Origin of the sequence: Pseudochelatococcus sp. (assembly GCF_050946405.1) — a bacterium.
Taxonomy (GTDB): domain Bacteria; phylum Pseudomonadota; class Alphaproteobacteria; order Rhizobiales; family Beijerinckiaceae; genus Pseudochelatococcus.
Map to the genome: position 1 here is coordinate 115,344 of NZ_JBMNUS010000005.1, position 57,479 is coordinate 172,822.

General features: G+C 66.6%; 45 protein-coding genes (2 of these 45 cut by a window edge). 21 read left to right on the forward strand and 24 right to left on the reverse strand.

Annotated features, from left to right (window positions below):
- On the forward strand, positions 1-2,818 hold the 3' portion of the coding sequence (locus ACOYJQ_RS09650) for a DUF4214 domain-containing protein (RefSeq protein ID WP_433457994.1). Its footprint begins 2,390 nt before the window's first position; the window shows 2,818 of its 5,208 coding nt (coding positions 2,391-5,208); its start codon lies off the left edge, out of view; its stop codon occupies positions 2,816-2,818.
- Between the two features lie 333 nt (positions 2,819-3,151).
- Here ACOYJQ_RS09650 and ACOYJQ_RS09655 read toward each other — a convergent pair whose 3' ends face one another.
- From ACOYJQ_RS09655 to ACOYJQ_RS09675, 5 genes are all read right to left on the reverse strand, one after another.
- Entirely contained in the window at positions 3,152-6,850 is a 3,699-nt protein-coding gene (locus ACOYJQ_RS09655; protein ID WP_433457996.1) for a glycosyltransferase, read from the reverse strand.
- Positions 6,847-8,382: a methyltransferase domain-containing protein gene (locus ACOYJQ_RS09660; protein ID WP_433457998.1), complete on the reverse strand. Its 1,536-nt coding sequence runs from the start codon at positions 8,380-8,382 to the stop codon at positions 6,847-6,849. The genes ACOYJQ_RS09655 and ACOYJQ_RS09660 overlap by 4 nt, the downstream gene beginning before the upstream one ends.
- Complete coding sequence (locus ACOYJQ_RS09665) at positions 8,379-9,596, reverse strand: ABC transporter ATP-binding protein (RefSeq protein ID WP_433457999.1); 1,218 nt, start codon at positions 9,594-9,596, stop codon at positions 8,379-8,381. Before ACOYJQ_RS09665 ends, ACOYJQ_RS09660 begins: the two co-directional genes overlap by 4 nt.
- Positions 9,593-10,405: an ABC transporter permease gene (locus ACOYJQ_RS09670; RefSeq protein ID WP_433458001.1), complete on the reverse strand. Its 813-nt coding sequence runs from the start codon at positions 10,403-10,405 to the stop codon at positions 9,593-9,595. Before ACOYJQ_RS09670 ends, ACOYJQ_RS09665 begins: the two co-directional genes overlap by 4 nt.
- Before the next feature lie 590 nt (positions 10,406-10,995).
- Positions 10,996-13,101, reverse strand: coding sequence for a methyl-accepting chemotaxis protein (locus tag ACOYJQ_RS09675; RefSeq protein WP_433458003.1), 2,106 nt, complete (start codon positions 13,099-13,101; stop codon positions 10,996-10,998).
- Between the two features lie 316 nt (positions 13,102-13,417).
- Between ACOYJQ_RS09675 and ACOYJQ_RS09680 the strand changes: the two genes are divergently transcribed.
- On the forward strand, positions 13,418-13,582 hold the full coding sequence (locus tag ACOYJQ_RS09680) for a hypothetical protein (protein WP_433458005.1): 165 nt from the start codon (positions 13,418-13,420) through the stop codon (positions 13,580-13,582).
- A 110-nt stretch (positions 13,583-13,692) separates the two neighbouring features.
- On the opposite strand, the gene ACOYJQ_RS09685 is transcribed toward ACOYJQ_RS09680, so the two are convergent.
- From ACOYJQ_RS09685 to epmA, 6 genes are all read right to left on the reverse strand, one after another.
- On the reverse strand, positions 13,693-13,998 hold the full coding sequence (locus ACOYJQ_RS09685) for a hypothetical protein (RefSeq protein ID WP_433458006.1): 306 nt from the start codon (positions 13,996-13,998) through the stop codon (positions 13,693-13,695).
- Between the two features lie 71 nt (positions 13,999-14,069).
- A complete protein-coding gene (gene arfB, locus ACOYJQ_RS09690; RefSeq protein WP_433458008.1) occupies positions 14,070-14,492 on the reverse strand; it encodes an alternative ribosome rescue aminoacyl-tRNA hydrolase ArfB in 423 nt (140 codons plus the stop codon).
- 123 nt (positions 14,493-14,615) lie between these two features.
- Complete coding sequence (locus ACOYJQ_RS09695; protein WP_433458009.1) at positions 14,616-15,179, reverse strand: invasion associated locus B family protein; 564 nt, start codon at positions 15,177-15,179, stop codon at positions 14,616-14,618.
- Positions 15,180-15,335: 156 nt separating this feature from the next.
- Positions 15,336-15,602: a hypothetical protein gene (locus tag ACOYJQ_RS09700; RefSeq protein WP_433458010.1), complete on the reverse strand. Its 267-nt coding sequence runs from the start codon at positions 15,600-15,602 to the stop codon at positions 15,336-15,338.
- 138 nt (positions 15,603-15,740) lie between these two features.
- Positions 15,741-16,805, reverse strand: a complete 1,065-nt coding sequence (locus ACOYJQ_RS09705) for a lysine-2,3-aminomutase-like protein (protein ID WP_433458011.1) — start codon at positions 16,803-16,805, stop codon at positions 15,741-15,743.
- Positions 16,802-17,902 (reverse strand): EF-P lysine aminoacylase EpmA, encoded by a 1,101-nt coding sequence (gene epmA / locus ACOYJQ_RS09710; RefSeq protein ID WP_433458013.1) that lies wholly within the window; start codon positions 17,900-17,902, stop codon positions 16,802-16,804. Before epmA ends, ACOYJQ_RS09705 begins: the two co-directional genes overlap by 4 nt.
- A gap of 137 nt (positions 17,903-18,039) precedes the next feature.
- Between epmA and efp the strand changes: the two genes are divergently transcribed.
- The 3 genes from efp (at position 18,040) to ACOYJQ_RS09725 (ending at position 19,771) form a co-directional block, all read left to right on the forward strand.
- Complete coding sequence (gene efp / locus ACOYJQ_RS09715) at positions 18,040-18,606, forward strand: elongation factor P (RefSeq protein ID WP_433458015.1); 567 nt, start codon at positions 18,040-18,042, stop codon at positions 18,604-18,606.
- Positions 18,607-18,826: 220 nt separating this feature from the next.
- Positions 18,827-19,255 (forward strand): organic hydroperoxide resistance protein, encoded by a 429-nt coding sequence (locus tag ACOYJQ_RS09720; RefSeq protein WP_433458017.1) that lies wholly within the window; start codon positions 18,827-18,829, stop codon positions 19,253-19,255.
- Between the two features lie 198 nt (positions 19,256-19,453).
- Positions 19,454-19,771 (forward strand): hypothetical protein, encoded by a 318-nt coding sequence (locus tag ACOYJQ_RS09725; protein ID WP_433458019.1) that lies wholly within the window; start codon positions 19,454-19,456, stop codon positions 19,769-19,771.
- Positions 19,772-20,010: 239 nt separating this feature from the next.
- Here the strand turns inward: ACOYJQ_RS09725 and ACOYJQ_RS09730 are convergent, their stop codons facing one another.
- Genes ACOYJQ_RS09730 through cyoA form a run of 5 tightly spaced genes read right to left on the reverse strand, consistent with a single transcriptional unit; the run spans position 20,011 to position 24,932 of the window.
- Positions 20,011-20,790 (reverse strand): SURF1 family protein, encoded by a 780-nt coding sequence (locus tag ACOYJQ_RS09730; protein ID WP_433458020.1) that lies wholly within the window; start codon positions 20,788-20,790, stop codon positions 20,011-20,013.
- Positions 20,787-21,170, reverse strand: a complete 384-nt coding sequence (cyoD, locus tag ACOYJQ_RS09735; RefSeq protein ID WP_433458022.1) for a cytochrome o ubiquinol oxidase subunit IV — start codon at positions 21,168-21,170, stop codon at positions 20,787-20,789. Before cyoD ends, ACOYJQ_RS09730 begins: the two co-directional genes overlap by 4 nt.
- Positions 21,170-21,808, reverse strand: a complete 639-nt coding sequence (gene cyoC, locus ACOYJQ_RS09740; RefSeq protein WP_433458023.1) for a cytochrome o ubiquinol oxidase subunit III — start codon at positions 21,806-21,808, stop codon at positions 21,170-21,172. The genes cyoD and cyoC overlap by 1 nt, the downstream gene beginning before the upstream one ends.
- Positions 21,805-23,814, reverse strand: coding sequence for a cytochrome o ubiquinol oxidase subunit I (gene cyoB, locus ACOYJQ_RS09745; RefSeq protein ID WP_433458024.1), 2,010 nt, complete (start codon positions 23,812-23,814; stop codon positions 21,805-21,807). The genes cyoC and cyoB overlap by 4 nt, the downstream gene beginning before the upstream one ends.
- 8 nt (positions 23,815-23,822) lie before the next feature.
- Positions 23,823-24,932, reverse strand: a complete 1,110-nt coding sequence (cyoA, locus tag ACOYJQ_RS09750; RefSeq protein WP_433458026.1) for a ubiquinol oxidase subunit II — start codon at positions 24,930-24,932, stop codon at positions 23,823-23,825.
- Positions 24,933-25,408: 476 nt separating this feature from the next.
- Between cyoA and ACOYJQ_RS09755 the strand changes: the two genes are divergently transcribed.
- The 5 genes from ACOYJQ_RS09755 (at position 25,409) to ACOYJQ_RS09775 (ending at position 30,644) form a co-directional block, all read left to right on the forward strand.
- Positions 25,409-26,575 (forward strand): ABC transporter ATP-binding protein, encoded by a 1,167-nt coding sequence (locus ACOYJQ_RS09755; protein WP_433458027.1) that lies wholly within the window; start codon positions 25,409-25,411, stop codon positions 26,573-26,575.
- A 37-nt stretch (positions 26,576-26,612) separates the two neighbouring features.
- Positions 26,613-27,749, forward strand: a complete 1,137-nt coding sequence (locus ACOYJQ_RS09760; protein WP_433458029.1) for an ABC transporter substrate-binding protein — start codon at positions 26,613-26,615, stop codon at positions 27,747-27,749.
- Positions 27,750-27,848: 99 nt separating this feature from the next.
- A complete protein-coding gene (locus ACOYJQ_RS09765) occupies positions 27,849-28,682 on the forward strand; it encodes an ABC transporter permease (RefSeq protein ID WP_433458031.1) in 834 nt (277 codons plus the stop codon).
- The gene (locus tag ACOYJQ_RS09770; protein ID WP_433458033.1) at positions 28,679-29,500 is read left to right on the forward strand and encodes an ABC transporter permease; all 822 of its coding nucleotides are present in this window, start codon (positions 28,679-28,681) and stop codon (positions 29,498-29,500) included. Before ACOYJQ_RS09765 ends, ACOYJQ_RS09770 begins: the two co-directional genes overlap by 4 nt.
- Before the next feature lie 130 nt (positions 29,501-29,630).
- Positions 29,631-30,644 (forward strand): LacI family DNA-binding transcriptional regulator, encoded by a 1,014-nt coding sequence (locus ACOYJQ_RS09775; RefSeq protein WP_433458035.1) that lies wholly within the window; start codon positions 29,631-29,633, stop codon positions 30,642-30,644.
- 6 nt (positions 30,645-30,650) lie between these two features.
- Here ACOYJQ_RS09775 and hemN read toward each other — a convergent pair whose 3' ends face one another.
- On the reverse strand, positions 30,651-32,045 hold the full coding sequence (gene hemN / locus ACOYJQ_RS09780; RefSeq protein WP_433458037.1) for an oxygen-independent coproporphyrinogen III oxidase: 1,395 nt from the start codon (positions 32,043-32,045) through the stop codon (positions 30,651-30,653).
- Positions 32,046-32,205: 160 nt separating this feature from the next.
- Positions 32,206-33,705 carry a catalase gene (locus ACOYJQ_RS09785; protein WP_433458038.1) on the reverse strand — a complete coding sequence of 500 codons (1,500 nt, stop codon included), beginning with the start codon at positions 33,703-33,705 and terminating at the stop codon, positions 32,206-32,208.
- Positions 33,706-34,030: 325 nt separating this feature from the next.
- On the opposite strand from ACOYJQ_RS09785, the gene ACOYJQ_RS09790 reads away from it, so the two are divergent.
- Positions 34,031-35,077 carry a rhodanese-related sulfurtransferase gene (locus ACOYJQ_RS09790; RefSeq protein ID WP_433458040.1) on the forward strand — a complete coding sequence of 349 codons (1,047 nt, stop codon included), beginning with the start codon at positions 34,031-34,033 and terminating at the stop codon, positions 35,075-35,077.
- A gap of 237 nt (positions 35,078-35,314) precedes the next feature.
- Positions 35,315-37,177 (forward strand): Na/Pi cotransporter family protein, encoded by a 1,863-nt coding sequence (locus ACOYJQ_RS09795; protein WP_433458041.1) that lies wholly within the window; start codon positions 35,315-35,317, stop codon positions 37,175-37,177.
- 7 nt (positions 37,178-37,184) lie between these two features.
- Here the strand turns inward: ACOYJQ_RS09795 and ACOYJQ_RS09800 are convergent, their stop codons facing one another.
- Positions 37,185-37,613, reverse strand: a complete 429-nt coding sequence (locus ACOYJQ_RS09800; protein ID WP_433458042.1) for a MerR family transcriptional regulator — start codon at positions 37,611-37,613, stop codon at positions 37,185-37,187.
- 79 nt (positions 37,614-37,692) lie between these two features.
- Between ACOYJQ_RS09800 and ACOYJQ_RS09805 the strand changes: the two genes are divergently transcribed.
- Together ACOYJQ_RS09805 and ACOYJQ_RS09810 are read left to right on the forward strand one after the other, a co-directional pair.
- On the forward strand, positions 37,693-39,894 hold the full coding sequence (locus ACOYJQ_RS09805) for a heavy metal translocating P-type ATPase (protein ID WP_433458043.1): 2,202 nt from the start codon (positions 37,693-37,695) through the stop codon (positions 39,892-39,894).
- A 268-nt stretch (positions 39,895-40,162) separates the two neighbouring features.
- Positions 40,163-41,212 carry a DMT family transporter gene (locus ACOYJQ_RS09810; RefSeq protein WP_433458044.1) on the forward strand — a complete coding sequence of 350 codons (1,050 nt, stop codon included), beginning with the start codon at positions 40,163-40,165 and terminating at the stop codon, positions 41,210-41,212.
- 42 nt (positions 41,213-41,254) lie between these two features.
- On the opposite strand, the gene ACOYJQ_RS09815 is transcribed toward ACOYJQ_RS09810, so the two are convergent.
- Positions 41,255-42,388 carry an alkene reductase gene (locus ACOYJQ_RS09815; RefSeq protein ID WP_433458046.1) on the reverse strand — a complete coding sequence of 378 codons (1,134 nt, stop codon included), beginning with the start codon at positions 42,386-42,388 and terminating at the stop codon, positions 41,255-41,257.
- Between the two features lie 370 nt (positions 42,389-42,758).
- On the opposite strand from ACOYJQ_RS09815, the gene ACOYJQ_RS09820 reads away from it, so the two are divergent.
- From ACOYJQ_RS09820 to ACOYJQ_RS09850, 7 genes are all read left to right on the forward strand, one after another.
- Positions 42,759-44,015, forward strand: a complete 1,257-nt coding sequence (locus tag ACOYJQ_RS09820; protein WP_433458047.1) for a 3-methyl-2-oxobutanoate dehydrogenase (2-methylpropanoyl-transferring) subunit alpha — start codon at positions 42,759-42,761, stop codon at positions 44,013-44,015.
- Between the two features lie 2 nt (positions 44,016-44,017).
- Positions 44,018-45,031 (forward strand): alpha-ketoacid dehydrogenase subunit beta, encoded by a 1,014-nt coding sequence (locus ACOYJQ_RS09825; protein WP_433458048.1) that lies wholly within the window; start codon positions 44,018-44,020, stop codon positions 45,029-45,031.
- Positions 45,032-45,077: 46 nt separating this feature from the next.
- Positions 45,078-46,385 (forward strand): dihydrolipoamide acetyltransferase family protein, encoded by a 1,308-nt coding sequence (locus ACOYJQ_RS09830; RefSeq protein WP_433458050.1) that lies wholly within the window; start codon positions 45,078-45,080, stop codon positions 46,383-46,385.
- A 532-nt stretch (positions 46,386-46,917) separates the two neighbouring features.
- Positions 46,918-49,044 (forward strand): hypothetical protein, encoded by a 2,127-nt coding sequence (locus ACOYJQ_RS09835; RefSeq protein WP_433458051.1) that lies wholly within the window; start codon positions 46,918-46,920, stop codon positions 49,042-49,044.
- A gap of 198 nt (positions 49,045-49,242) precedes the next feature.
- Positions 49,243-50,427 (forward strand): cell surface protein, encoded by a 1,185-nt coding sequence (locus tag ACOYJQ_RS09840; RefSeq protein ID WP_433458052.1) that lies wholly within the window; start codon positions 49,243-49,245, stop codon positions 50,425-50,427.
- The gene (locus ACOYJQ_RS09845; protein ID WP_433458053.1) at positions 50,411-51,382 is read left to right on the forward strand and encodes a DUF6384 family protein; all 972 of its coding nucleotides are present in this window, start codon (positions 50,411-50,413) and stop codon (positions 51,380-51,382) included. Before ACOYJQ_RS09840 ends, ACOYJQ_RS09845 begins: the two co-directional genes overlap by 17 nt.
- 4 nt (positions 51,383-51,386) lie before the next feature.
- The gene (locus ACOYJQ_RS09850) at positions 51,387-52,853 is read left to right on the forward strand and encodes a hypothetical protein (RefSeq protein WP_433458054.1); all 1,467 of its coding nucleotides are present in this window, start codon (positions 51,387-51,389) and stop codon (positions 52,851-52,853) included.
- 216 nt (positions 52,854-53,069) lie between these two features.
- On the opposite strand, the gene ACOYJQ_RS09855 is transcribed toward ACOYJQ_RS09850, so the two are convergent.
- The 4 genes in view from ACOYJQ_RS09855 to ACOYJQ_RS09870 are tightly spaced (at most 55 nt apart) and all read right to left on the reverse strand, a layout consistent with a single transcriptional unit that may run on beyond the window.
- Positions 53,070-53,792 carry an ABC transporter ATP-binding protein gene (locus ACOYJQ_RS09855; RefSeq protein WP_433458055.1) on the reverse strand — a complete coding sequence of 241 codons (723 nt, stop codon included), beginning with the start codon at positions 53,790-53,792 and terminating at the stop codon, positions 53,070-53,072.
- On the reverse strand, positions 53,789-54,568 hold the full coding sequence (locus ACOYJQ_RS09860; RefSeq protein WP_433458056.1) for an ABC transporter ATP-binding protein: 780 nt from the start codon (positions 54,566-54,568) through the stop codon (positions 53,789-53,791). The genes ACOYJQ_RS09855 and ACOYJQ_RS09860 overlap by 4 nt, the downstream gene beginning before the upstream one ends.
- Positions 54,565-56,415 carry an ABC transporter permease gene (locus ACOYJQ_RS09865; protein WP_433458058.1) on the reverse strand — a complete coding sequence of 617 codons (1,851 nt, stop codon included), beginning with the start codon at positions 56,413-56,415 and terminating at the stop codon, positions 54,565-54,567. The genes ACOYJQ_RS09860 and ACOYJQ_RS09865 overlap by 4 nt, the downstream gene beginning before the upstream one ends.
- A 55-nt stretch (positions 56,416-56,470) precedes the next feature.
- Positions 56,471-57,479, reverse strand: the 3' portion of a protein-coding gene (locus ACOYJQ_RS09870) for an ABC transporter substrate-binding protein (RefSeq protein WP_433458193.1). Its footprint extends 146 nt past the window's final position; only the last 1,009 of its 1,155 coding nucleotides appear in the window; its start codon lies off the right edge, out of view — the gene reads right to left on this strand; the stop codon is at positions 56,471-56,473.

The following is a 57,479-nucleotide window of genomic DNA, read 5'->3' on the forward strand; positions in this document are numbered from 1 at the left end:
CGACACGATCAACGCGACGGTTGCCCAGCTCGCCGGCGCGACGATCGACGGCGATCGCGGCGATAACGTCCTCAACGTCACCGGCACGAATGCGGCCGGCGAAATCGCCGACCTGACGGCGACGAACACCTTCCAGAACGTTCAGGTGGTCAACCTCGCCGCCAACGTCGAGGGCCTCAAGGTTCAGACCGGCAACCTGACCGACGTCACCAAGATCAACGGTGTCGCCGGGACGACCCAGTCCCTGACCACCGAAGGCGTCGTCGACATCTCCACCAAGACGCTCAGCAACATCGAGACGCTGAATGTCGGTGGCCTTGTCAGCACGACCACCCTGACCGCTGCGCAGCACAATGCCTTCACGACGATCAACGGAACGACCGCTACCGATCATCTCGTGGTGACGACTGCGGCGACGCTGACGGCGGCCGACAGCATTGAGAGCTACACGATCGCTGCGGGTTCCACGCTCACCGTCGGCACGACGGCGAACGGCCTTGCCCGCAACGTGACCGAATCTCAGGCTGCGGCTGGAATCTCGACGCTGGTTCTGGGTGCCGGCGCCTATACCGGCACCTATGCCAACTTCGGTGCGGACGACATCGTGAAGGTCGTCAACGGCACCGACATCAGCGGCATCACCGGTCTGGCCAACAACAGCACCGTCGACTTCCAGAACGCCGATGCCGTGCTGACGGTGAACGACGGCCAGAACGGCGCTCTGGCGTTCACGAACACCAACGGCATCCAGACGGTTGCGGTCACCGGCGCCGCTGACACCTTCAATGTCGCGGACGGCATCGAAAACTACGCTGTGGTCGGCGGTTCCGAAGTCACCGTGACGGCGACCAACACGGCCGTGAATATCTCCGGTGGCAACGCTGGGGGCACCACGGTCAACGTTGGCGGCAACACCGTCACCGGTACGTATGCTCTGAGCGACAACAACGTCAGCGACGCCATCACTGCGACGGACGGCGCCGATATCACCGGTGTCAACGGTGGCGCTGCTACCACCGCCGAGGTGTTGAACCTCTCGGGTGGCCTCACGCTGACGGCCGCCCAGTTGGCTGGCTTCACGAACGTCACGGGTGCCACTGCCAATGACACGATCAATGTCAACAATGCAGCGGGCGTCTTCACGGCTTTCGCCACCATTGAAAACTACAACCTTGTCGGCGGTTCGGATCTGAGCACCGTTACCGGCGGCACGAATGTCACGACGACCAACGTGGCCGGGTCCATCATCGGGGTTAGCGGCAACGTTACCGGCACGTATGCGCTGGCTCATGCCAACGACAAGATCGTCGCGGCCAACGGCACCAATCTGAGCGGCGTCAACGGCGGCGCGGCCACCACGGCCGAGACGCTTGAGTTCGCCAACAACGGTTCCGTCACTGTGACCGCAGCCCAGCGGGCGGCGTTCGCACAGTTCATCGCCACCGGCACCAACACGCTCAACGTCACCACTGTCGATACCCTGTCGGTCGTGGCCGGCATCGAAACCTACGGCCTTGTCGGCGGCTCCGACGTGACCGTGACGGCCGATAACCTGAACGTGAATCTCAATGCCGACAACACGGGAGCTACCACGGTTCGCGTCGGCAACCTCGCCGTTACGGGTGCTTATGCGCTGGCCGGTTTGAACGACCGGATCATCGCGACCGCCGGCGCCGATCTCCGCGGCATCAACAACGGTTTGGCCACGTCGGCCGAGCATCTGAACATCTCGGGCGGTGTCACCCTGACGTCCGCGCAGCTTGATGCCTTCACCTCGCTTACCGGCAGCGTCGGTAACGATACGGTCACGGTCACGGATAGCGCTATTGCGAACTTCGACGTTGCTGTCGGAACCAATATCGAGAACTACTCCCTCATCGGCGGTTCGAGCGTGATCGTGGGCGCCAACGCGGTGAACATCACCACGACCAATGCCGCGGCTTCGCAGATCATCATTGGCGGCAACACCGTCAGCGGCACCTACGCCCTGGGCGGCACCTTTGCGGCTGGCACTCTCGACGTGATCGTCGCAACCGATGGCGCCAACATCGTCGGCATCAACAACGGCGGGGCCAGCACGGCGGAAACGCTCAACCTGACGGGTGGCATCACCCTGACGGACGCCCAGTTGAAAGGCTTCTCGAACATCACCACCGCCAGCTTCAACGGCAATGACCGCATCACCGTGGTCGATGCCGGTGATCACGGCGTGGCCAACAAGGGGGTCGAAAACTGGACGCTGGCCTCCAACGGAAGCGACAAGATCGAGTTCGTGATCGGTGATAATGAGGTCGCTGCTCAAGGTTACAGCCCCGTCACCGTCGACATCAGCGCCGGCGGCTCGGATACGATCGTGATCAATAACGAGGGTATCCAGAACCGCACCAGCAATCACAAGTTTGTGCAGATCACCGGCTTCGAGCAGGCCAATGACAAGCTTTCGATTGAGCTCAACGGAACTGACGTCGTTGACACCAACGTAGCCCTCGTATCCGGAGCTACTGATGGTCAGGTCGTCAACTTCACGAACCAGGGCGTCGTCAGGTTCGAAGACGCAACCGTCGTCGTCGACGATGGTTCGGGTGCCACCAGCTACATGTCTAACGCGTATCTTAGCACTGTCCTGGGCGGCCTTCATGCTACTGTCGGTTCGACCGTAACCGCTATCGTGAATACCGCTGGTGGTCAGGCTGCCATCTATCAGGTCGAGACCACGGTTTACGACACCGTTAACGGTGTCTATGACAGCAATATCGAACTGATCGGTCTCGTCAGCGGTACGGGCGCCACTCAGCTGGATCTTTCCAACTTCATCTGATTTCGCCGGAAAGGGAGTTCGTCCTCGCGGAAAAACTCCCCGCGAAAAGCAAATGGAGCCCCCGGTTTTCGGGGGGCTCTTCTTTTGGGAGGGCCATCGGCACGGCAGCCACAGCGCCCCGCCGCCGGCCGGCTTCCATCTGCTGGAGCGTTTCGACGTTTCATTGAAACATCGAAATTCTCCAACTTATTGACTTAACGTGTTTTCTTCACGCAAACCGGCATCCGCCCTGCTTGAAAACGCTTTGATGGCTACCCGCAAAAACAAAAGCCCCGGATGCTGCGCATCCGGGGCTTTTGTTTTCCAGCAGATGGATCGTCCCGTTGCCGGCGATCAGGGATCGGGCGGCGCGTCAGTCACGTTCTCGCGGAACAGGCCGGTGAGCATGCCGCGCAGGCGCTGGCCGAGCAGGGGATAGGTGTGGGCCTCGCGCCATGTGTCGGCGCGCGCCTGCCGGCGCACGCTGGCCGGGTCATCGGCGTCCAGCCCGTTCACCATCTCTTCCAGCCCGCGCGCGATATCCTCCGGCGACGTGCCGCCAAGCCGGTGGACGGCATCCTCCAGATCGTCGAAAATAGGCAACGGCGTCACCGCCACCGGCCGGCCGGCCGCCATGCCGTAGCGCACCGCGCCGCTGGCCGATTCCGCCGTTTCCTGATAGGCATAGGTGATGACATCGGCCCGCGACAGCAGCGCGAGGCTTTCGCTGTCTTCCAGAAAGGCCGTGTGCAACTCCGTCCACGGCGACAGGCCGAGTTCCTCGATCAGCGTCCGGCATTCGGCGATCAGCGCGCGCGATACCTCCGCCGGATATTCCGCGTTGACGAGAATGAGCCTGAAGTCGCGATTGCGCTGCCGCAGCAGCCCGATGGCGCGGATAAGCTCCGGCAGGCCCTTGTGCGGCAGGAAAAAGCCGTAGGCCGCCACATGCACCGGGTCCTGCGGCCGCCGCGGGCGCGCGGACGGCAGCGCGGTCGGCGCCAGCACGCCATGCGGAAACAGCGTGACGTTGTTGACGAGCCCGCAAGCCTTCAGCCGGTTCATGTCATGCACGGAATGCACCAGAATGCGCTGGCAGCGCGCCAGCGCCGGCACGATCTTTTCGAGCTTGCGCTCGGGCTCATGCGGCGGATCGATGGTCGCATGCAGCGTGACGACGATCTTCCGCCCCTGATCGATCAGCGTGTTCACGAAGCGGCCGAAATATTCGAAATCGTAAAAGGCGTAATTGAACTGGATCACGATGACGTCGAGTTGCAGACGCTCGATCTGACGCAGCAGATCCTGCAATTCGTCCGGTTTGCCCTCGTGCCAGCAGCGCACGATGTTGTCGCCGTCCGTCGCGATGCGTTCCTCGGCATGGGCGGCAAGCACCGTCACCGGCATCGCCAGCACATCGATGAGATGGGCCGAATAGGTGGCGATGCCGCACCGCTTGTTGAACGTGCTGATCCAGCCGACCGAAGGCTCGCGCACCATCGGCCTGCCGGCGACGCGCCGCACGGCGGCGATGTTCCGCGCCGCGACATTGGCCCAGCCATAGCGCTCGCGCAGCGCCTCGCTCTCGGCCGCCGGCAGCCGGTGGCCGCGCCCGCGCGCCCGCGCCTCCTGCATCAGTCGCGCCAGATGGCCGGCGTCCGGCTCCGCCCACACGCTGTTCCACACGTCCAGATGGGTGCTGGCGGGCGCGAAGGTGAAGTCGATGAGGCTGGCGTTTCCCGGCGTGCAAAAATCCATCTGCCCGCTCCAGCCGGTGGCGATCACCGGCAGGTTGCACAGGATCGCCTCCGCCAGCGGCAGGCCGAAACCTTCGGCGCGGCTCGGCGCGACGAGCACGTCGGCCTGCTCGTAGAGGGCCTTGAGCGCGCCGTCCGTCATGTCGTCCATCAGGATGAGGACGGCGGGATAATCGGGATCGGCCGCGCGCCGCGCGGCCAGATCCGCCTCGATGGTGTTGTGCGGGTTGGGGAAGGTCTTGATGACCAGCAGCACGTCGTCGCGCGCGGTGAACGCGCGGCCGTAACTCTCCAGCAGCACATCGGCGCCCTTGCGCGGGAAACACGACGATACGTGCAGAAACACGAAGCCGGCCGCCGGCAGGGTGACGCCGGGTTCCGCAACCACCCGGCTCCAGTGGTCGATGCCGTTGCCGCATACCGAAATCGGCACGGACACGCCGGCATCGATCATGATCTTCTTCACATGCACGGACGTCACCGTCAGCAATTGCAGGCTGTCGTTGAAGTCGCGCGCGTATTCGCCGGGAAAGCCAGTCTCCTCCCAGGCGTAATTGTGCAGCATGTTGAAGCGGCCCGTCATGTCGGCCACGCGCGGCGGATACATGTTGCGGCTCACGACATCGGCCGCGGCGGGCGATTGCGCCTGCGCCGCCTCATGGAACGCCTTCAGATCCTCGTTGCGCGCCAGAAACGCGGCGTCGGGCGCGAAATCACCGCCGCCTTCGGACGACAGCAACGACACCGCAGCGCCTTGCATCGCCAGGCCGCGTGCCAGCTCCCTGTTGACGAGGGCGAGGCTGTAGCTGGAATCGAAGGGCCCTTCCAGCCGCCACGTCAGCGGCCCCTCGTGCGCGGGGAGCGCCGCGCGCAGCAGCGACTCGACCGCCACGCGGTTGCGCATGATGGCGCTCGCGGCCTCGATCAGATCGGCGCCGTCGGGGCCGACCGAGAGGAGGGGAGAGCGCTCCGCCTCGCCGGGGGCGACGAGCGCCTCGATCAACCGGCTCTGGCAGGCGTCGAGCCGCCGCAGCGCCGCCGGCCAGTCGGCGTCGTGCGCCGCCACCGCCGCCATGCCGCGCAACGCCGCGAGCGCGAGGGTGGCGCTGTTGCGCCATGAAAAACGCGCCGCCTGCTCCCGGCCTTGCGCGACGAGCGCGGCGCGGAAGGCGTCGTCGGTGAGCACGGCTTCAAGCTTCCGGGCGATCGCATCGACCGACAGCGGATCGAACAGGGCGTCCGGGTTGCCGACCACCTCCGGCAGGCTGGAAGTGTTGGAGGCGATGACCGGCGTGCCGCATTGCAGAGCCTCCAGCGCCGGCAGGCCGAACCCCTCGTGGCGCGAGGGGAAGACGAACACTTCCGCGAGGTTGTAAAGCCGCACGAGATCGTCGTCGCTGACATAGCCGATGAGCAGCAGGTCGTCGGGATCGAGATGGGCGTCGCGGACGCTGTGCTGCAACTGCTCCACCTCGCCGGGGGGCATGTTGCCGGCGAACACGAGCTGATGGCGCTGCCGCAGCGGCGCGGGCAGCCGGCCGAAGGCGGCGATGAGCCGGCCCAGGTTCTTCCGCGCGTCGGAACCGCCGGTGTAGAAAATGAAGGGCTTCGTCAGCCCCAGCCGGTCGCGGAACGCCTGACGCTCCGCCTGCGTCAGTTCAAGCGGGGCGAACTTGGGCTCGGCCGCTTCCGAGGTGTTGACGATGCGTTCGGGCGCGAATTCCAGCAGCGCCTGCGCTTCGGAGGCGGAGGCGTCGGAAATGGCGAGCAGCCCGGCGCAGCGCCTGAGTTCCTCGATTTTCGACAGATAGTGCGCGCAGAAATCCGGGTTCCTGTCGATGTAGTTTTCCCTGTAGATCAGCGGAATCAGGTCGTGCAGCGTCGCGACGACGGGAACCGCGGACAGGCGGCCGACGCTCGTGACCGAATCGTCGATGTAGCCCTCGAAGAAGCTGGGGCAGAACACGACATCCGGCCGGAAGCCCTCGATCCATGCCTCGCGCAGCATGATCGAGGCATGGTTGCGCCAGCGGTTGGCGGGGTTGCGGTCGTCGGCCCGCGTCATCAGCGTGACGACGTGGATGTTGTCCGGCGGCAGCACGCCGCGAAACAGCCGGCGGATTTCCGGGATGCTGTCGGGAAAGGCGGAGTTGAGCAACAGGTGAATATCGTCGCCGCATGCCTGCTCCCGCGCGACGACCGCCATGGCATGCGCCAGCGCGCCCGTGTAACGGCCTATGCCGCGCAGCCTGCTTTCGGTCTGGCAGCCCTGCATGTCAATCAGGATTCGGGTCATGTTCTGTCGTTCCGCCGGCTGAGCAGCTCTTCGTGAATCTTGCGGGTGCGCGTGGAAAGGTGCCGCCCGGAAACACTCTGGGCGATGGGCTGGTTGACGACCTGCGGCGCGATGTCGTTGCCGCGGTAGATCCAGGCACGGAACCGGTTCGCGGTTTTCGGGTAGCGGTTGGCGAGCCGCCAGGCCCACGCGCGCGCCGCACGGCGCGACAGCAGGGAGCGCAGCAGGAACATGACGCACGCCCTGGGCAGCGCCACGGCGGTCGCACAGGCGTTCTTGCCCGCGCGGCTTGCAAGGCGCAGCGGCGCCGTCACCTTCCATGAGGTGCTGGCGTGCAGGGCGGCGATCTGCGCCCTGTAAGCTTCGTTTTGCCCGGCGAGGCTTGCGAGTTGCTCCGCCAGTTCCGAAAGGCGGCCGGCAAGCGCATCGGCGCGCTCGCCCTGATCGTCCAGCCGCCTTGCGTGCTCTTCGAGCCGTCCGTTCTGTTCTTCCAGCAGGCGCGCGTGCCCGTCGAAGCGTCGCCCCTGCTCGTCGAAGCGATTTCCGTGTTCGTCGACGCGCCTCGCCTGTTCGTCGAGCCGATGCGCCTGCTCGTCGAACCGGCGGGCATGATCCGCCAGCCGCCCGAGGTTTTCTTCCCTGTGCTCCTCGATGCGGCGATAGATGTTTTCGACGTCGCTCAGGCGGTCTTTCAGCCGCGCCTCGTTTTCCTCGAACCGCTCGAAGTGCTCGTGCAGACGAACGGCCACGGCCGCCATGTCGCGCTGGAAAGTTTCGGCCGGCACGAAACCCGCATCGAACCGTTCGCAAAGCGTGTCGAGCGTCAGGCCGAAATCCGTCGCGAAGATCGCGTCGAACTGCGCCAGCCATTCGGGATCGCCGGATTTCTGCGCGATGACGGCATAGTCGGGGCTGACGCCCCGCAACACCTCCAGCAGGCGCACTGTGGGTCTCGTCCTCAGTTCCTCGCTTTCCTGCAAGCGGATCACGCGGCTGCGATGAAAGCCGTAGAAGCGGGGCAGGAACGACAGCAAGCCGGGCGGCAACGGCTTGACGTGCGTCGGATCCATATGGAACGACAGCGTGCCGACCTGGATGTTCTCGGCGTTCGGCGTTTCGAGGATCAGCAGCCCGCCCGGGCGCAGCACGCGCAGCGCCTCGTCGATCAGCGTGCGCAGGACGGGGAAGGGCAGGTGCTCCGCGATGTGAAAGCCGGAAACGATCGCCTGGCTCTCGTCTGCGAGGGATTTCAGGTGAGCGATCGCATCGGCCTGTTCCGCCGACAGGCCGCGCTCGAAGCAATCCAGCAGCATGCCCTCGTCGAGATCGACGCCGTGGGCCTCCATGCCGATCGATTGCATGAACTCCAGCCACTCGCCCCGGCCGCAGCCGAGATCGCACACGCGCCGGGTGCCGGGCGCGGACAGAAAAGGCTCGATGAAGGGCCGGTAAATCTTGAGCCGCTGAAGTATTTCTTCACGGTCGCCGCGAAAATTGGCCTCGAATTCGCGGTAGAAGTGATCGGCGCTCATCGCTGAATATCCACAGTCGGAGGTACCCACGCTATTCCGACGAAAGCCGGATGGCTTGCATTGACGACGCTGAATGTCAATGCCAGATCGCGCCACTCATAGTTGCGCGAGACGTGAGCCGGACCCTGATGCAACGCGACCGCGACCGAGTAGTGACCGGCGCCGAGCGTGGCGTCGAAACGGAACGTGTATGACACTTTTTCGCCGGCGGCGAGATCGCGCTCGACGTGATCGAGATAAAACGTGTTGATGCCGAATACCGGCTGCCCCAGCCGGTCCTTGATCATGTAGCCGACGACCAGTTCCGGGATGCTCCTGTCGACGGCGACCTCCACGCGCAGCGCCGCCGGCTCGCCGACTTTCAGCATCTCGGTGGGATTGCCGTTCCCGTCGAGCAGTTCCACGACGGTTATCCGCGCCTCTCCCGTGCCCGAGAGGGTCTGCACGCGGCCGTCCCGCGCCTGCTGCTGGGTCAGCCGCGAGCCTTCCTTTTCGGCGATGATGGCGTTGTAGAGGTCGAGGACGTTTTCCGGCGGGCCGTCCATCCGCAGGGTGCCGCGGTCGATCAGGATCGCCCGGTTGCACAGCGTGGCCACCGCGCCCCTGTCGTGAGAGACGAGCAGCAATGTCGTGCCCGCCTCGCGGAACTCGCGGATGCGCGCGAAACTCTTGTGCTGGAAGTAGGAATCGCCGACGGACAGCGCCTCGTCGACGATCAGCACCTGCGGGCGGAAGGCGGTGGCCACCGCGAAGGCGAGCCGCACCTGCATGCCGCTGGAATAGACATGCAGCGGCTCGTCGAAATAGTCGCCGATCTCGGCGAAATCCTCGATGCCGTCCATCGCGGCGAGGATCTTTTCCTGCGAGAAGCCCATCAGGCCGGCCGTGTTGAGCACGTTGGCGCGCCCCGTCATCTCGGGGTTGAAACCCATGCCCAGTTCCAGCAGGGCGGCGATCCTGCCCTCGCGGTGAACGGTGCCGCTGGTGGGCTGCATGGTGCCCGCCATAATCTTCAACAGCGTGCTCTTGCCCGCTCCGTTCTGGCCGACGATGCCGACGGCCTCGCCCGCCTCGACCGAGAAGTTGATGTCGTGCAGGATGTGGCGCTCGTCGCGGCTCGCGTCGGGCCGGCCGAACCACGACAGCATGCGCCGCCATTCCGAGCCGTAGGCCCGGAAACTCTTGGAAATGCCTTCGGCACGTAAAACGCTCATAGAACGTCAACCATATCTGCGTTGGCCCGGCGAAACACCATCAGGGAAAAGGCGCACGCGACCGCGGCGATAACGGCCACCGTGACGATGCCGGACAGCGACGGCGGGTTATGAAAGACAATGGCCTCATGGTAGAATGTCACCATCTCGAACATGGGGCCGACATGCAGATAGGCCGCGTATTGCGGCGGAATGACGCTGGCGGGGTAGACGATCGGCGTGAACCAGAACAGCACTTGCAGAACGATGGGTACAGCTTGTTCGATATCCCTGACGAAGACGTTGACGATGCCGAGGAAGATGCCGCAGCCGGCGGCGAACAGCGCGATGATCGGCGCCATCAGGGGAATGTACAGGAACGTCCAGGAGAATTCATGCCCGAGGGGAACGAACAGGGCGATCATCACCACGAACAGGATCATGTTGTTCACAAGAGCGGAACCCACAGCAATCACCGGCAGGGTGATGCGCGGAAAATAGACCTTCTTCATGATGTTCGCGTTGGAGACGAATATCTTGAGACACCGATCGAGCACTTCCGCGAAAAGGTTCCAGGCCAGAAGGCCGGACATCAGGTAGACCGCATAGGCGTATTGGCCTGAAACGCCGGGAAGTTTCGATGAAAGCAGGTTCGACAGGATGAAAGCGTAGATCATGGCCTGCGAAAGCGGTTGCAGGATCAGCCACGCGCTGCCCAGCTTGCTGCGTGCGAGGCGTGTGTAAAAATCGTTCCAGATCGAATTGGCCACGAAATGGCGATATTCCCAAAGATTGCGCAGCATGCCGACCATATGACCCGTTATCTCCATGAACGTCGTCCGTGCAATCGTTCGCAACCGCAGCTCCGGCGACTTCATCGACGTGGCCACTATTACAACACTGTAGCACGCAAAGTGAAGAGCATTTTAGTTGTTCCAGAAGCATCGGAATGCGATAATGCGCGGCGCATGATAGCAAGTGAATAATATACGAATAAAAGTAGAAATTCATTTATTATAGAATAATTTTGATTATAATCGCAATATTTATATTATTATTGATATAATATTTAATATATATTTATAATTAAGACGCCGATATCGGGTCTATGGCCGCGGCTGTGCGCCGCCGTCGCGCTTTCGCGCGGCATTCCGGCCGGCGTGCGGCGGAAACGTCTCGTGCCCTATCCCGATGAGCATGACTCGTCGGGATAGGGCCGAGCCGGTGCGGCGCTTGAGCAAAGTCCGCACCCGACCCGTCGCGGACCGGGAGCGTCCGTATCGGTCAACCCGTCCTATAACGGCCTTGGCAGATGGAAAGGTCGGGGCGGCCGGAATCTCCGGCTGCCCCGACCCGAAGGTTTTGTCAGCGGTTCCGCCGCGCCGGACGGCGCTCTGACGCCTCATGCCCGGCGGGCTGGCTATGCGGCCATGCGCGGAGCCGTGCGGATGTGCGCGATGAAATCGTCCACGGCGTTCTGCAGTTTCCGGGATTCTTCGGAAAGTTCGTTGGCCGTAACCAGCACCCGGGCCGCGGCGTTTTCCGTTTCGGAGGCCGACTGCCTGACGTGCACGATGTTCTGCGTCACGGCGCCGGTGCCGGTGGCGGTATCCTGAATGGTGCGCGAGATCTCGCCGGTGGCCGATCCCTGCTCCTCGACGGCGGCCGCGATGGCGGTCGATATCTCGTTGATCTGATGGATCGTGGTGGTGATGCCGTCGATTGTCCTGACCGCGTTGTCCGTTTGCTTCTGAATGCCGGAAACCCGCTCGGTGATGTCCTGCGCCGCCTTGGCGACCTGGTCGGCGAGGTTCTTGACCTCGCTTGCGACCACGGCGAAGCCTCTGCCGGCGTCGCCCGCGCGCGCGGCTTCGATGGTGGCGTTCAGGGCCAGCAGATTCACCTGGCTTGCGATGTCCCCGATCATTTTCACGACGCCGCCGATATCGTCGGCCGCCTGGTTGAGATCGTGCATGACCTGCCCGGTCGCCTCCGCCTCGGCGACGCAGGACGAGGCGACCTGCACGGAAGCCTCGATTCGCCGGTTGATCTCGGCGATGGAAGTGTTGAGCTCTTCCGCCGCCGAGGCGACCATGTTCAGATTGGCGGATGATTCCTCGGCCGCCGACGATACCGTCGCGGATTGATGCGCGGTTCTGTCCGCGATCGAGGACATGGAGTGCGCGTTGCTTTGCATCTCGTTGGCGGCGGAGGAAACCGCCGTGACGACGCCCTTGACCTCGCGCTCGAAATCCTCGGCCATTTTCAGCATGAGCGCCCGGTTTCTCGCCTCTTCCTCCTTCTCGCGCTCGTGCTGCGCGGTGCGCATGCGGTCCATCTCGACGGCGTTGTCCTTGAAGACCTGGAGTGCGCGCGCCATCGCTCCCAGCTCGTCCCGCTGGCCGGTCGCGGGCAGGGAAACGTCGAGCTTCCCGGCGGCAAGTTCCGCCATCGCGTCCGTCATCGCCGCCACCGGCTGCACGATGCCCCTGCCCACGCGCCAGGCCACGACGCCGCCGATGACCGAACAGACGACGCCGACGAGAACGCAGAGCAGCGTCAGGGAGTTGGCCTCGGCCAGAATGCTTTTCATCGGCACGGCCACCGCCAGCGTCCAGGTGCCCTGAACATTGCCGAAATCGACCGGCTGCACCCGCAGGAAATATTCCTCTTCACCAAGGATCGCCGGGGCTTCGAAGACATCGCCCCGCGCCATCGCCGCCCGCGCCGCTTCCGGCAGGTCGGTGCTGGGCTGCATCCGCAGCCCTTCCTGCGGATGGGCGATGTACATGCCTTTCTCCGAGATCAACGCGACATGGCCGTCGCCATAGGGCCGCTGGGCGTTGAGGATATCCGAGATGCTGGCCAGCGAGATGTCGATTCCGGCGACGCCGCGCACCTCGTTCTCCACCAGCACCGGCACGGCGGCGCTGGTCATCAGTTCCTGCGTGAAATCCTCATCGACATAAGGCTCGGTCAGGGCCGGGCGGCGGGCGCGGCTGGCGACGGCGTAATATTCCTCGCTCTGCACCGCCTCAAAGCTCAACCCTTCGGAAGTATCGGCTTCCGGCGCGCCCGACTCGCCCTTGGTCCATGTCATGCTCATGCGGCCGGTGCCGGGCAGCCCCAGCATCTCGCCGTCCCTCGGCTCCCTGAACTCGGCGTCGCGCCCGTCGAACCCGTTGTCGGTCATATCGATCCAGGCCCCGGCATAGCCGCGGTCCGTCTGCATGATCCGGCGCAGGATATGATTGACGACGCTGCGGCGCGGGGCTTCCCCCGCGATTTCCACCTGCGCGGCGCGGGCGATGGAGGCGGCGTCGCCGATCGCGGCGTCCACCTCCTGCCGGATGCGGGAAGCCTGACCGGCGGCGATCTCCTGCACCATCTTGATCGCCGTCGTCTCGGCGGCGGGGCGCGCCAGCATGATCAGCGTGACGGCGATCGCCCCGGCGCAAGCCGCAATCATCATCGCGGTGCTGAAAATGATTTTCGCTTTCAGGCTCGCGTTGCGCCAAAGCATCATTCTGGAAGTTCCTTTCTCTTTCTGTCAGTCGGTCCGATCCGTTTCCGCCGCCGGCCCGTCAGGCGCGCTTCACCTGACACGGGGCAGGGACCGGTTGATCACGCATTGATGTATTCGAAATGAGAATGTCCTGAACGAGATCGGGTCAGGAATTTTTTCGATGTCTTACACAAGCAGAGAAAGGAACGATTTCAATCGTATCGGTTCCCTTCATTCTCGGAATACCTGATTTTAAAGGAAAGACGGCATGCTCATGAGAGATTCCGCCGGTTTTCATCGCTGTTCCACCATCTGACATCCGACCCGGATACGGCTGATGGGCTCGATCCTCGGCATGGTTTCGTCATGCCGGCTGTCTTGCACTGCCGGAGCGCGGCAGCAAGTGCAAAACAGCAGCGGCAAAAGAATTCCAGCGTCATTCATGGCCGGATTTTATGAACGAGGGGAGATGAAAAGCATTGATAAGCCTCAAAATATGTGAAGATGAAGCTAATTTCACTATAGATGCCAATTTAGCATTGTATTAATATATAGCCATATATTAAGTAATGCTTTGATCTTCAGATCCATTACACAGCATAATTTTTCAAGTCAATGAAAATATTCTTCGCTGGCTGATGGTTTTTGATGATGTTTTTCGGCGTCGTCCGCCGGGAAGCCCTTTCCGCGAAAGCGCTTCCATCGCCGGGACGATATCGCGCCGCTCGGGAAAGGCGCCGGCGCGCCCGTCCGGCGAACGATCTCCGCCTGAACGGAACGCGCTCCAGAGCCGTTTGCGTTCACGCCGATCCATCGAATTGAACGCAAGTGGCGGTAAAATATAGAATTTAGAGCATTTCGGCGTTTCGTTGAAACGCCGAAATGCTCTATCTTATTGACTTGACGCGTTTTCTTCACGCAAAGCGGTATCCGCTTTGCTTGAAAACGCTTTAGGGCGGCGTGACGATTCCGCTTGAATGCACGCCGCTCTAATCGGCGGGCGGCTTCCTGCTTCGCATCGCCTTGATATCGCCGCGGCGGGCTTTTTCTTCGAGACGGCGGCGGTTGGAGGCCCTCGTAGGCTGCGTCGGGCGGCGGATGGCCTGACGCTGCGCCGCCTGCCGGATGAGATCGACGAGGCGGCGCAGGGCCTCCGCCCGGTTGCGCTCCTGCGTGCGGAAATTGCGCGCCACGATCACGATGACGCCCTCGCGCGTCAGCCGCTGCCCCGCGAGTTCCATCAGCCGCGTCCGCACGTGCTCCGGCAGATTGGGCGAGCGGCGCGCATCGAAACGCAGTTGCACCGCCGTCGCCACCTTGTTGACGTTCTGTCCGCCGGGACCGGACGCATGAACGAAGCTTTCCTCTATTTCGGCGTCGTCGAGCGCGATGAAATGGGTGATCGGGATCATATCCGGCGTCCATGAACGGCTTCGCCATCTGCGTCGCCTCCGCAGGCCCAACCTACAGCAAGCAGGGCCGGGGCGGAACCGCGGACATGATGCCGCGAGCACGGCCCAACGGCGAAACCCGGATCAGGCGCCCGCGACCTGTTTCAGCGCCGCCGCCGAGCCCTTCAGCGAGAACCTGAATTCCGCCGTGCGCCCGTCTATCAGGGTGATCGTCGCGGTCGCTTCCTCGCCGGCCGCGAGTTCTTTCAGAAAGCCGGCGTTCGCGGGCGCCGTCGCGTCGCACTGGCGCGGCGAGCAGGTGGCGTAGGCCAGCTTGCGGTCCGCGGCCTTGCCGATCTTCAACACGACGCCCGCGCCGATCCGGATGCCGGTGGGAGTCTGGATGACGGCCGTCAGCTTGTCGGAAGCGTCTTTCCCCACCGCCCATACGAGAACGACATTGCCGCTCTGGTTGTCCGCGACGCGCAACACGGCGGTGCAGTCGTTCTTTTTCTCGGCGAGGTCGCGGCAGGTGACCGTCCAAGAATCATGAATCGTGGTTTCGATGCGCCGGGGCGCGCTTGCGGCGGCCTCCGGCTTCTGCGCCAGGGCGGCCCCGTGCCCGCCCGCGCCGGCAGCGATGAACAGGCCGGTGGCGAGCGCAGGGCCGGCAAGACTGGCCGGCGCGCATGCAGCGATCTTTTTCATGGGTCGGAGCCTCTTTCAGCCATCACATGACGGACCGCAGCCTGCCTTGCGCAAGCGGCGGCGTTGCCGCGACACATGTAGCATGAAAAAGCGGCTCCGTGCGTCAAAAACGACGCGACGCGCCGGGAGGCGCCTTCGCCCGAAAGGCGCGTTTCGTCAGCGCGTCGGCAGCTTGACGCCTGCCGATTCGCCCGACAGATAGGGACGATCGATGCGGCGGCGGTCGCTGTAGTCGAGCGGCTGGCCGCGGGCGGAATCGGCGACGTAGTTCGGCACGCGCTGCCCGTTGTTCGCCGGGCGGGCGTAAAGGAAGCTGTCGTCCGTGCGGCGGTCGAGAGGCTCGGCGGCAACGGGGAGCGCCGTCAGCGCCGTGGCGAGCGAGATAGCAAGTAACGCGCCTCGGGCAATCGTTGTGCGAACCATGAGCCTCGTCCTTTTCGGCGGCAATGTCCGACAATCAATACAGATGATTGCGCAAAACACAATCGCAATACGTGCGGCGAGGCCGAAACGGCGCCGCCCCCTCCAGCCCATCAAGGCGGATAAACCCGCACCCGCGATTCATTCGGGCGGATAAAGATGGGTGTTGCCGCGAAAATCGGTGACGCGCCATCGATCGCGCGCGCCGGTTTCCTCCGCATCGCAGGGATTGAGGGGCGCCTTGCCGTGGCCGCCGGGAATATCGAGCACGTAGGTCGGCTGGCACAGGCCGGAGTAATGGCCGCGCAGCGCCCGCACCAGCGCCTGCCCCTCCGCGATGCCGGTGCGGAAATGGCCGGTGCCCGGTGCGAGATCGCCATGATGCAGATAATAGGGCTTGATGCGGTTTTCGACGAAGGTGCGCATCAGGCCGCCGAGCGTTGCGGGATCGTTGTTGACGCCGCGCAGCAGCACGGACTGGCTGAGCATGACGATGCCTGCATCCACGAGCCGCGCGCAGGCGGCGCGGGCGGGCAAGCCGAACTCGCGCGGATGGTTGGCGTGCAGCACCACGTAGGTGGCTTTGTCCGGCGTCCTGATGGCCTCGACGAGCGCGGGTGAAATCCGTTCGGGCGCGACGACAGGCACCCGCGTGTGCCAGCGCAGCACCTTGACGTGATCGATCCGCCGCAGGCGCGCCACCACTTCCGCGAGACGGCGCGGCGACAGGATGAGCGGGTCGCCGCCGGTGATCACGACCTCCCAGATGTCGGGGCAGGCGGCGATATAAGCCAGGGCGGCGTCGAGCGTCGCGGCGTCGAGCGCGGTGGGCTGGCCGGGGCCGACCATCTCGCGCCGGAAGCAGAAACGGCAGTAGACCGGGCAGACGTGCACGAGCTTCAGCAGCACCCGGTCGGGATAGCGGTGCACGATGCCCTCGACCGGCGAATGCGCGTGATCGCCGATCGGATCGTCGCGCTCCTGCGGCGTCTGGTCCAACTCGCGTTCGTCGGGCACGAACTGGCGGGCGATGGGGTCGTCGGGATCGTCACCGTCGACGAGATCCGCCATCGTCGGCGTGATGGCGATGGCGTAGCGCGCGGCGACCCGCTCGAGCGCCTCCCGTTCCGCGGCCGCGATGAACCCCGCCTGCGCCAGCTCCTGCGGATGGCGGAGGGTGGCGCGGGTCTTCGCCGGCGCGCTCATGCCGACGCCGCGGGAAGCGGGACGGGCGACCAGAGCACGTCCTCGATTCGGGCGGCGTCGGTGGCGAGCATCACCAGCCGGTCGAGGCCGAGCGCGATGCCGCTCGTCGGCGGCATGGCCGGCAGCAGGGCGAGCAGCGCCTCGTCCAGCGGATAGCGCTCGCCGTAGACGCGCTGCTTCTCGTCCATCTCCAGCATGAAGCGGCGGCGCTGTTCGACCGGATCGGTGAGCTCGCCGAAGCCGTTGGCGAGTTCGACGCCGCAGACGAACAGCTCGAACCGCTCCGAAAGGCGCGGGTCGGCCGGGCTGCGGCGGGCGAGCGCCGCCTCGACGGCGGGATAGGCGTCGAGGATCGTGGCGCGCCCGTGGCCGAGATGCGGCTCGATCTTCTGGTTGAGAACATGGCTGAAGATGTCCGACCATGTGTCGTCCGCCACGATGCGCACGCCTGCCGCGCTTGCGCCCGCCGCCAGCGCGTCGCGGTCGGGGAGGGCGAGCGGATCGCGGGGAAGCGTCGCGAGCAGGTCGATGCCCGCGTAATGGCGGAAGGCGTCCGTCACCGACAGGCGCTGCGGCTCGGCGAAGGGATCGGCCTCCACGCCGCGAAAGCGCAGGCGCGTCGCCCCCGCCGTCTCGGCCGCGGCGCGCAGGATGGCCGCGCAATCGGCCATCAGCGCCTCATAGGGCTCGCCGGCGCGATACCATTCCACCAGCGTGAATTCGGGATGGTGCAGGGCGCTGCGCTCGCGGTTGCGGTAAACGCGGGCGAAGTTGACGATGCGCGTCTCGCCGGCCGCGATCAGCTTCTTGCAGGCGAATTCCGGCGACGTGTGCAGGTAGAGCGGCAGTCGGGCCGGATCACCATCGGCGGAAAGGCCGCCGTCGATGAAATGCGTGGCGAAGGCGTGCAGATGCGCCTCGTTGCCGGGCGAGGTCTGCAAGGCGGGCGTCTCCACCTCGATGAAGCCGTGAGCGGCGAAAAACGCGCGCAGCCGGGCGGTGACGCGCTGCCGCGCGAGAAGCCGCGGCCGGCGGCGCCGGTGCGCGTCGACGGCGAAAAATGCGCTGTCACCGGCGATAAAATCGGTTTCGCCCATCAGTTTTTGCACTCTGACATCTGGCTATTGGCGGCGGGATGAGTAAGGTGTCGCGCGACAGCCGCATCTTTGTCCGCCATCGGTTTCCGTTTCTGGCGGCATGCAACCAGAAACAGAAGACAGCAGAGGTTCATCACGTGAAGGTTATCGCGAGTTCCGTTCGTAAAGGCAACATCCTCGAGGTCGACGGCCACCTGTGCGTCGTGCTTTCCGCAGAAAGTTTCTTTCCCGGCAAAGGCACGCCGACGACGCAGATCGACATGCGCCGCATCGCCGATGGCGTGAAGGTCTCCCAGCGTTACAAGACCACGGAACAGGTGGAGCGCGCCTTCGTCGAGGATATCGACCACTCCTATCTCTATCAGGACGGCGAATCCTACATTTTCATGAACCCCGAGAGCTTCGAGCAGCTTACCGTCTCCGGCGACGTGGTGGGCGACCAGGCCGTCTATCTGCAAGAGGGGATGGGCGTCAAGCTGTCGATCTACGAGGGCAACGCCGTCGCGATCGAGCTGCCCGCGCGCGTCACCCTGGAAATCGTGGAGACGGAGCCCACCGTGAAGGGGCAGACGGCCTCCTCCTCCTACAAGCCGGCCATCCTGTCGAACGGCGTGCGCGTGATGGTGCCGCCGCATATCAGCACCGGCACGCGCATCGTGGTGCAGACGGAAGACGGCTCCTATGTCGAGCGCGCCAAGGACTGACGCGGCTTTTCGGTGAAGGCGCCCCGCCCGGAAACGGTCGGTTCCGTCAAATGATTTCATTTGATGGGAAAACGCTTCAGGAAACGGCCACGCCGGCACCAGCCTGGCCGTCGCCTGTCGCGGCCACGCTTTCCGTGCGGGGCGATTTCGGTCATAGTCCCCGTGCGCCGCGCGGAGGCCCGCATTCCGTTGGCACGCGGATCGGCGCGGGAGACCGCTCATGACCGGAAATGTGTTGTACACCGCTACCGCCACCGCCAAAGGTGGCCGCGAAGGACATATCCGCAGCTCCGACGGCGTGCTGGAGGCCGATCTCATCGTTCCCAAGGAACTCGGCGGTCCCGGCGGCGCCGGAACCAATCCCGAGCAGCTCTTCGCGGCCGGCTACGCGGCCTGCTTCGAAGGCGCCGTGCGCTTCGCCGCCCGGCAGGCGGGCGTCAAGCTGGGACCCGACACGCAGGTCACGGCGCATGTCGGCATCGGCCCGCGCGAGGCCGGCGGCTTCCAGATCACCGTCAAGCTCGAGCCGCATCTCGACGGCGTCGATCCCGCGCAGGCGCAGGAGCTTGTCGACACCGCCCATGAAAAGATCTGTCCCTATTCGCACGCCACGCGCGGCAACGTCGATGTAACCATCGAGCGCGTCTGACGCGTCGGTGCCGTGCGGTATCTTGTTCCGGCGGAACGTCGTTGCTAGAGTGAAATCCGATCCGATCGGATCGGGTTTCACTCTGCGCCTCTTTGTCTTGAGCGAAGCCTCATCGATCAAACAATTCCATTTGATCGGCAAGCGCTCTGGATTTCCGGCGGCGCACGATATGCTGCCGGAAGGGCGGGGCCGTTTGTCATGCGTTTTCTTTTTCGTCTGGCAGGATTTCTGCTGCTCGCCGCAGGTTTCGTGATGCTGGTTGCCGATGGCGCGCGTGCGATCGCGGACGGCCGGCTCGCTTTCACCCCTCTCGGTCCGGTGCTCGCCTGGCTGCTGCCGTCGTTCTTTCAGCGGATCGAGCCGCTCGCCGTCGACAACGTCGGCGCATATCTGTGGGATCCCGTGCTGGTTACGCTGTTCGATGCGCCCGCCTTCGCGGCCGCCACGGTTGTCGCCGTGCTCCTCCTGTGGATCGGGCAGCGCCCGCCGGAGCCGATCGGGTTCTCGACCCGCTAGAGCGGCGTGCATTCAAGTGGAATCGTCACGCCGCTCTAAACTCCATATTTTACCGCAACTTGCGTTCAATTCGATGGATCGATTTGAACGCAAACTGCTTTAGAGCATTTCGGCGTTTCGTTGAAACGCCGAAATGCTCTATCTTATTGACTTGACGCGTTTTCTTCACGCAAAGCGGTATCCACTTTGCTTGAAAACACTCTAGATCATGTAGCGTTGCATTGAAACGGCGGCGGGATCTACTGGCCCGGCTCGCGTCCGCGCAGCATCTGCCGGGCGAAATAGACGTACATGCCGGCCGCCACCGCCGCCATCGCGAACCATGTCAGCGCATAGACGAGGTGGGTGTTGGGAAAGACGACCCGCGTCAGCCCCCCGCGCGGATAGCCGCCGGGAATGGCCGAAGCCTCGGCGTCGACGAAGTAGGGGGCGACCGCGCCAAGGCCGTGCCGTGCGGCGATGGCGGAGACATCGCGTGAATACCAGCGGTCCCCGGCGGGATCGTTGCCGCGCAGGAACGTGCCGCCGGGTTCCGTCATGCGGATGAGGCCGGTGATCGTCACCGGACCGCCGACCTGTCCTTCCGCCCGCGTTTCGGGCAGGCGGCGCTCGGTGGGCACGAAACCGCGGTTGACGAGAGTGATCGCGCCGTCATCGTCTTGCAGCGGCGTCATCACCCAATAGCCGGCGCCGAGATCGGTCAGGGCGTAGACGGTGGTTTCCCGCTCGTGCTGAAAGACGCCGGTCAGCCGGATGCGCCGATATTCGTCCTCGGCGCGGGCGATGTCCGGCCATGCGGCCGGGGCGGGCGCGGGCACCGGCGCGGCATGCACGCGCGCGTCGACGCGCGCGATGAGATCCGTTTTCCATGCGAGGCGCTGCAACTGCCAGACGCCGAGCGCGAGGAGACCGCACACGATCGCGAAAACCGCGATTCCCGGCAGGATGAGCGACCGGGGGGAGGGCGGCCGCTCCGGCGGCGGCGGCCGCCCGGCCTCGGAAGGCCGGGGAGATGTCACGGAAGTTCGTGCTTCATGGGCATCATGTTGAGGTCCAGGTGATGCATGACCCACATCGAGCCCGTGACGGCGATGAGAATGATGATGATGGTGAAGACGAAGGCCATGAACGTCCATCCGCCTTCGGAGCGCCTGTTCATATGCAGGAAAAAGATCATCTGCACGACGATCTGCGCCACGCCGAGCGCCATCACGGCGAGCGCGGTCAGCCCGGCGTCGCCGAGCGGTCCCGCGATGACGAGCCAGAAGGGAATGACGGTGAGAATGGCGCACAGAACGAAGCCGGTGACGTAGCCGCCCACCGTGCCGTGCGCCTCGCCGGAGTCATGAACATGCGCGCCGGCATGCGCCGCGCCGGCTTCGTGCGAATTGGCGGCCATCACAGCACCCCCATCAGGTAGACGAACGAGAACACCACGATCCACACGAGATCGAGGAAATGCCAGAACATCGACAGGCACATGACGCGCCGCACGTTGCCCTCGCCGATGCCCCGCTGCGCGATCTGCACCAGCAGGACGCCGAGCCAGATGGTGCCGAAGGCGACATGCAGCGCATGCGTGCCCACCAGCGTGAAGAAGGAGGACAGGAAGGCGCTGACCTGCGGCGTCGCGCCGATGTGGATGAGGTGCTGGAACTCGAACAGCGTCAGCCCCAGAAACGCGAGGCCGAAAACGCCGGTGACGGCCAGCCAGCGCAGCAGGCCGGCCTTGTCGTGCTTCTGCATGGCGATCACGGCGAAGCCGTAGGTGATCGAGGAGATCAGCAGCGCCGCCGTCGACACCAGCACGAGATTGAGGTCGAAGAGATCGACGGGCGCGGGCCCGCCGGCATAGTTGCGGCCGACGACGGCGTGGACGGCGAAGAGCGACGCGAAGATGAGGCAGTCGCTCATCAGATAGATCCAGAAACCGAGCATCGTGCCGGTATCGTGGTGGCCGTGAGCCTCCTCGTCCTCGCCCGCGACGAAGAATACGGGCCCGCCTTCGATGGCGGCGGGGCTGATATGCTTGGTCATGATGCCACCTTCCCTTCGAGGAGCCGGGTGCGCGCGTCTTCCGTCGCCGCGATTTCCGAGGCCAGGATGTAGTAATCCCGGTCATGGTTGAACGTGTGCGCGACCGCCGCCACGATGAGCGCCGCGAACGAGGCCGCGCACAGCCACCAGATATGCCAGATCAGTGCGAAGCCGAGCACGATGGAGATGCCCGCCAGGATCACGCCCATGCCGATGTTGCGCGGCATGTGAACGGCGCGGAAGCCGGTCAGCGGGCGCGCGTAGCCGCGCTTCTTCATGTCCCACCAGGCGTCGACGTCATGAACCACCGGCGTGAAGGCGAAGTTGTAGGCGGGCGGAGGCGAGGACGTCGCCCACTCCAGCGTGCGCCCGTTCCACGGATCGCCGGTGGTGTCGGCGTAGGTGGCGCGGCGCAGGTAGCCGACGGCGAACTGGGCGACGAAGGCCAGCGTGCCGAGCGTGATGAGGCCCGCGCCGATGGCCGCGGTGACGAACAGCACGTTGAGCGAGGTGTCCTCGAACTGGCTGATGCGCCGCGTCACGCCCATGAGGCCCAGGATGTAGATCGGCATGAACGCGACCCAGAAGCCGATCTGCCAGCACCAGAACGATACCTTGCCCCAGAACGGATCGGCCCGGAAGCCGGTGGCCTTGGGGAACCAGTAGACGATGCCCGCGAACATGCCGAAGACGACGCCGCCGACGATGGTGTTGTGGAAGTGCGCCACCAGGAACAGGCTGTTGTGCAGCACGAAATCGGCCGGCGGCACCGCAAGCAGCACGCCCGTCATGCCGCCGATGGCGAAGGTGAGCATGAAGCCGATCGTCCAGATCATCGGCACTTCGAAGCGGATGCGCCCCTTGTACATCGTGAACAGCCAGTTGAAGATCTTCGCGCCCGTCGGGATCGAGATGATCATCGTCGTGATGCCGAAGAACGTATTGACGCTGGCTCCCGAACCCATGGTGAAGAAGTGATGCAGCCACACCAGATAGGACAGGATCATGATGCACGCCGTGGCGTAGACCATCGACTTGTAACCGAACAGCCGCTTGCCGCAGAACGTGGCGACCACTTCCGAAAACACGCCGAAAGCCGGCAGCACGAGAATGTAAACCTCCGGGTGGCCCCAGATCCAGATGAGGTTGACGTACATCATCGGGTTGCCGCCGGCGTCGTTCGTGAAGAAATGCGTGCCCACGTAACGGTCGAGCGTGAGCAGCGCCAGCACGGCGGTGAGGATCGGGAACGTCGCCACGATCAGGATGTTGGTGCACAGCGACGTCCAGGTGAACACCGGCATGCGCATGTAATGCATGCCGGGGCAGCGCATCTTCACGATCGTGACGATCAGGTTGATGCCCGACAATGTCGTGCCGACGCCCGCGATCTGGAGCGACCAGAGATAGTAGTCGACACCGACCCACGGACTGGCCTCGATGCCCGAGAGCGGCGGATAGGCGAGCCAGCCCGTCTGCGCGAACTCGCCGACGAACAGCGACGCCATCACGAGCACCGCGCCCGCCGTCGTCATCCAGAAGCTGAAGTTGTTCAGGAAGGGGAACGCCACGTCGCGCGCGCCGATTTGCAGCGGGACCACGTAGTTCATCAGGCCCGTCACCAGCGGCATGGCGACGAAGAAGATCATGATCACGCCGTGTGCGGTGAAGATCTGGTCATAGTGATGGGCGTTGAGATAGCCCTCGCCGCCGCCCGAGGCCATCGCCTGGTGCAGGCGCATCATCACCGCGTCCGCCAGCCCGCGCAGGAACATGACCAGCGCGAGGACGATGTACATGATGCCGATCTTCTTGTGATCGACGCTCGTGAACCACTCGCTCCACAGGTAGCCCCACAGCCGGTAGCGGGTGAGGACGGCGAGCAGCGCCGCACCGAGAAGGGCGACGACGGCGAAAGTCGCGACGACGATCGGCTCGTGCAGCGGCAGGGCGTCGAGGGTGAGACGCCCGAAAACGGTATGCTGGATATCGCTGTCGATGGTCATGACGGGTATCACTCGCTGAGGATCGTGGTGCGCGGCGACGTCTCGCCCGGACGGAAGGTTGCCTTCGCCGACAGGCCGGCGATGACGGCGAGCGTCGGTCCCTGCGGCGCATCGGTCGTGCACAGGCTGTCGGCCAGCGCCTTTTCCAGCCGCGCCTCGGCGAGCGCGGCGGGATTGCCCATGCGTCCCAGGCCGCTGATGCGTTCCCTGTCCTTGTGCATGATGTCCTTCATGCAGGTGGTGCCTTCGGGCACGCACAGATTGACGATGCGGTCGAAGAGGTCGGCGTCGAAAGTGCCGAAACGGCGCACCGGCTCCGCCTCGCTCGGACGGGCGATCTCCAGATAGGCCGCGCGCGTGAGCGCGTCCTGCGAGGCGCGCGCCTTCGCGACCCACGCGCCGAAGGCCTCGTCGTCGAGGCCGTGGAACTTGAAGCGCATGTGCGAGAAGCCGTGGCCGGTGTAGTTGGCGGAAAAGCCGTCGAACACGCCCGCCTCGTTGATGACGGCGTGCAGCTTTGTCTGCATGCCGGCCATGGCGTAGATCTGCCCGGCGAGGGCGGGCACGAAGAACGAGTTCATCAGGTTGGACGACGTGATCGTGAAGCTGATCGGCCGGTCGACCGGCGCCGCAAGCTCGTTGATCGTCGCGATGCCGTACTGCGGATAGATGAACAGCCACTTCCAGTCGAGCGAGACGACCTGTACCTGAAGCGGCTCGCTGTCCGGCGGTATCGGACGCGCGGCGTCGATGCGCTCCAGCGGGCGGTAGGGATCGAGCCGGTGCGTCCCGATCCACGTCGCCGTGCCCAGCACGAGGATGATGGCGATCGGCGCGCCCCAGATGATGGCTTCCAGCCGGTTCGAGTGGTGCCAGTCGGGCTCGTAGGCCGCTTCCTTGTTCGACTGGCGGTATTTCCAGGCGAAAAGCAGCGTCAGCGCCATCACGGGCAGGATGATGAGCAGCATCAGGCCGGTGGCGAACAGGATCAGATCCTTCTGCTGCGTCGCAATGTCGCCGGCCGGCGACATCACGACCCATTGGCAGCCGGACAGGACAGGCGCTATCGCGAGAAGCGACAGGAGGGAGCGAGCTTTGATGCGGGGCATCCGTCTCATCCATGTTGGGCGCAAAGGCGCGCGTCGGCCAGAAACGGCGGACGGCGCGCCGGTGAAGGCCCGCATCCGCGATCAAATGATCGCACTGCTTACATAAGCTCAAATGCCGCATCAAGAGCGTGCGCAGGGGGTGCGACAACATGCACACCCCTCTTACAGAAGTGAAGATCTCCGGGCGACCCGCCGAATGGTTGCCCGCCGCGCCGCGTATGCTGCGATCCTGCGGTTTCTTTATTCATTTTAAAAGTTCAAAAGTCACCAATAGTTACAAACGATCTTATTTTCTGGAAAAGAACTGTGCCGCTTGCCGCGCCGTTTGCCGCCTTTTTTGTCACATGCACGCGGTTTCCCGCCGAATCGGGCGCCGCCACCGCTCGTTCCGCAGCCTGTTCCGCCGCTCTGTCATCATGCCGTTATGGGGCCGTTCTAAACCGTCTGCGGTGAATGCACAGGTGTGCAAAAAGCGGGTGCGGAGTATGAATGCAGGCGAGCGGCCCTTTCTCGACATCGCGGACGTGACCGTTTCCTACGGCGCTACGCGGGTGCTCGACGCCATCGATCTCGGCATCCGGGAGGGCGAGTTCGTGGCGTTGCTCGGCGCATCGGGATGCGGCAAGACCACCTTGCTGCGCACCATCGCGGGTTTCATCATGCCCGACGCCGGCACCGTGAGCGTGAACGGGCGCGACGTGACGCGCCTGCCGCCCGACCGGCGGGGCATGGCGCTGATGTTCCAGTCCTACGCGCTGTGGCCGCACATGACGGTGGCGCAGAACATCGGCTACGGCCTGAAGCTGCGCGGCCATTCCCGCGCCGATGTCGCAAGGCGCGTCGGCGAGATCGCGGCGCTGCTCGGTCTCGAGGGGCTGGAGGGGCGAAAGCCCGCCGCGCTTTCCGGCGGCCAGCGCCAGCGTGTGGCGCTGGGGCGGGCGATCGCCGTCGATCCGGCCATCCTGCTGCTCGACGAGCCGTTGTCGAACCTCGATGCGCGCATCCGCATGAACCTGCGCCACGAGTTGCGCGCGCTCCAGCAGCGCATGGGCATCACCGCCGTCCACGTCACCCACGACCGCGAGGAGGCGATGGAGATGGCCGACAGCATCGTCATCCTCGACAGGGGCCGCATCGCCCAGCGCGGTTCGCCGGAGGAGGTCTACAACCGCCCCGCCAGCGCCTTCGTCGCCGCCTTCATGGGCGCGGAGAACGTGCTGACGCTTCAGGGGGCCATGGACGGCGGGGCGTTTTCGATCGCGCCCGGTCCCTTCAACGCCGGCTGCCGCGTTGCCGGCCCGCTGCCGGCCGGCGGCGTCGAGGTGCGCTTCCGCTCGGAGGCGGCGCAGCTCGCGCCCGCCGACGCCGCGCCCTCGACGGACGAGGGGACGCTGCGCCTCGCAGGCGAGGTGGCGAGCACGGGCTATCCCGGCGGCGTGTGGCGCCACACGGTGCGGCTCGGCGATCCCGCGGAAGGCGGCGCGGTCGTGCTGGTCGACGCGCCGCAACCTTTCGCGCCGGGGCAGGCGGTGTCCGTCGCGCTGGCGCCGCAGACGTTCTTCGTTTTTCCGGCGGCGGGCGCCTTGCCCGTCTCGCCTCCCGATTCCCGACCCGCCGACAGGAGCCGGCGTCTGGAAATGCAGCAAGCCTGAACCTTTCTCGTCATCGTTCGCGCTCCGGAGACCCACCATGAAGACCCTTTTCAAGGCCGCTTTCGCCTTCGGCCTCACCATCTCGCCCGCGGCGGCGGCGGAGCTGACCGTGCTCACCGCCGGCGATCAGAACATGGTCGATTATGTGAACGAGTATCTCGGCCCGCTGTTCGAGAAGCAGAACCCCGGCCACACCGTGCGCGTGGTCGGCACCGGCCCCGGCGACGCGGGCTCGCAGAAGATCGTCGAGCGCTTCGATGCGCAGGCCAAGGCCAATGTCGCGACCTGGGACGCCGACGTCGCCGTGGTGCATGAAAAGTTCGCCGGCCCGCTGGTGAAGAACGGCTATCTTGAAAATTATCGCGACCGCATCGCGACCGGCAAGCTCGTCACCCGCGCCAACGCCGACAACGCGCTCGGCACCGAGGTGAAGGGCTATGTCATGCCCATGTTCAACAGCCAGACGGCGCTCGCCTATAACCCCGCGCTCGTCGCCAACCCGCCGAAGAGCTACGAGGAACTGGCGAAGTGGGCGAAGGAAAACCCGCGCCAGTTCGGCTATAACGGCATCAAGGGCGGCGCCTCGGGCGTGAGCTTCGTCGTGGGCTGGATCTACGCCTTCGGCGACAGCGACGCCGACAAGCTCCAGAACGGCCCCTTCGAGGAAGCCGAGACGAAGAAGTGGGACAAGGCGCTCGCGAGCCTGAAGGATTTCACCGCCAGCGCCCAGCTCACCCCCGGCAACGCCGGCACGCTCGATCTGCTCAGCCGCGGCGAGATCGCCATCGGCCCGGTCTGGGTCGACATGTTCTACTCCTGGCAGGCCAACGGCCAGCTCCCGCCGGACTTCAAGCTCGTGCTGCCGGCCCCCGGCATGCCCGGCCAGCCGATGCACTACGTCATCCCCTCCAGGGCGCCGAACAAGGAACTCGCCGAGAAGTTCGTCGCGCTCGCCACGAGCCCCAAGGTGCAGGCGGAAGGCATCGTCGAGCGCTTCAACTGGTATCCCGGCATCGACGCCCAGCACGTGCAGGCGGAACTCGATCCCAAGGTGTGGGCGAAGCTCTTCACCGACGTGACGCCCGAGGATCTCGCCCGCTACGGCAAGCGCTTCCCGATCGCGCCCTACAACAACGCGATCCTCGAAGCCTACGAGCGCAGCGTCAGCAAGTGATCGCATGAACCGCGGGATCGCGCCGCGCCGGCGCGGTCCCTTCTTCCTGGTTCCCCCTTTGCCGGATTCTTTCGCCGGATCGCCGCGCCGGATGCCGCCATGCCCAGTTTGAAGCCGCAACGCCTCCTCGGACTTTTCCTCGTGCTGCCCGCGCTCGTGATGGTGGTGCTGTTCTTCATCGTGCCGCTCAGCGCTTCCGTCGTCGGGGCGTTCGAGGTGGAAGGCGGCCTCGGCTTCGGCAATATCGTCAAGGCGTTTGATTTTTACACGCGCGACATGCTGTTCACGCTCGCCATCGTCTCGCTGTCGACGCTGCTCATCGCGCTGTTCTCCATCGCCATCGGCGGCTATCTGACGCTGGGCGAGAACCCGCGCGCGGTGGCGCTGCTGCGTTGGCTCTACCGCTGGCCGATGTTCATTCCCTTCATCGTCGTGGGGCAGGTGCTGCGCACGTTTCTGGCCAAGAACGGCCTGATGAACGGCACGCTCGTCGCCGCCGGGCTGATCACGCCGATGCAGGCCATCAGCTTTCTCGACTGGCGCGGCATCGTCATCGCCTTCGTGTGGAAGCAGACGCCGTTCGTGGCGCTGCTGGTCGCCGGCGCGATGGCCTCCATCGACCGGGGCACCATCGAGGCGGCGCGGAACCTGGGCGCCTCGCGGCTGCGCATCCTGGTCGAGATCGTGGTGCCGCAGGTGGCGACGACGCTGCTGGTCGGCATGATCCTGTCCTTCGTCACCATGATGTCGGTGCTCTCCGTCCCGCTGATGATCAACGCGCAGTCGCCGACCATGCTCACCACCGATATCGCCTTCCGCATCAACGCCTATGGCGACTACGGCGTCGCCAACGCGCTGGGGCTCGTGTCGCTGCTGATGGCGAGCGGCGTCGCGCTCGTCTATCTGCGCATCGCCATGCGGGAGCGCTCATGAGCACCGTCCTTGCCCGCCTCGACTGGTGGTGGATTCCGCGCGGCGTCGTCCTGGGGCTGCTTGCCTTCGTCATCTTCGGCCCGCTCGCCAACCTGCTGCTGTGGGCACTGGCGGAGAAGTGGTATTTTCCGCATGCCCTGCCGCTCGAATACGGCTTCAGCTATTGGGAGCGGGTGTTTTCGCCGCGCGGCAACGCGGTCGAATCGCTCACCAACAGCATCGTGGTGGCGCTGCTCACCGTGATGCTGTCGCTGATGCTGGCGATTCCCGCGGGCTACGCGCTGGCGCGGCTGAAACTGCCGCTGCGCGGGCTCATCCTGCTCGCCTTCCTCATTCCGCAGGCGTTCCCGAGCCTCACCGTCTATGTCAACATCGCCCGCCTGTTCTATGCGGTGGGGCTCAACGGCACCATTCCCGGCGTGGTGCTGGTGCACACGACGCACGGCCTCGTCTATGCGGTGTGGATCGCCACCGCCGCCTTCGCCGCCGTCGACGCGGAGCTGGAGGAGGCGGCGCGCTCCATCGGCGCCTCGGGCCTCGCCGCCTTCCGCGACGTGACGCTGCCGCTCGCCGCGCCGGGGCTGCTGGCGAGCGCCATCTTCGTGTTTCTGGAATCGCTCGACGAATTCACCGGCAGCTACTTCGTCGGCGCGCCGGACGTGAACATGCTGCCGCTGTTGCTCTATACGGCGGGCGCGGGCGGAAACTACCAGATCGCCTCGATCACCGCGCTGCTGCTGCTCATCCCCTCGATCGGCTTCATGCTGGTGGTGGAGCGCTTCCTGAGGGTCGACGTGCTGGCGCGCGTGGGGCGCTAGAGCGCGTTCCGATTAAATGGAAGCATTTGATCGACAGGAACTCGCTCAAGATCAAAAAGCCTCTAACTTTGCCACGACAGCATTTCTCCTTTATAGAGTCGACACTCTTCCTATGCCTCAGGACGACAGGATGAACGCGCCCGACGGCCGGCCCCGTTTCGTGACCGCCCAGCACGTCGCCGAACATGCGGGAGTGTCGCGCTCCGCCGTGTCGCGTGCGTTCACGCCCGGCGCGAGCATCGCCGCCGATACGCGCGAGAAGGTGATGCGCGCGGCCGAGGCGCTCGGCTATCAGGTCAACGACCTCGCGCGCGGCCTGCTCGCCAACCGCAGCCGGCTCGTCGGCATGGTGGTGACGGGCATGGAAGTGGGTTTCCGCGCCCATCTCACGGCGGCGCTGTCGCGCGTGCTGATCGCGCGCGGCAGCATCCCGCTGCTCATCAACACGGGGCTGACGCCGGAGGAAATGGCGGCGGCGCAGAAAATCCTGCTCGGCCATCGGGCGGAGGCCATCGTGGTGCTCTCCGGCTCGCCGCCCGCGAGCTTCATCGACATCGCGCGCCGCAACGGCCAGCCGATCATCGTCATCGGCCGCTCGGAGCCCGACGCCGATCATGTGCAGATCGACAACGACGCTGCCGCGCGCGAGGCGGCGCGGCTCTTCGCGGCGCGCGGCTTCACGCGGCTCGCCGTGGCGGGCTCCCTGTCGCGCACGCCCAACCTGCTGGAGCGCGAGCGCGCCTTCGCCGACGAGGCGCGGCAGGCCGGTATCGAGACGACGATCGCGCGCGGGCGCGATTCCACCTATGCCGGCGGCGTCGACGCGGCGCAGGCGCTTTTCGACGGCGGCGCGCGGCCGCGGGCGGTGTTCTGCGTCAACGACCTGATGGCGCTCGGCCTCATCGACCAGGCCCGCCGGCGCGGCCTCGCGGTGCCGGGCGATGTGGACGTCATCGGTTTCGACGATCTGCCGGAAGCGGGCTGGCAGAACTACGGGCTCACCACCTTCCGTCAGGACCCGGCGGCGATGGCGCTGGCGGCCGTGGAGCTGCTGGAGCGCCGGCAGGCGCAGCCCGCCTGCGATCCGGCGCGCGCTCGCCTCGCGGCTCCGCTTATGGTGCGGTCGAGCTTCGTGCCGGTGTGATGGCGGTCACGCCGCCTGGCCGTGCGTGCGCCCGCCGCCGTCGAGATAGGCGTCGAAACAGGCCGCGACGGCGCGGACGATGAAGCGGCGGTCGCGATGCACCCGGATGACGGCGCCGTCGATCTCCACCGCGCCGTCGTCGCGCAACGCATCGAGCCTGCCGTTGCCGCGCAGGAGGAAGCCCGCGTCGACGCCGTGCGTGCGTCCGATGGCGTCGAGATCGGCGCTGAAATCGCACATCAGCCGCTCGATCACGTCGGCGCGCAGCCGGTCGTCGGCGGTGAGACGGTAGCCGCGCACCGTCGCCGGCTCGCCCGCCATGACGCGCCGGGCATAGGCGCCGGTCGCCACCTCGTTCTGCACGAAGCCCTGCGGCATCCTGCCGATGGCGGAGGCGCCGAGGCCGATCAGCGCCTCGCTGGCGTCGGTGGTGTAGCCCTGAAAGTTTCGCCGCAGCCGGCCCGCCGCTTGCGCCACCGCCAGCGGATCGTCCGGCAGGGCGTAATGATCGAGGCCGATGCGGCGGTAGCCCGCTTGCGCCAGCGTCGCGGCGATGGCTTCGGCCTGCGCGTCGCGCTGCCGGGCGTCGGGCAGGGCGCTTTCGTCGATGAGCCGCTGGTGCTTCTTGAAGGAGGGCACATGCGCATAGCCGAAAACCGCGAGCCGGTCCGGCCGCATGGCGGCGGCGGTGTGCGCCGTCTCCACGGCGGAGCGCTCCGTCTGATGCGGCAGGCCGTAGATCAGGTCGATGTTGATGCCGGTGACGCCCGCTGCGCGCAGATCGGCGATCGCCCCGGCCGTGCGTTCGGGGCTCTGCATGCGGTTGATGGCCTGCTGCACCGCCACGTCGAAGCTCTGCACGCCGAGGCTGGCGCGGCGCACGCCCGCTTCCCCGAGCGCGAAGGCCATCTCGCGCGTGAGCGTGCGCGGGTCGATCTCGACGGCGATGGCCGTGTCGCGGTGAAAGGCGAGGTGGCGGCGCAGCCGGTCCATCAGCCGCAGAAAGCTTTCCGCCGCCATGATGGTGGGCGTGCCGCCGCCGAAATGCACGTCGTCGATGACGGCCCGGTCGCCGGCGCGCGCCGCGACGAGCGCGATTTCCGCGCGCAGGACCGACAGATAATCCTCGACCGGCTGATCGCGCAACGTGATGCTGGTGTGGCAGCCGCAATACCAGCACATCGCGCGGCAGAACGGGATATGCAGGTAGAGCGCGCTGCGCGTGCCGGGCGCGAGCGCCGAAAGCCAGTCCCCATATTGCCGGGCGTCGACGGCGGGGGAAAAGAGCGGCGCGGTCGGATAGCTGGTGTAGCGGGGCAGACGCGCCGCGCCGTATTTCTCCAGCAGCGGCGCTTCTTTCCCTGGCTGCGGCGCTTCTTTCCCTAGCTGCGGCGCCTGCATGACACCCTCCCGTTACGCCGGACCGCTTCGTCCGGAAGGGCTTCGGCTTCTCGATTCGATCAAATTCGAAGAACCGTAACCCGGCGCGGCGGCGGATTCATTGAGCCAGCCCAAAATCGGCGCGCAAACCGGGCGGCGGCGCGCCCGGTTTGCGGCGTTCTCACGCGCCCGCGGGCGCGGAGACCGGCGTTTCCTGTGCCGCCTGCGCGGCTTTCGCCAGCACCCGCGCGCGGATGCGCTCGCCGACGGCGGAATCGACGTTGCTCCAGTACCACAGGAAGCGTTCCTTCACGGGGTCGCGCGTCAGCGCATTGTACTGGCCGACCAGCGTATCGACGAAGCGGCCGCGCTGCTCGTCCGTGAACACGTCGCGCACGAGCGTGCCGGCCTGTCCGAAATCGTCGTCGTCGCGGCGCAGCGTGTAGGCGGCGCGCACCAGTTCGCCGTCCGCCTGCCAGCCGCGCCCTTCGGCGGCGCGCGGCGCATCGGCCTGCGGTCCGCCGAGCGAGTTCGGCGCGTAGACGGGCTGGCCCGCCGTCCAGCCGTGGCGCAAATGGCCGTCCTTGGCGTAGCTGTGCACCGGCGCCTGCGGACGGTTGACGGGCAGCTCGTTGTAATTGGCGCCGATGCGGTAGCGGTGCGCGTCGGCATAGGAAAAGACGCGCGCGAGCAGCATCTTGTCCGGGCTCACATCGATGCCGGGCACGAGGTTGGACGGCTCGAACGCCGCCTGCTCGATCTGCGCGAAATAGTTCTCGGGATTGCGGTTGAGCACGAACTCGCCGACGCGGATCAGCGGATAGTCGCCGTGCGGCCAGATCTTGGTGAGATCGAACGGGTTGAAGCGGTAGGTCGCGGCGTCCTCATAGGGCATGATCTGCACGGAGACGGTCCACGCGGGAAAATCGCCGCGCGCGATGGCGTCGTAGAGGTCGCGCAGGTAGTGGTCGGTGTCGATGCCGGTGATCGCCTCGGCCTCGCTCCCCGTGATGTTGCGCTCGCCCTGCCTGTTGTGGAAATGGTATTTCACCCAGAAGCGTTCGCCGGCGGCGTTGATCCACTGATAGGTGTGCGAGCCGTAGCCGTTGAGATGCCGCCACGAATAGGGCAGGCCGCGGTCGCCCATGAGATATGTGACCTGATGCGCGCTCTCGGGCGAAAGCGTCCAGAAGTCCCATTGCATGTCCGCGTCGCGCAGGTGGGTGTCGGGCAGGCGCTTCTGCGAGCGGATGAAGTCCGGGAACTTGATGCCGTCGCGGATGAAGAAGACCGGCGTGTTGTTGCCGACGATGTCGTAATTGCCTTCCGTCGTATAAAACTTGAGCGCGAAGCCGCGCACGTCGCGCCAGGTGTCGGGCGAGCCGAGTTCGCCGGCCACCGACGAGAAGCGGATGAGCATGTCGGTCTCGACGCCGGGCTGGAACAGGGCGGCGCGGGTGTAGCGGGAGACGTCCTCCGTCACCTTCAGCACGCCGAACGCGCCGCCGCCCTTGGCATGCACCACGCGCTCGGGCACGCGCTCGCGGTTGAACTGGGCGAGCTTCTCCAGCAGATAGACGTCGTGCAGCAGCACGGGGCCGTCCGGCCCCACGGTGCGGGAATGTTCGTCGGAGGCGACGGGCGCGCCCGCCGTCGTGGTGGTGAACCTGTGATCAGTCATGATTGGGGCCTTTCACGTTCATCTCGTCCGAGAGGCGGAATCCCGGTCTCGCCGCATGCCCGCCGGCTGGCGGATGGCTTCAGATAAGATTAATTCCAGTTCCATATTAGGCAACCGAAAAGCCCGCCGGCGCGCGCCGACGGTGCTTGACCGCACCGGGGCATTGCGGGAAAAGACCGGATCCGGAGGCTTTCCGCGTTTCGTCGAAACGCGGGAATCCTCTCACTTTCTGATTTTGAGCGCGTTCCTGTCGGTTGAACGATTCCGTTCGATCGCAACGCGCTCCGGGACCGCGCCCCGCCGGGGCGACGTTGACGGACAGGACATGACCGCTGATGCACCCGCCGCCGCGCCGTTCACGGTGATGGCGCTTTACAAGTTCGCCGATCTGTCCGACGCCGGGGCGATCAGGCCGCAGCTCGCGGCCTTCTGTTGCGCGCGGGGCATCCGGGGCACGCTCATCCTCGCGCCGGAGGGAATCAACGGCACGGTCGCCGGCACGGATGCGGCCATCGCCGCGCTGCACGGCTACCTGTTGGCGGACGGCCCGTTCGGCCGGCGGCTCGCGGGCGCGGAGATCAAGTTTTCCCACGCACGGGAGATGCCGTTCCTGCGCATGAAGGTGCGCCTGAAGTCCGAGATCGTCACGCTGCGCGCCCCCCACGTCAACCCGGCGCGGACCGTCGGCACCTATGTCGAGCCGGGCGACTGGAACGATCTCATCGCGCGCGACGACGTCGTGGTGGTCGACACCCGCAACGATTACGAGGTGGGGCTCGGCACCTTCCGCCGCGCGCTCGATCCGCGCACGCGCACCTTCACCGCGTTCAAGGATTTCGTCTCGCGGGAGCTCGATCCGGCGCGCGACCGGAAGATCGCGATGTTCTGCACCGGCGGCATCCGCTGCGAGAAGGCGTCGGCCTATCTGCTGGCGGAAGGGTTTTCGCAGGTGTTTCACCTCAAGGGCGGCATCCTTGCCTATCTGGAGCAGGTGCCGGCGGGGGAAAGCCGCTTCGACGGCGAGTGCTTCGTGTTCGACGAGCGCGTGTCCGTCGGCCATGGGCTGGCGCAGGGCGAGGCGAGCCTCTGCCGCGCCTGCCGGCATCCGCTGACCGCCGCCGACCGCGCCGATCCGGCCTTCGTCGAGGGCGTGTCATGCCCGCATTGCGCGGCGGAAGTCGAGGCCGAGGCGAAGCGGTCGCGGGTGGCGGAGCGGCAGCGGCAGGTGGAACTGGCGCGCCTGCGCGGCCTCGCCCATCTGGGCGACGACGCCGCGCGCGCGGCGCGCCGACGCAAGGCGGCCAAGGAGGCGGCGAAGGATGCCGCCAGGGAAGCGGCGAGACCGGCCTGTCGCCGGCGGGCGGGGAGTTAGAGCGGCGTGCATTCAAGTGGAATCGTCACGCCGTTCTGAATTCTACATTTTACCGCAACTTGCATTCAATTCGATGGATCGGTTTGAACGCAAACTACTCTAGAACATCCCTGCATTTCGTTGAAGCGTCGAGATGCTCTATCTTATTGACTTGACGCGTTTTCTTCAGGCAAAGCGGTGTCCGCCCCGCTTGAAGGCGCTTGAGCGCGCGCCGGCGGGAAAGGGAGCGACGCCGTGATGTCGGGCGGGGAAGGATTGCGCCGTTACACGATCAATGTCGTGCTGCTTGCCGGCGCGGCGGCGCTGGCGTGGAGTTTCTGGTCGAGCGAGCGCTGGATGCAGCTTTGCGCCGGGCTCGCGTTCTTCCTGTTCGGCATGCAATGCCTGGAGGAGGGGTTGCGCGATCTCGCCGGCGAAAGGCTGGAGGCGACGCTCGCGCACGGCACGGACACGCCGCTGAAAAGCTTCCTGATCGGCTTTCTCGGTACCACGATGCTGCAATCGAGCACGCTGGTCTCGCTGATGACGATCGCCTTCATCTCCACGGGGCTGATCGGCCTCGCGGCGGGCATCGCCATCATCTTCGGCGCCAATCTGGGCGCGACGACGGGCATCTGGCTGCTGGCGCTGGCGGGGCAGAACTTCAGCCTGAGCCCGCTTGCGCTGCCGCTGGTCGTCTTCGGCGTGCTCGCGGGCTTTTGCGGCGCGCACGCGAAGGCGGCGGGGCGCATCCTGCTCGGCATCGCCTTCATCTTTCTCGGCATCGACCAGATCAAGACCGGCTTCTCGACGATCACGGACGGCCTCGATCTCACGCAGTACCGGATCGGGGGCGTGGCCGGCCATCTCGTCTTCGCGGGGATCGGGCTCGCCCTGACGATGGTGCTGCAATCGACGCACGCCACGCTGATGCTGACGCTCACCGCGCTTGCCCTCGGGCAGGTGGAACTGATGCAGGCGGCGGCCATCGCCATCGGCGCGAACGTGGGCAGCAGCGTCACCACCGGGCTCGCCGGGGCGCTCGGCGGCAACCGCAGCGGGCAGCGGCTGGCGCTCGTGCACGTGCTGTTCAATGTGATCACGGCGCTGGTGGCGCTGGCGCTGATCCGGCCGCTGGCGTGGCTGACGCAGGATGCGGCGGCGCTCATCGGCTTCGCCGGCAACGAGCTCATCATGCTGGCGATCTTTCACACGCTCTTCAACGGGCTCGGCGTGGCGGTGTTCTGGCCGCTGCGCGGCCCGCTGGCGCGGTGGCTCGCGCGCGCGCTGCCGGAGCGGGAGGAGCCGCACGTGCTCATTCCGGTTTCGGAGAAGGGCGAGGCCGTGCCCGTCGCGCCGGCGCGCGCCCGCTATCTCAACCCGCAGTCGCTGCAATCCTTCGACACGGCGGCGAGCGCCGTCGTGCGCGAGTTGCTGCATCTCGGGCGGCTCGGCATCGAGGTCATCTGCCACGCGCTTTATCTGCCGGTATCGGAGATAGATCGCGTTTCCCGCGACAGGGCGCTGCTCGCCGCGCGGCCGGCGGAACACTATCTCGATGCGGAGACGCTGTATCAGCGCCACATCAAGGGCGTCTACAGCGACCTGCTGGCGTTCATGAGCCACATCGACATGCCCGGCGACGATGAGCGGCGCGCCTTCTGGATGACGTGCCAGCTCGCCGCGATGCAGCTCGTCGAGACCGTCAAGGACGCCAAGCACCTGCAAAAGAACCTCGGCCACTATCTGCGCGGCCCCGATACGCCCGCCCGCGACGCCTATGTGGAGCTGCGCGGCTACCTCGTCGGCGTGCTGCACGACACGCGCGAGATCGCCCGTCTCGCTCCCGACAATCCGGCATGGGACGCGAGCCTCGACGAGTTCGACCGCAAGCAGCGTGCGTTCGAGACGCGCTTCCGCAGCCATGTCTTCGCGGCCGTGCGCGACGACAGGCTGGACGGCATGCAACTGAGCTCCCTGCTCAACGACCTCGGCTATGCCGGGCGCATCACGCGCGGCCTGCGCGCGCTGCTGCTGATCCGGGCCGGCGAGGAGGGCGGCACCCTGCTGGACGACCTGCGCGGGTCGGCCGATGGCGCGCCGCCGACCGGGCTCGCCTGATCGCCGTTCAGCGCCCGCCGTGCTCCGAGCCGCAGAGGCCGTGATCGGCCAGCACCTCGATCACGCGGCAGTCGCACACCTTGCCGTGGCCGCATTCCGCCACCATGCGCGACAGTTCGCCACGCAGCGCGACAAGGCTTTCGATGCGCCGTTCCACCTCTTCCAGATGCCGGCGGGCGATGCTGTCCGCCGCGTCGCAGGACGCCTGCGGCGCTTCGGCCATCGCCAGCAGTTCGCGGATGTCGGGCAGCGCGAAGCCGAGTTCGCGCGCATGGCGGACGAAGTTGAGCTGCCGGACAGCCTTCGCGTCATAGCGGCGCTGTCCGCCGTCGCTGCGCGGCGGAGCGGCGATGAGCCCGGCCTCTTCATAATAGCGGATGGTGCCGGCCTTGACACCGGAACGCCGCGACAATTCGCCGATCGAGATATCCGTCATTCCGTTTCGATCCTCTTGACCCTCCAGTGACTGGAGGTTGTACACCCGCACGATATGGTTCGGAACGGATGCTGCGGCAATGACGGATGCACGGGAAACAAGGACGATTTACCGGGTCGGCGGCATGGATTGCGCCGCCTGCGCGCAAAAGATCGAAAAGGCGGTGGCGCGGTTGCCGGGCGTTACCGGCGTCGACGTTTCCGTGATGGCGGGCACGCTGACGGTTGTCGGCGCCGAGGCCGGCGACGTCGAGGCGCAGGTCAGGGGGCTCGGCTACACGATCGGGCCCGATCCCGCCCGTCACGATCGCCACGATCATGCTCATGACCACGATCACGATCACGATCACGATCATGAGCATGAGCATGAGGGCAGCCACGACCACGACCATGACCATGACCATGGCCATGCGGATGCCGGCGACGGGCCGTGGTGGCGCTCGCCGAGGGCGCGGCTGATCCTTGCCAGCGCCGGGACGCTGGCGGCGGCGCATGCGGTGGGGCTTGCCGTGCCGCAGGCGGGGCAATGGCCGTTTCTCGCGGCGCTTCTCATCGGCCTTGTGCCGATCGCGCGCCAGGCTTTCGCGGGCATGCGCGCCGGCACGCCGTTTTCCATCGAGACGCTGATGACCGTTTCCGCCGGCGGCGCGTTCCTCATCGGCGCGGCGGAAGAGGCGGCGATGGTCGTGCTGCTGTTTCTGATCGGCGAATGGCTGGAAGGGTTCGCCGCACAGCGCGCGCGCGCGGGCATCGCCGGCCTGACGAACCTCGTGCCCGACACGGCGCTGGTGTCGCGCGACGGCGCGCTGGTGGAAACGCCGGCCGCCGGCCTCGCGCCCGGAGACGTGATCGTCGCGCGCCCCGGCGACCGCATCGCCGCCGACGGCGTGATCGCGGAGGGCGAGAGCGCCATAGACGAGGCGCCGGTGACGGGCGAGAGCGTGCCCGTCACCAAGGGCGTCGGCGCGCGCGTGTTCGCGGGCACCATCAACACGGATGCGGTGCTGCGCATCGCGGTGACGGCGCGGGCCGGCGACAACACTATCGCGCGCATCGTGCGCCTCGTGGAAGAGGCGCAGGCGGCGAAGGCCCCGCTCGAACGCTTCATCAACCGTTTCGCGGCCCGCTACACGCCGGCGATCTTCCTGCTCGGGCTGCTGGTGGCCACCGTGCCGCCGCTCGTTTTCGGGCAGGAATGGGGCGTGTGGATCTACCGCGGCCTCGCGGTGCTGCTGATCGGCTGCCCCTGCGCGCTGGTGATCTCGACGCCGGCGGCGGTCGCCGCCGGGTTGTCGGCGGGCGCGCGCCACGGCCTGCTGATGAAGGGCGGCGGCGTGCTGGAAGGGCTCGGGCGCGTCACCACGGCGGCTTTCGACAAGACCGGCACGCTGACGCGCGGCCGGCCCGTCGTCACCGACGTCGCCGGCTTCGGCGTGCCGGAGGAGGAGGTGCTGACCTGCGCGGCCGCGCTGGAGCGCGGATCGTCCCATCCGCTGGCGCTGGCCATTCTCGCCCGCGCGGGCGAGCGGCCGCTGCCGGAGGCGGGCGCGGTGCGGGCGCTCGCCGGCAGGGGCGTGTCGGGCATCGTCAACGGGCGGGACGTGGCGCTGCTGTCGCCGCGCGCGCTGGCGGGCGCGGGCCTGCCGGCGGAGCAGGCGGCGGCGGTCGCGGCGCTGAACGGCGAGGGCAAGACGGTTTCCGTGCTGACGATCGACGGCCTGCCTGCCGGCATCATCGCGCTGCGCGACGAACTGCGCCCCGACGCCCGCGCCGCCATCGCGCGGCTCGCGGGGCTCGGCGTGTCGTCGGTGATGCTGACGGGCGACAACAGCGCGGCCGCGAACGCCGTCGCGGCGCAACTCGGCGTCACGCCGCACGCCGAGTTGCTGCCCGAGGACAAGAGCCGCATCGTGCGCGCGCTTCAGGCCGGGGGCGCGGTGGTGGCGAAGGTGGGCGACGGCATCAACGACGCGCCGGCGCTGGCGGCGGCCGACGTCGGCATCGCCATGGGCGGCGGCACGGATGTGGCGCTGGAGACGGCGGACGCGGCCGCTCTCCATGCGCGCCTCTCCGACATCCCGGCGATGATCGCCCTGTCGCGCGCCACGATGGCCAACATCCGCCAGAACATCGCGGTGGCGCTCGGCCTCAAGGCGGTGTTCCTCGTCACGACGATCCTGGGCGTCACCGGGCTGTGGCCCGCCATCCTCGCGGATACGGGCGCGACGGTGCTCGTCACCGCGAACGCGCTGCGCCTGCTGGGCTGGAAGGCGCAGGGCTGATGCATGCAGGCCAGCCTCGTCGGGAAGCGGGCGCGCGCCCGGCCGAAGGCCGGAAACGCCGGTATGAAGCATTGCGCCGAAGCATTGCGCCATTGTCTGGAACAATCCTGATTTTCCGGGTCAGGATTGCAGAGGCTGCATGGGCGGATTTGCGGTGATCGGTGATATGGTCGCGCCGTCGCGACGCGCCCGGCGGTTTTTCGGCGGGGCGGGCGTCGGCGACCGATCCGCTTCACGCCATCCGATCCGTTCCGCGAGTATGCCCGCCATGTCCCAGTCCCAGCGCTTCCGCCCGGACGCTTCCATGCCGCCGCCCAAGGCAGACCGCCAGGAATCGGCAGACCGCCAGGAATCGGCAGACCGCGGGGGATTGGCCGACCGCCGGGGGCTGGGCATCTTGCTCGTGCTGCTCGGCGCGTTGACGATGTCGCTGATCGACGGCTCCGCCAAATGGCTCGTCGGCGAGGGCCTGCTGCCGGGGCAGATCGTCTTCATGCGCTTCCTGGTGCCGTGCCTCGTGCTGGGGCTCGTCGTGCTGCCCTATCGGGGCGTCGCGGTGGTGCGCACGCGCTCGCTGAAGCTCGAAATTGTGCGCGCGATCTGCATGGTGAGCATCACGGGATGCAACTTCATGGCGCTGCGCCATTTGCCCATGACGATCACCGGCTCGATCATGTTCTCGTTTCCGCTGATCCTGTGCCTGCTGTCGGGCGTGGCGCTGGGGGAGCGGGTGGACTGGCAACGCTGGCTCGCGGTGCTCGCCGGCTTCATCGCGATCCTGATCATCATCCGCCCGGACGCGGACAGCTTCCATCCGGCGATGCTCTATTCGATGCTGATGGCGGTGCTGATGGCGGTCTACGCCATTCTCACGCGCAAGCTGGCCGGGCTCGATTCCAGCCTGACGCAGCAGTTCTACGTATCGTTCGCCGGTTTCGCGTGCGCGCTGCCGTTCGGTTTCCAGCAATGGGCCTGGCCGCAGACGCCGGGCGGGTGGATCGCCTGCGTGCTGATCGGCGCCGCGGGGCTCGTCGGGCATATGCTCTATTCGACGGCGCACCGCTTCGCCCCGGCCACGACGCTGGCGCCCTTCACCTACGCGCAGCTCGTTTTCATGGCGCTGGGAAGCTGGCTGGTCTTCGCGCAGGCGCCGGACGCCTGGTTCTTCGTCGGCCTGCCGCTGCTGATCGGCTCCGGCCTCTATATCTGGTATCGCGAAGTCTCGCTCGCGACCCGCCGGCGGGCGCAAGCGCCCGTGCCCCGGCGCGAGGAGCAACAGGAGGTAGAACGGGAAGCGCAACGGGAAGCGGCGGAGTAGACGCTCCGCCGCCGCGCGGGCGCGACCGGCTGTCGACGCCTGTCAATCGAGCGTCGGATAGTCCGTATAGCCGTGGTCGTCGCCGCCGTAGAACGTGGCGGTGTCGGGCGTGTTCAGCGGCGCGTTCTCCCGCAGGCGGCGCACCAGATCGGGATTGGCGATGAACGGCTTGCCGAACGCCACGAGATCGGCGTAGCCCGATTCCACCGCCGCCTGCGCCAGTTCCCGCGTGTAGCCGTTGTTGACGATCCACGCGCCTTCGCCGCCCGCCTGCCGGTAGGCGTCCTTCAGCGCGGCGTAGTCGAAGGGCTTGTCGCCTTGCCGATAGTCGCGCGCGCCGCCCGTCGCGCCCTCGACGACATGGATGTAGGCGAGGCCGAGCGGCGCGAGGGCGCGCACGAACGCCTCGAACAGCGGCTGCGGATCGGGGTCGGAAGCGTCGTTGGCCGGCGTGACCGGGGAAATGCGGATGCCGGTGCGCTTGCCGCCGATTTCATCCACGATGGCCTTCGCCACCGCCAGCGGAAAGCGGATGCGGTTCTCGATGCCGCCGCCGTATTCATCCGTGCGGTGATTGCTGTCGGAGCGCAGGAACTGGTCGAGCAGATAGCCGTTCGCGGCGTGGATCTCGACGCCGTCGAAGCCGGCGGTGTCGATGGCGGCGCGCACCGCCTTGCGGTAGTCCTCGACGATGCCGGGCAGTTCGGCGGCCTCGAGCGCGCGCGGTTCCGACGTCTCGGTGAATCCGCCGTTGCCGTCGGCGTCGATCAGGTAGGTCTTGGCCTTCGCCCGGATGGCGGAGGGGGCCACCGGCGCCTGTCCGCCCGGCTGGAGCGTGTTGTGCGAGATGCGCCCCACATGCCAGAGCTGCACGAAGATGCGGCCGCCGGCCTCATGCACCGAATCCGTCACCTTGCGCCAGCCGGCGAGCTGCTCCGGCGCGTAGAGGCCCGGCACATCGGCGTAGCCCTGCCCCTGATGCGTGATGGCGGTCGCTTCCGTGATCAACAGGCCCGCCGTGGCGCGCTGCGTGTAATAGAGCGCCGTCGCGGCGGTGGGCACCGCATGCGGCGCGCGGTTGCGCGTGAGCGGCGCCAGCGCGATGCGGTTGGAAAGGGTGAGGTCGCCAACGGTTACGGGATCGAAAAGCGTTACGGGATTGGAAAGACTCGCCATGATGATGATCCTCGGATGGCCGCGCGGGACAGGGATGCAGCAATGCCCGGCGCGCCTGTTGTTGCGAATGCGAAGTAATACTATGGCGTTGCACAACGGCCGCAATCACCCCGCGGATCATGCCGTGCGCGGACGCACACCATCTGTTGCGAATGAAACCAATGACATGCGCGAGGGCCCGGCGCGGCAACATTCTTCCCGCGTCGGCCGGGTGCGGCGTGGATTGTTGTTATTTCGCGGCATGCGTGCGTCCGGCCCGGAGTTTGTCTGGACTTGGGCGACGGCGGGGCTACTATCGGGGCCAAGAGCATCCGTTCCGCAAGCAACGCCGATGCGATGAACCGTGGAAACACACGGAAGGGGAAGAGCCATGACGACGGAGCCCGTGCCGGCCGCCTGCCAGGGCGGCCGCCTGAGCCTGCATGTGCCGGAGCCGGCGGCGCGCCCCGGCGACACGCCGGACTTTTCCAACGTGCGCGTTCCGCAGGCGGGAGCGGTGCCGCGGCCGGCGATCGACGCCGACCCGGAGACGATCCGCGACCTCGCGTTCTCGATCATCCGCGTGCTCGACCGCGCGGGAGAGGCCACCGGGCCATGGGCGGGGCTGCTGTCGGACGAGGAATTGCTCGCCGGCCTGCGCGACATGATGACCCTGCGCGCTTTCGACATGCGCATGCAGATCGCCCAGCGGCAGGGCAAGACATCCTTTTACATCCAGCATCTGGGCGAGGAGGCGATTTCCTGCGCCTTCCGCAAGGCGCTGTCTCCCGGCGACATGAACTTTCCCACCTACCGGCAGGCGGGGCTCCTGATCGCCGGCGGCTATCCGCTCGTCGAGATGATGAACCAGATCTACTCGAACGCCCGCGACCCGCTGAAGGGCCGGCAACTGCCGGTTCTCTATGCCTCGAAGGAATACGGCTTCTTCACCGTCTCCGGCAATCTGGCGACGCAGTTTCCGCAGGCGGTGGGGTGGGCGATGGCCTCCGCGATCCGCAACGACGACAGGATCGCCGCCGGCTGGATCGGCGACGGCTCCACGGCGGAATCCGACTTTCACGCCGCGCTGGTGTTCGCCTCCACCTACAAGGCGCCGGTGGTGCTCAACGTCGTCAACAACCAGTGGGCGATCTCGACCTTTCAGGGCGTGGCGCGCGGCGGCTCCGGCACTTTCGCGGCGCGCGGGCTCGGCTACGGGCTGCCGTCGCTGCGCGTCGACGGCAACGACTATCTGGCCGTTCACGCGGTGGCGAAGTGGGCGGCGGAACGCGCGCGGCGCAATCTGGGGCCGACGCTCGTCGAATACGTCACCTACCGGGCGGGCGCGCATTCGACTTCCGACGATCCTTCGGCCTACCGCCCGAAGGACGAGTCGGACGCCTGGCCGCTGGGCGACCCCATCGTGCGGCTGAAACGGCATCTCATCGCGCGCGGCGTGTGGTCGCGGGAGCGCCACCGGCAGGCGGAGGCGGAAATCCTCGACACCGTGACGGCGGCGCAGAAGGATGCCGAGAGCAACGGCACGCTGCATGCCGGCGGCAGGCCCTCGGTGAGCGACATGTTCGAGGGCGTCTACGCCGACACGCCGCCGCATCTCGAACGCCAGCGCCGGCAGGCGGGAGCGTGATCATGGCGCAGATGTCGATGATCGAGGCGATCCGCAACGCGATGGACATCGCCATGGAACGGGACGACACGGTCGTCGTCTACGGCGAGGACGCGGGCTATTTCGGCGGCGTGTTCCGCTGCACGCAGGGCTTGCAGCGGAAATACGGCAGGACGCGCTGTTTCGATGCGCCGATCAACGAATCCGGCATCGTCGGCACGGCGATCGGCATGGCCGCCTACGGCCTGCGGCCGTGCGTGGAAATCCAGTTCGCGGATTACATGTATCCGGCCTATGACCAGATCACGCAGGAGGCGGCGCGCATCCGCTACCGCTCCGACGGCGAGTTCACCTGTCCCATCGTGGTGCGCATGCCCACGGGCGGCGGCATCTTCGGCGGGCAGACGCACAGCCAGAGCCCGGAAGCGCTGTTCACCCACGTCGCCGGGCTGAAGACGGTGATGCCCTCCAACCCCCGCGACGCGAAGGGCCTGCTCATCGCGGCCATCGAAGACCCCGATCCGGTGATCTTCCTGGAGCCCAAGCGCCTCTACAACGGCCCGTTCGACGGCCATCACGAGCGGCCGGTGACGCCGTGGTCGCGCCACCCGGCGGGCGAGGTGCCGGAAGGGCACTATACCGTGCCGCTCGGCAAGGCGGCGGTCGCGCGGGCGGGCTCGGACGTCACCGTGCTCGCCTACGGCACCATGGTGCATGTCGCGCTCGCGGCGGCGGCCGATGCCGGCATCGACGCGGAAATCCTCGACCTGCGCACCCTGTTGCCGCTCGATCTCGACGCCATCGTCGCCTCGGTGACGAAGACGGGCCGCTGCGCCGTCGTGCATGAGGCGACGCTGACATCGGGCTTCGGCGCGGAACTCGCCGCGCTGGTGCAGGAACATTGCTTCTACCATCTGGAAGCGCCCGTCGCCCGCATCGCCGGCTGGGACACGCCCTATCCGCACGCGCAGGAGTGGGACTACTTTCCCGGCCCCGCCCGCCTGGCGCGCGCGCTGATCGAAACGATGGCGGGTTGAAATCGGGCAGGTTGAAATCGGGCGGGTTGAAACCGGGAAGGCTGAAATGGGTGAATATGTCATCAGGATGCCCGATGTCGGCGAAGGCGTCGCGGAGGCCGAACTTGTCGAATGGCATGTCCGCCCCGGCGATCCGGTGCGCGAGGATCAGGTGCTCGCGGCCGTGATGACCGACAAGGCGACCGTCGAGATTCCCTCCGCCGTCGACGGCGAGGTGCTCTGGCGCGGCGCGGAAGTGGGCGAGAAGGTGGCGGTCGGCGCGCCGCTGGTGCGCCTGCGCATCGCGGGCGAGGGCAATGTCGCGGCGGGCGAGGCGCGGCAGGCCGATCCCTTGCAGCCCGATCCCTTGCAGCCCGATCCCTTGCAGCCCGACCCCTTGCGGCCCGACCCGCCCGAAGCCGCCGCGCCGTCGCCGGATGCGGGCGAACGGCCCGAAGAAAAATTGCCTGAGGAAGAAAAGCCGCCAGAAGAAAAGCCGCTTGAGAACAGGCCGCTTGAGAACAGGCCGCTTGCCGCGCCGCCGGTCCGCCTGCGGGCGCGGGAGGCGGGCGTCGACCTGCGGCTTGTCGCGGGCACCGGCCCGGAGGGGCGCGTCACGCATGCGGATCTGGACGCCTTCCTTGCCGGCCAGGCGCGGCGTGGAGCGACCGCCCGGCCGGCGGTGGAGGAAATCCGCGTCATCGGCCTGCGCCGCGCCATCGCGGAGAAGATGGCGCTGTCGAAGTCGCGCATTCCGCATGTGATGTATGCCGAGGAAGTCGACGTCACGGCGCTGGAGGACCTGCGCGCCGCCCTCAACGGCGAGGGCCGGCCCGGCCCGCGCCTCACCGTGCTGCCCTTCCTGATGCGGGCGCTGGTGCGCGCGCTGGCCGACCATCCGCAAATGAACGCGCATTATGACGACGAGGCGGGCGTTATCCGCCGCTTCGCGGATGTGCATATCGGCATCGCGGCGCAGACGCCCGCCGGTCTCGCCGTGCCGGTGGTGAAACGCGCGCAGACGCGCGACCTGTGGGATTGCGCGGCGGAAATCGCCCGCCTGTCGGAGGCGGCGAGGGCGGGCGCCGCGCGCCGGGAGGAACTGACCGGCTCCACCATCACCATCTCGTCGCTGGGCGCGATGGGCGGGCTCGTCAGCACGCCGGTGATCAACCACCCCGAGGTCGCCATCGTCGGCGTCAACAGGATCGCGGTCCGGCCGGTCTGGGACGGCGGCGGCTTCGTGCCGCGCAAGATCATGAACCTGTCGTCGAGCTTCGACCACCGCGTCATCGACGGCTGGGACGCGGCAAGCTTCATCCAGCGTGTCAGGACGCTGCTGGAAACGCCCGCGCTCATCTTCGTGGATGGCTGACATATCCCGCCGGCCGCGCTCTTGAGGGCAAGGCGGCAAGCGGCAGCCATCGCCGCATGTCAAAAAGATCGATGCCGGGGAACGGCCTGTTTTTTCATTCTGATTTTTTGTGGGATCTTGCAGTTTCAGCCTGCGTGTGAGATAATCAAACGATTGATATCTGGATTGAGGTCTGATGAATACTTCAGGCTTGCGCTTTTCTGGTTGGGATTGTTCCAGTAAAAGTTGAAATTATCGATCCTGAATAAAGTAATTTACTAATTTATGCTTTGATGTGTGGGATGATATGATGGTTTATAGAACAACGGATAGCGGCGGTTTTACTCCTCCTTCATCCGCTCAGGGCGAGCCTTCGAAAGCGGCGCGCAGTCCGAGGTCCGTTGCGTCCGATGTGTCGGCGGCGGCGGGAATTCGCGGGGCCGCGGCCGAGAGCGCCCCGGTTTTGGAGGATCGTAAGGCAGCTGTGTGGCCAGGCGAGGGCGCGCCGACACTCGTGGTGAGTTATCCGAAAGGTCAGGATCCCGCCAGCAGGGTGGCTGCCGGGCGCGAGAAGCAGGCTGAGCGCGCTGCGCGCCGGGTGAACGATCCGGTTCCCGTGTCACCGGAAAGTCCTTGGGATGCCGCCCGGAAGTTTGTCGACCGTGCGCTGATCTCAAAAGAAGGTGCCAGGTCCGCCGATCATGTCGGGAAACAGGCTCATTTTCGTGAAAAGTATCATCTGTCCGGCCCGCAGCCGGAGCAATATGCCGAAACGCTGAACAAGGCTGGCGCGCGGGGCGCGCGGTTGGTCAGAGATCCGGCCGCAGTGCTGCGCACAATCGCGAAGATGCCGGAGGACGTGCGCGGCACGATCAGCCTCGATGTGATCGCATCCCTGAAGACGACGGTGCCCGCTGAGGCGACCGCCGCTGAAGCCCCCGTTTCCCCGGCGCAGCCGGAGCGCGCACGCGAGGACTGGCAGTCTGTCGACGCGGGATCGTCCTATGCCGATGAGGCGGTTTCCGGTCCGTCCGGCGGCGACGTGCCGGAGCGGGATGAGGAACTGGACGCGGTTTTTGAGGAGTTGAACGCGGCTCTGGGCGGGCTGGACGGAGCCCTTAAGGAAGTCACGCAGGCTGCGTTGGAGCGGGAGATGGCCCCTGAAGCCGATACTCCGCAGGTGCAGCCGGGGAGCGAGGGACGGCAATCGGCGGCCGCACAGCTTGCACGGGGTCGGGACACGGCCGCTGCGCCGCCGCACCGGCCGGGCGGCCTCCTTCAGCGTCTTGAGGAGGAGAAGAAGCGCATCGCCGCTGCCGCCGCTGCGCCGACACCCTTGGAGCGTCGTGACATCGCCAAGCCGGAAGCCGCCTCGCGGACGTGGGGAGAGTGGTTCGACAGCCTGAAAGTAGCCTTCATCCGGTTCTGCACGCCGAAAGCCACGCTCGATATCATTGACAGGATCAATGACGCGCTTGCGCTCGGGAAGAAAACGGGAATGAAGTCTTCCGAGGCCGTTTCCCGGCGGATTTTCGATGATCCGTGCAGTTGCCGGTTGAACGGCATGGGGAGTTGGGCGCTCTCGCTCCTTGACGCAGATGAGATGGGGAAAGCCCTTGCCGGAATGAGCGAGGGCGAGAAGGCGCTGATCGACCCCAAAATATGCGAGAAGTTCCGCGTGCCGGAGCGGGAAGGTGCGGACAATCTGTCGCCGCACGCCGCGTCGGTCTCCGCAACGTCCGCCGCGAGAGCGGAAGAGGCCCGTCCATTCGAGACTCGTCCCGCTGCCGCCGTCCGTCCGGCGGCGGGCGCGGGAACGGTGCAGGGAAGAATATCTCCGAGAGCCCAGGAGGTCTTCACGGCGCTGTGGGGCGAGTATGTCGCGCATCTGAGCCGCGCGGAAAACGGGCAGGTGTCATGGATCGATGCGCTGCAACTCGACGGTGCCGAGCGCGAAGCGGTCGATAACAACCCCCTTCGGCTGATGAAACATGCCAGAACGCTGGAGAGGGCGGGCCTCGATCTCAGAGCGGATTTTCTCGCCACCGTCACCGCGCGGCCGCCGCGCGACGTGCCGCCTGAACAACTCGCGCGCCGTTATGACGAAATACGCGCCAAGCCGTATGAAGTTTCCACCACGGAGCAGGAGCGGGCAGCCGATATAAAGGCTGCGGCCGATCGCATACGGGTCGCATGGAAAAACTCCTGGCCGGGGAAGAGCGAAGCCATTCGTAATGATGATGCCACCATACAGGCCATGTACGCGAGCGTCCGCGATGCAGTGAGCAGGCTGGACGTCAAGCTGCTGCCCGAGGAGGTGACATTCGACGAGATGCCACGTTCCATCGCATCGGAGGAAACGGAACGGAGCGCGCGGAACGTCTTGGCCACTAACAGGGAAAAGGTCAAGAACAGCCTGCTGGGGCTAGCGACGAATCTGGCGACGAAGATTGGCCGTTCGATCGGCGACAATGAAAATCCGTCGCCGGAAGATGTGGCGCGCATGGAAGCAAGCGTCGGCCCGTTGCATGCCGTGCTTGAACCATTGTCGGAGAACGATCGGAAGTGGATCGTCCACGCCGTCAAGGCCAGCTTGACCGATTATGGCGCTGCATACATCGACCGTCTGCCGGCCAGTGTGAAGGATGGACTGGGGATCGCCCCCATAGGCACCGAATAGGCCGTTCATCCCCGGCGGGCCGTTCCTTCGGGATCGCGTTGCGGGCTTCGGGCGCGTCGTTTGCGGCGCGTCCGGGAGCCGATCCCGTCTCCGGCCTCCGCCGCGTGCTGCGGCTGTATTGTGCTTGTCATTCCAGCTTGCTAGTGTCGTATGCCGATTTGAGGCGCATCGGACGTCAGCGCACTAAGGAACGACTTCATGAGCGAGATCGCGGTCAGAACCCCCCTGCAATATCTCGACAAGGCCGTCGGCGCGTTGCGCGACCTCGGGCTGGTGAAGGACGGCGCGGGCGAGGAATCGCCCATCGTCGGCCTGCTCAACAAGATCGCCGATATCGAGCCGGAGAAGGTCGCCATCATCACCCGCACGCTGCAGCAGATGAGCGTGTTCAACGAGGTGGTGCGCGATCAGGTGGCGCAGATCTCCGTCGGCCAGCGCTATGAGGATATCGCCAAGGCGTTCGACTCCATCCGCGACGACGCCAAGCGCATGGTCGACCAGCTCGACGACGGCAAGCTCGACGTGTTCGAGCGCGCCACCAACGTCTGGATGAAGGTCGCGCGCGGCGATGTCGCCGCCCGTTTCGACAAGATCAAGGATACCTATATCGAGGTGTCGCGCGACACCCGCCGGAATATCGAGCGCGAGCATGCGATCCTCGAAGCCTATCGCGATTTCCGCGGCGCGCTGAAGCAGGCCGAGGTGGCGGCGCTGGAGATCCTGAAAGTCGCCGAGGACAAGCTGGAGGCCGCCCGCGCCGGGCTGAAGACCGCCGCCGACAACGTTTCCGGCTTCGCGGCCGACGGCGAGGTGAGCGAGCGCGCCCGGCTCGAACTGCTGCGCGACGAGCATCTGCGCCATGTGCAGGCCGAGGAGGGGCGCTATCAGGTCGCCAAGGACCTCGCGGACAACCTGACCATCAGCTACAACACGTCCGAAGTCGTCATGGCGCGCCTGCTCCAGACGACGAACGCGAAGGAGCGCGTCTACCAGCAGGCGGTGAGCTTCTTCACCACCAACGAATCCGTGCTGACCGCCCTCAAGGCGTCGTTCACCGGCCTGTTCGGTCTCCACGAGGCCACCCAGACGCTGAACGAGTTGAAGGAAGGCGTCTCCACCTCGCTGGAGGTGCTGGCCGAGATCGGCGGCAAGGTGCAGGAAGAAGCGCTCAAGGCCGGCTACGGCCCCACCGTGCGCGCCGACGCCGTGAAGAAGCTGGTCGACAGCGTCATCAACTTCCAGACCCGCTCCATCGAGATCGTGGGCGAGATGCGCAAGCTGTCCACGCAGAACAGCGAGGAAATCCGCAACGCGGTGGAGGACGGCAAGCGCCGCATCGCCCGCCTCGCGGCGGAGGGCAACGCGCTTGTCATCGAAGGCTGAGGCACAGGTGGCTGAAGTGCAAGCGGCGGGGAGCGCCGGCAAGCTCGACGAGGTGATGCTGGCGATGGACGTGGTGGACACGCTGCGCCATCACGAGAGCGTCGCTCTCCGCGAGCTGGATCAGGATGGCCGCGACGAAGGACTCAAGGAGCGCCTGCGGCGCATCTACGAGAGCCAGGGGCTCGCGGTCTCCGACCGCATCCTCGAAGAAGGCATCCGCGCGCTCAAGGAAAGCCGCTTCACCTATGCGCCGGCGCAAGCGGGCTCGCGCGCGCTCGCCGGCCTGTGGGTGCGGCGCGCGCTCTATGGCCGGATCGTCGGCGTGCTCGTGCTCGTGCTGGCGGCGTGGATCGGCGTTTCCGTCTGGCAGCGCGCCAGCCGCGAGCGGGCGCTTGAGGCGGCGCGCATCGAGCTTCAGCAGACGTTGCCGCAGCAGTTGGAACAGACGGCCTCGCGGGTGCTGGCCGAGGCCCGCACCGACGAGGCGCGCGCGCGGGCCGGCGCCTTGCATGCGGACGGCGTCACCGCGCTCGCGGCCGGCGATGCGGCTGCCGCGCGCGGGGCGGTGGCCTCGCTGGAGCAGTTGCGGGCGCGGCTTCTGGAAACCTACCGGCTGCGCGTGGTCTCGCGGCCGGGCGAGGATACCGGCGTGTTCCGCATTCCCCGCGCCAACCCGAACGCGCGCAACTATTATCTCATCGTCGAGGCGGTGACGCCGGAGGGCAAGGCGCTCTCGCTGCCGGTGCGCAGCGAAGAGGACGGCTCGGTGAAGACCGTCGCCCGCTGGGGCGTGCGGGTGCCGGAGCGCACCTACGAGGCCGTGCGGCGCGACAAACTGGATGACGGCATCCTGCAAAACGACACGCTCGCGGAAAAGCCTCGCGGCGCGCTGGCGCCCGTCTACCGCATGAACGTCCTGCCGGCGGAGAGCCCCGGCAACATTACCGCGTGGTGAGGCCATGATCAGTGCAGGCGACGCCTTTTCCGCCATCGAGCAGGCCATGGGCCGCATCCGCGCGGACGAGGGCAGGGTGACGGGCGTCATCGACGCCGCCGCGGCGGAGGCCACGCGGCTGCGTGGCGAGCAGGCGGCGCTCTACCGCGATCTCGCGCGCCTGCGCCTCGACGCGCTGGGGCAGGAAACCGTCGGGGGCGAGCTCGACGCGGCCGAGCGGCGCGCGCTTTCGGCGATGGAGGCGCACAACCGGCAGGTGGCCGCCATCCGGAACCAGCATGCGGCGCTGACGGAGGAGCTCGACAGGCTGCGGGCGGAGCGCGCCCTGCTCGCAACCGCGGTGCAGGAGGCCGCGGCGCGCGTCGACGCGCAGGAGGCGGCGACCGATGCGCGCCTTGCGGAAGATGTCGCCTGGCAGGCGCAGGTCGCGAAGGTCGACGGCGCGCGGGCGCGGGCGGAGGCGGCGGAGGCGAAGGCCCGGCAGGCGGAGGAGGATCGCGACGCGAAGTCGAAGCCCTATCTCGCCGACAGGCTGTTCGCTTATCTGTGGGAGCGCGGCTACGGCATGCCGCATTATCGCGGCGGCTTCCTCACCCGCTGGGGAGACGCCTATGTCGCGCGCGTCATCGGCTACGAGCCCGCGCGGCAGAATTTCTTCATGCTCAACGAAATTCCCAAGCGGCTGCGCGAGCACGCCTCGCGCCTGGCCGCGGAGGCGCAGGAGGAAGAGGCCCGCCTCGCGGCGCTGGAGCGCGTGGGGCTGGAGAGCGACGGCATCGCGGCGCTGGAGGAGGCCCACCGCCAGGCTGTTGCGACGCTCGACGCGATCGACGGCAAGAAGGCGGAGCTTGAGCGCGCCATCGCCGCGACGGACGAGCGCCGCACGGCGCTGATCGAGGGCGAGGGATCGGGCCTGCGCCGCGCGGAGGAAGGGCTCGCCGAGGCGCTGAAGCGCGAGGACCTGCGCGCGCTGCTCAAGGAGGCGCTGGCGACGCCGACACCCGACGACGAGCGCATCGTGCATCGTCTTCAGGAAATCGAGACCGGGCTCGCCCGCCTGACGCGCGAGGCGGAGGAAGCCCGCAAGGTCTCCGTGGAACTGGCGCGCAAGCGGCTGGAGCTTGAGCGCTCGCGCGACGACTTCCACCAGTCCGGCTACGAGCGGCAGGGCGGCGCGTTCATCAACGACAAGCTGATCGGCGATGTTCTGGGCGGCATCATCGGCGGCGTGCTGTCGTCCCGCGATCTGGGGGATGCGCTGCGCAGCGGCTATCGGCGCGGCAACCAGCCCAGGGATCCGCGCTGGAACCGCCCGCCGCCCTCCGGCGGACGCTCGTCCGGCGGTAAGTCGTCTTCGGGCGGTAAGTCTTCCGGCGGCGGCTGGGGCGGTGGTTTCGGCGGCGGTGGTTTCGGCTCCGGCGGCGGCTTCGGCGGTTCGGGCGGCGGCTTCAAGACCGGCGGGGGCTTCTGAAGTCCGAATTGGAGCAGTTTGCATTCAAATCGATCCATCGAATTGAATGCAAGTTGCGGCAAAATATAAAATTTAGAGCGGCGTGACGATTCCACTTGAATGCACGCCGCTCTAGGCTTTTTCAAGCAAGGCGGATGCCGGCTTGTTTTAAGAAAACGCGTAAAATCAAAAAAGTTGCAGGACGCCGTTCAAGGAGCGTCCTGCCGGCGAGGGGCGTTACGCCGCCAGATAGGCGTCGCGGATGTCGGGCTTCGCCTCCAGTTCCGCCACGGTGCCGGAAAAGCGGATGCGGCCTTTCTCGATGATGTAGGCGCGGTTGGCGATCAGCCGGGCGAAATGCACGTTCTGCTCCGATATGAGGATGCTCAGCCCCTGCCGCTTCATCGCGAGGATGGCGTCGGCCATCTGCTCGACGATCCTGGGCGCCAGTCCCTCGGTCGGCTCGTCGAGCAGCACGAGCGAGGGGTTGCCCATCAGGGTGCGGCCGATGGTGAGCATCTGCTGCTCGCCGCCGCTCATCTGGCCGCCGGGGCGCTTGCGCATTCCGCCGAGATTCGGAAACAACGTGTAGATCTGTTCGGGCGTCCAGGTGGCCGCGCCCGCGCGCGGCGGCTGGCGCCCCACCTCCAGATTTTCCGCGACGGTGAGGTCGGTGAAGATGCGTCGGTCTTCCGGCACATAGCCGAGCCCGCGGCGGGCGATGTCGTGGGTGGGCAGGGCCGAGATGTCCGCATCCTCGAAGATCACCCGGCCCGCGCGCCGGGGCACCAGCCCGACGATCGCGCGCAGCGTGGTGCTCTTGCCCGCGCCGTTGCGCCCGAGCAGGGCGACGACTTCGCCGGCGTCCACATCGAGCGCCACATCGAACAGGATCTGCGCCGGGCCATACCAGGCGTCGAGGCCGGAAACCCGCAGCTTCGGGGAAATGCGCGGCGTCATGCCCGCTCCTCCTGGCGCCGGTTGCGTTCAGAACGGTCCTCGCCCAGATAGACGGCCCGCACGCGCGGATCGCGGCGCACCTCCTGCGGCGCGCCGTGGGCGATGAGCCGGCCGTGGTCGAGCACCATCACGGCGTCGGCGTGGCCGAACACCACGTCCATGTCGTGCTCGGTGAACAGCACGCCGATGGTCCTTTCGCGGGCGATCGTCGCGGTCAGGCGCATCAGCGCGGCGCGCTCCTGCGGCGCCATGCCGGCCGTCGGCTCGTCCATCAGCAGCAGCCGGGGATCGTTGGCGAGCGCGATGGCGAGTTCGAGGCGCTTGAGGTCGCCGTAGGCCAGTTCGCCGCAAGGCTTGTCCGCCTGATCGGGCAGGCCGACGAGCGTCAGCAGCGCGTCCGCCTCCGCCCGGCGAAAGGCGCCGGCGAAGCCGAGGAAGCCGAAGGCGCGGCGGTGGAAGGACAGCAACGCGACCTGCACGTTCTCGCGCACGGTCATCGAGCCGAAGGTGGCGGTGATCTGGAACGTGCGCCCCACGCCGCGCCGCCAGACGGCGGCCGGACGCAGCCCCGCGATGGACTCGCCGTTGAGGCTTATCGTGCCGGCGTCCGGCTTGATCTGGCCGTTCAGCATGTTGAAGCAGGTGCTCTTGCCTGCGCCGTTGGGGCCGATCAGCGCCAGAATCCGCCCCGCCTCAAGCGTGAAGGAAACGTCGCGCACGGCCTCGACGCCGCCGTAGGATTTCGCCAGTCCCGCGACCTCGAGCAGCGGGGTCATGACGCGGCCTCCGCCTTGCGACGGCTCAGGAGCGCCCCGAGCGTGCCCATGATGCCGCGCGGAAAGAGCAGCACCATGGCGACGATCGCTCCGCCCAGCACCAGCCGGGACAGATCCGTCTGGCTCATCAGCCAGATCGCGAGCGCCTTGTAGACGATGGCGCCGACGACGGCGCCCGATACGGTTTCCACGCCGCCCAGCAGCACCATCACGAGGCCGTCGACGGAAACGGGAATGCCCATGAGATCGGGAAACACGGAGCCCTTGAGGAAGGCGTGCAGCGCGCCGGCGACGCCCGCGAACGCGCCGGCGATGACGAAGGCGAGCCATTGCAGCCGCGCGCGGTCGAGCCCGATGGCCTCCGCCCGCAAGGCGCTGTCGCGCGCCGCCCGCAGCGCGTAGCCGAAGGGCGAGAACACCAGCGCCCGCAGCGCCGCGACGCCGATGGCCGCGGCCGCCAGCGCCAGCCAGTAGAAACCGGCGGGGCTCGCCGCCCATGCCGTCGGCCATACGCCCAGCATGCCGTTGTCGCCGCCCGTGACCTCGACCCACTGGAAGGCGACGGACCAGACGATCTGGGCGAAAGCGAGCGTCAGCATGGCGAAGTAGACGCCCGACAGGCGCACGCAGAACCACCCGAACAGCGCCGCGCCGGCAAGGCCGAGGAGCGGCCCGGCGAGCAGCGCCGCCTCCATCGGCAGGCCCGCCAGCACGGCGAGGAAAGCCGCGCCATAGGCGCCGAGGCCGAAATACGCCGCATGGCCGAAGGAATCGAGCCCCCCGACCGTCATGATGAATTGCAGGCTCGCCGCGAACAGCACGAAGACGGCGATTTCGGCACCCACCGTCAGGCCGTAGCTGTCCGCGAACAATGGCAGGGCGGCGGCGAGCGCGAGCAGGGCGGCCGCGCCGGCACGCTCCGGCGAGGAGAGGGGCCGCCATGGCCGCGCCGTGATGCCGGCCGCCGGCCGCGCCGCGCCGCCCGGCCGGCCGAAGAGGCCCCACGGCCGCAGCACGAGCACCACGGCCATGACCAGGAACACCAGCACGAGCGAAATGCGGGGAAACAGCAGGATGCCGAAGGCGTTCAGCTCCGACACCAGAACGGCGGCGAGAAACGCCCCCGTCACGCTGCCGAGGCCGCCGATCACCACAACGACGAACACTTCCACGAGAATGGCGAGATCCATGCCGTGCGTGACGGTGGTGCGGGGAATTTGCAGCGCGCCGCCCAGCGCCGCCAGAAAGACGCCGAGCGCGAACACGCTGGTGAACAGCCATTTCTGGTTCACGCCGAGCGCGGCCGCCATGTCGCGGTCCTGCGTCGCGGCGCGCACCAGGATGCCCCAGCGCGTGCGGCGGAACAGCAGGTGCAGCAGGCCGAGCACCACAGGCCCCAGCGCGATGAGCAGAAAGTCATAGGCCGGCACCCGGTGGCCCAGAACTTCCACCGCGCCGCGAAAGCCCGGCGCGCGCGGCCCCATCAGGTCGTCCGGCCCCCAGATCAGCACGACGAGATCCTGCACCATCAGCGTCACGCCGAAAGTGGCGAGCAACTGGAACAGCTCCGGCGCATGATAGATGCGCCGCAGCAGCAGCATTTCCATCAGTGCGCCGAGCGCCGCCACGATGAGCGCCGCCAGCACGATGGAGCCCCAGAAGCCGAACGCGCCGGAGAAGCGGTCCGTCAGCGTGAAGGCCATGTAGGCGCCGAGCATGTAGAAGGCGCCATGCGCGAAGTTCGTGACGCGGGTCACGCCGAAGATGATCGACAGCCCCGATGCGACCAGAAACAGCGACGCCGCGCTGGCGAGGCCGCCAAGAGCCTGCACGAGAATGAAGTCCACGATCTGCCTTTCCCGCCGCTGTTTCCGGTGAATGCCCCTTGCGGGTCATCCGGCGTCAGTTTCGCGGGCGAAGCTTCGCCGCCTCCTCCTCGGGCGGCAGATAGTCCGCGCCCTTGCGGAAGGCGAAATCCACCATCACGCCCTTGCCGTCCACCACGCCGGTGCGGCCGATATAGGCGCCGAGCGTGCTCTGGTGGTCGCCGGCGCGGTAGACGATGGGGCCGAAGGGCGTATCGACCTCGAGGTTCTTGCCGGCCCGGATCAGCGCCTCCGCGCCGGTGCCGTCGGCGCGGTCGAGCAGCGCCGCGACGCTCTTGACCGTCGAATAGCCGATGATCGAGCCGAGGCGCGGATAGTCGTCGTGCAGCTTGCGGTAGGCGTCGAGGAAGGCGGTGTGCTCGGGCGTGTCGATGCCGTACCAGGGATAGCCGGTCACGATCCAGCCTTCGGGCGTCTCGTCCTTCAGCGGGTCGAGATATTCCGGCTCGCCGGTGAGGTAGCTGACGACGGCGCGGTTCCTGAAGGTGCCGCGCGTGTTGCCTTCGCGCACGAACCGGGCGAGATCGGCGGCGAATGTGGCGTTGAGGATGGCGTCGGGCTTCGCCGCGTCGATGGCCTGCAACACCGGTCCGGGGTCGATCTTGCCCAGCGGCGGCCATTGCTCGGCCACGAATTCCACGTCCGGGCGCAGCTTCGTGAGCTGTTCCCTGAACACAGCGACGAAGGACTGGCCGTATTCGTAATTGGGGGCGACGCTCGCCCAGCGCTTCGCCGGCAGCCTGGCGGCCTCCTCGGCCAGCATCGTCGCCTGCATGTAGTTCGAGGTGCGCAGGCGGAAGGTGTAGTCGTTGCCCTTCGACCACACCAGAGCGTCCGACAGCGGTTCGGAAGCGAGGTAGACCACCTTCTTCTGCCTGGCGAAATCGGCGAGGGCGAGGCCCACGTTGGACAGGAAGCCGCCGGCGAGCATCACCACGCCGTCGCGCGACACCAGTTCGTTGGCCGCGGTCAGCGCGTCCGCCGGCTTGCCGGCATCGTCGCGCGAGATGACGACGAGCTTCCTG

Excerpts from the sequence above, each read along its gene's own strand:
- ACOYJQ_RS09725 (WP_433458019.1), top strand. The coding sequence starts at position 19,454 with ATGCGTTTTCTTTTTCGTCTGGCAGGATTTCTGCTGCTCGCCGCAGGT.
- ACOYJQ_RS09815 (WP_433458046.1), bottom strand. The coding sequence starts at position 42,388 with ATGGCGAGTCTTTCCAATCCCGTAACGCTTTTCGATCCCGTAACCGTT.
- ACOYJQ_RS09695 (WP_433458009.1), bottom strand. The coding sequence starts at position 15,179 with ATGAAAAAGATCGCTGCATGCGCGCCGGCCAGTCTTGCCGGCCCTGCG.
- ACOYJQ_RS09820 (WP_433458047.1), top strand. The coding sequence starts at position 42,759 with ATGACGACGGAGCCCGTGCCGGCCGCCTGCCAGGGCGGCCGCCTGAGC.
- ACOYJQ_RS09840 (WP_433458052.1), top strand. The coding sequence starts at position 49,243 with ATGAGCGAGATCGCGGTCAGAACCCCCCTGCAATATCTCGACAAGGCC.
- ACOYJQ_RS09775 (WP_433458035.1), top strand. The coding sequence starts at position 29,631 with ATGAACGCGCCCGACGGCCGGCCCCGTTTCGTGACCGCCCAGCACGTC.
- ACOYJQ_RS09660 (WP_433457998.1), bottom strand. The coding sequence starts at position 8,382 with ATGAGCGCCGATCACTTCTACCGCGAATTCGAGGCCAATTTTCGCGGC.
- ACOYJQ_RS09675 (WP_433458003.1), bottom strand. The coding sequence starts at position 13,101 with ATGATGCTTTGGCGCAACGCGAGCCTGAAAGCGAAAATCATTTTCAGC.
- epmA (WP_433458013.1), bottom strand. The coding sequence starts at position 17,902 with ATGGGCGAAACCGATTTTATCGCCGGTGACAGCGCATTTTTCGCCGTC.
- cyoB (WP_433458024.1), bottom strand. The coding sequence starts at position 23,814 with ATGACCATCGACAGCGATATCCAGCATACCGTTTTCGGGCGTCTCACC.
- ACOYJQ_RS09830 (WP_433458050.1), top strand. The coding sequence starts at position 45,078 with ATGGGTGAATATGTCATCAGGATGCCCGATGTCGGCGAAGGCGTCGCG.
- ACOYJQ_RS09720 (WP_433458017.1), top strand. The coding sequence starts at position 18,827 with ATGACCGGAAATGTGTTGTACACCGCTACCGCCACCGCCAAAGGTGGC.
- cyoD (WP_433458022.1), bottom strand. The coding sequence starts at position 21,170 with ATGGCCGCCAATTCGCACGAAGCCGGCGCGGCGCATGCCGGCGCGCAT.
- arfB (WP_433458008.1), bottom strand. The coding sequence starts at position 14,492 with ATGATCCCGATCACCCATTTCATCGCGCTCGACGACGCCGAAATAGAG.
- ACOYJQ_RS09760 (WP_433458029.1), top strand. The coding sequence starts at position 26,613 with ATGAAGACCCTTTTCAAGGCCGCTTTCGCCTTCGGCCTCACCATCTCG.
- ACOYJQ_RS09800 (WP_433458042.1), bottom strand. The coding sequence starts at position 37,613 with ATGACGGATATCTCGATCGGCGAATTGTCGCGGCGTTCCGGTGTCAAG.
- ACOYJQ_RS09855 (WP_433458055.1), bottom strand. The coding sequence starts at position 53,792 with ATGACGCCGCGCATTTCCCCGAAGCTGCGGGTTTCCGGCCTCGACGCC.
- ACOYJQ_RS09755 (WP_433458027.1), top strand. The coding sequence starts at position 25,409 with ATGAATGCAGGCGAGCGGCCCTTTCTCGACATCGCGGACGTGACCGTT.
- ACOYJQ_RS09700 (WP_433458010.1), bottom strand. The coding sequence starts at position 15,602 with ATGGTTCGCACAACGATTGCCCGAGGCGCGTTACTTGCTATCTCGCTC.
- ACOYJQ_RS09655 (WP_433457996.1), bottom strand. The coding sequence starts at position 6,850 with ATGACCCGAATCCTGATTGACATGCAGGGCTGCCAGACCGAAAGCAGG.
- ACOYJQ_RS09850 (WP_433458054.1), top strand. The coding sequence starts at position 51,387 with ATGATCAGTGCAGGCGACGCCTTTTCCGCCATCGAGCAGGCCATGGGC.
- ACOYJQ_RS09680 (WP_433458005.1), top strand. The coding sequence starts at position 13,418 with ATGGGCTCGATCCTCGGCATGGTTTCGTCATGCCGGCTGTCTTGCACT.
- ACOYJQ_RS09765 (WP_433458031.1), top strand. The coding sequence starts at position 27,849 with ATGCCCAGTTTGAAGCCGCAACGCCTCCTCGGACTTTTCCTCGTGCTG.
- ACOYJQ_RS09860 (WP_433458056.1), bottom strand. The coding sequence starts at position 54,568 with ATGACCCCGCTGCTCGAGGTCGCGGGACTGGCGAAATCCTACGGCGGC.
- ACOYJQ_RS09670 (WP_433458001.1), bottom strand. The coding sequence starts at position 10,405 with ATGGAGATAACGGGTCATATGGTCGGCATGCTGCGCAATCTTTGGGAA.
- ACOYJQ_RS09825 (WP_433458048.1), top strand. The coding sequence starts at position 44,018 with ATGGCGCAGATGTCGATGATCGAGGCGATCCGCAACGCGATGGACATC.
- ACOYJQ_RS09705 (WP_433458011.1), bottom strand. The coding sequence starts at position 16,805 with ATGAGCGCGCCGGCGAAGACCCGCGCCACCCTCCGCCATCCGCAGGAG.
- ACOYJQ_RS09785 (WP_433458038.1), bottom strand. The coding sequence starts at position 33,705 with ATGACTGATCACAGGTTCACCACCACGACGGCGGGCGCGCCCGTCGCC.
- ACOYJQ_RS09805 (WP_433458043.1), top strand. The coding sequence starts at position 37,693 with ATGACGGATGCACGGGAAACAAGGACGATTTACCGGGTCGGCGGCATG.
- ACOYJQ_RS09770 (WP_433458033.1), top strand. The coding sequence starts at position 28,679 with ATGAGCACCGTCCTTGCCCGCCTCGACTGGTGGTGGATTCCGCGCGGC.
- ACOYJQ_RS09810 (WP_433458044.1), top strand. The coding sequence starts at position 40,163 with ATGTCCCAGTCCCAGCGCTTCCGCCCGGACGCTTCCATGCCGCCGCCC.
- ACOYJQ_RS09795 (WP_433458041.1), top strand. The coding sequence starts at position 35,315 with ATGTCGGGCGGGGAAGGATTGCGCCGTTACACGATCAATGTCGTGCTG.
- hemN (WP_433458037.1), bottom strand. The coding sequence starts at position 32,045 with ATGCAGGCGCCGCAGCTAGGGAAAGAAGCGCCGCAGCCAGGGAAAGAA.
- cyoA (WP_433458026.1), bottom strand. The coding sequence starts at position 24,932 with ATGAGACGGATGCCCCGCATCAAAGCTCGCTCCCTCCTGTCGCTTCTC.
- ACOYJQ_RS09665 (WP_433457999.1), bottom strand. The coding sequence starts at position 9,596 with ATGAGCGTTTTACGTGCCGAAGGCATTTCCAAGAGTTTCCGGGCCTAC.
- ACOYJQ_RS09790 (WP_433458040.1), top strand. The coding sequence starts at position 34,031 with ATGACCGCTGATGCACCCGCCGCCGCGCCGTTCACGGTGATGGCGCTT.
- cyoC (WP_433458023.1), bottom strand. The coding sequence starts at position 21,808 with ATGACCAAGCATATCAGCCCCGCCGCCATCGAAGGCGGGCCCGTATTC.